Annotated in this window: 52 protein-coding genes and 1 tRNA gene (1 of these 53 only partly in view); 21 read left to right on the top strand and 32 right to left on the bottom strand. The window is 62.2% G+C overall.

Features of this window, described 5'->3' with window-relative positions; translation table 11 throughout:
• Together NCT03_RS04080 and hemN are read right to left on the bottom strand one after the other, a co-directional pair.
• A partial coding sequence (locus NCT03_RS04080; protein ID WP_502800347.1) for a transposase occupies positions 1-313 on the bottom strand: 313 nt, incomplete at its 3' end.
• A gap of 201 nt (positions 314-514) precedes the next feature.
• On the bottom strand, positions 515-1,897 hold the full coding sequence (hemN, locus tag NCT03_RS04085; protein WP_250492022.1) for an oxygen-independent coproporphyrinogen III oxidase: 1,383 nt from the start codon (positions 1,895-1,897) through the stop codon (positions 515-517).
• Between the two features lie 143 nt (positions 1,898-2,040).
• On the opposite strand from hemN, the gene NCT03_RS04090 reads away from it, so the two are divergent.
• The 3 genes from NCT03_RS04090 (at position 2,041) to NCT03_RS04100 (ending at position 3,881) form a co-directional block, all read left to right on the top strand.
• Complete coding sequence (locus NCT03_RS04090; protein WP_250492023.1) at positions 2,041-2,322, top strand: YkgJ family cysteine cluster protein; 282 nt, start codon at positions 2,041-2,043, stop codon at positions 2,320-2,322.
• A 69-nt stretch (positions 2,323-2,391) separates the two neighbouring features.
• Positions 2,392-2,985, top strand: a complete 594-nt coding sequence (locus tag NCT03_RS04095; protein ID WP_250492024.1) for a DUF1439 domain-containing protein — start codon at positions 2,392-2,394, stop codon at positions 2,983-2,985.
• A 62-nt stretch (positions 2,986-3,047) separates the two neighbouring features.
• The gene (locus NCT03_RS04100; protein ID WP_244827409.1) at positions 3,048-3,881 is read left to right on the top strand and encodes an undecaprenyl-diphosphate phosphatase; all 834 of its coding nucleotides are present in this window, start codon (positions 3,048-3,050) and stop codon (positions 3,879-3,881) included.
• Positions 3,882-3,997: 116 nt separating this feature from the next.
• Here NCT03_RS04100 and trmB read toward each other — a convergent pair whose 3' ends face one another.
• The 3 genes from trmB to NCT03_RS04115 form a co-directional block, all read right to left on the bottom strand.
• Positions 3,998-4,729, bottom strand: coding sequence for a tRNA (guanosine(46)-N7)-methyltransferase TrmB (gene trmB, locus NCT03_RS04105; protein WP_244827410.1), 732 nt, complete (start codon positions 4,727-4,729; stop codon positions 3,998-4,000).
• 112 nt (positions 4,730-4,841) lie between these two features.
• A tRNA-Gly gene (locus NCT03_RS04110) sits at positions 4,842-4,916 on the bottom strand.
• Between the two features lie 76 nt (positions 4,917-4,992).
• Positions 4,993-5,553, bottom strand: coding sequence for a YggT family protein (locus NCT03_RS04115; RefSeq protein ID WP_244827411.1), 561 nt, complete (start codon positions 5,551-5,553; stop codon positions 4,993-4,995).
• 1,289 nt (positions 5,554-6,842) lie between these two features.
• Here NCT03_RS04115 and NCT03_RS04120 point away from each other — a divergent pair.
• Positions 6,843-7,163, top strand: a complete 321-nt coding sequence (locus NCT03_RS04120) for a hypothetical protein (RefSeq protein ID WP_284503052.1) — start codon at positions 6,843-6,845, stop codon at positions 7,161-7,163.
• 140 nt (positions 7,164-7,303) lie between these two features.
• Positions 7,304-8,269 carry a threo-3-hydroxy-L-aspartate ammonia-lyase gene (locus tag NCT03_RS04125; RefSeq protein ID WP_250492026.1) on the top strand — a complete coding sequence of 322 codons (966 nt, stop codon included), beginning with the start codon at positions 7,304-7,306 and terminating at the stop codon, positions 8,267-8,269.
• Positions 8,270-8,305: 36 nt separating this feature from the next.
• Here NCT03_RS04125 and NCT03_RS04130 read toward each other — a convergent pair whose 3' ends face one another.
• From NCT03_RS04130 to NCT03_RS04140, 3 genes are read right to left on the bottom strand one after another with little or no spacing between them, the layout of a single operon-like run.
• Positions 8,306-8,974 carry a LysE family translocator gene (locus tag NCT03_RS04130; protein WP_250492027.1) on the bottom strand — a complete coding sequence of 223 codons (669 nt, stop codon included), beginning with the start codon at positions 8,972-8,974 and terminating at the stop codon, positions 8,306-8,308.
• A gap of 11 nt (positions 8,975-8,985) precedes the next feature.
• Positions 8,986-9,978, bottom strand: a complete 993-nt coding sequence (locus tag NCT03_RS04135; protein WP_250492028.1) for an asparaginase — start codon at positions 9,976-9,978, stop codon at positions 8,986-8,988.
• Positions 9,975-11,591, bottom strand: a complete 1,617-nt coding sequence (locus NCT03_RS04140; protein ID WP_250463947.1) for a UbiD family decarboxylase — start codon at positions 11,589-11,591, stop codon at positions 9,975-9,977. The genes NCT03_RS04135 and NCT03_RS04140 overlap by 4 nt, the downstream gene beginning before the upstream one ends.
• A gap of 577 nt (positions 11,592-12,168) precedes the next feature.
• On the opposite strand from NCT03_RS04140, the gene NCT03_RS04145 reads away from it, so the two are divergent.
• Entirely contained in the window at positions 12,169-13,335 is a 1,167-nt protein-coding gene (locus NCT03_RS04145; RefSeq protein WP_250492029.1) for a lytic transglycosylase domain-containing protein, read from the top strand.
• 66 nt (positions 13,336-13,401) lie between these two features.
• Here NCT03_RS04145 and NCT03_RS04150 read toward each other — a convergent pair whose 3' ends face one another.
• The 4 genes from NCT03_RS04150 to ribBA are packed head-to-tail and all read right to left on the bottom strand — an operon-like array spanning position 13,402 to position 16,720.
• Entirely contained in the window at positions 13,402-14,595 is a 1,194-nt protein-coding gene (locus tag NCT03_RS04150; protein WP_250492030.1) for a pyridoxal phosphate-dependent aminotransferase, read from the bottom strand.
• A complete protein-coding gene (nusB, locus tag NCT03_RS04155; protein ID WP_244827419.1) occupies positions 14,592-15,020 on the bottom strand; it encodes a transcription antitermination factor NusB in 429 nt (142 codons plus the stop codon). Before nusB ends, NCT03_RS04150 begins: the two co-directional genes overlap by 4 nt.
• On the bottom strand, positions 15,017-15,520 hold the full coding sequence (ribH, locus tag NCT03_RS04160; RefSeq protein WP_244827420.1) for a 6,7-dimethyl-8-ribityllumazine synthase: 504 nt from the start codon (positions 15,518-15,520) through the stop codon (positions 15,017-15,019). The genes nusB and ribH overlap by 4 nt, the downstream gene beginning before the upstream one ends.
• A gap of 36 nt (positions 15,521-15,556) precedes the next feature.
• A complete protein-coding gene (ribBA, locus tag NCT03_RS04165) occupies positions 15,557-16,720 on the bottom strand; it encodes a bifunctional 3,4-dihydroxy-2-butanone-4-phosphate synthase/GTP cyclohydrolase II (RefSeq protein ID WP_244827421.1) in 1,164 nt (387 codons plus the stop codon).
• Positions 16,721-16,940: 220 nt separating this feature from the next.
• On the opposite strand from ribBA, the gene NCT03_RS04170 reads away from it, so the two are divergent.
• Complete coding sequence (locus tag NCT03_RS04170) at positions 16,941-17,288, top strand: type II toxin-antitoxin system Phd/YefM family antitoxin (protein ID WP_250492031.1); 348 nt, start codon at positions 16,941-16,943, stop codon at positions 17,286-17,288.
• Positions 17,278-17,682 carry a hypothetical protein gene (locus tag NCT03_RS04175; RefSeq protein ID WP_250492032.1) on the top strand — a complete coding sequence of 135 codons (405 nt, stop codon included), beginning with the start codon at positions 17,278-17,280 and terminating at the stop codon, positions 17,680-17,682. The genes NCT03_RS04170 and NCT03_RS04175 overlap by 11 nt, the downstream gene beginning before the upstream one ends.
• Before the next feature lie 35 nt (positions 17,683-17,717).
• On the opposite strand, the gene NCT03_RS04180 is transcribed toward NCT03_RS04175, so the two are convergent.
• The 4 genes from NCT03_RS04180 to NCT03_RS04195 all read right to left on the bottom strand — a co-directional run bounded on the left by NCT03_RS04180 (position 17,718) and on the right by NCT03_RS04195 (position 21,410).
• Positions 17,718-18,332, bottom strand: a complete 615-nt coding sequence (locus NCT03_RS04180) for a riboflavin synthase (RefSeq protein ID WP_250463953.1) — start codon at positions 18,330-18,332, stop codon at positions 17,718-17,720.
• Positions 18,333-18,381: 49 nt separating this feature from the next.
• Complete coding sequence (ribD, locus tag NCT03_RS04185) at positions 18,382-19,503, bottom strand: bifunctional diaminohydroxyphosphoribosylaminopyrimidine deaminase/5-amino-6-(5-phosphoribosylamino)uracil reductase RibD (protein WP_244827425.1); 1,122 nt, start codon at positions 19,501-19,503, stop codon at positions 18,382-18,384.
• 21 nt (positions 19,504-19,524) lie between these two features.
• The gene (gene hemL / locus NCT03_RS04190; RefSeq protein WP_250492033.1) at positions 19,525-20,808 is read right to left on the bottom strand and encodes a glutamate-1-semialdehyde 2,1-aminomutase; all 1,284 of its coding nucleotides are present in this window, start codon (positions 20,806-20,808) and stop codon (positions 19,525-19,527) included.
• A gap of 119 nt (positions 20,809-20,927) precedes the next feature.
• Entirely contained in the window at positions 20,928-21,410 is a 483-nt protein-coding gene (locus NCT03_RS04195) for a hypothetical protein (protein WP_244827427.1), read from the bottom strand.
• A 129-nt stretch (positions 21,411-21,539) separates the two neighbouring features.
• Here NCT03_RS04195 and NCT03_RS04200 point away from each other — a divergent pair, with 129 nt between their 5' ends.
• Positions 21,540-22,751 (top strand): Bcr/CflA family multidrug efflux MFS transporter, encoded by a 1,212-nt coding sequence (locus NCT03_RS04200; RefSeq protein WP_250463959.1) that lies wholly within the window; start codon positions 21,540-21,542, stop codon positions 22,749-22,751.
• 77 nt (positions 22,752-22,828) lie between these two features.
• On the opposite strand, the gene NCT03_RS04205 is transcribed toward NCT03_RS04200, so the two are convergent.
• From NCT03_RS04205 to NCT03_RS04225, 5 genes are all read right to left on the bottom strand, one after another.
• Positions 22,829-24,940: a prolyl oligopeptidase family serine peptidase gene (locus NCT03_RS04205; protein WP_250492034.1), complete on the bottom strand. Its 2,112-nt coding sequence runs from the start codon at positions 24,938-24,940 to the stop codon at positions 22,829-22,831.
• Positions 24,941-25,079: 139 nt separating this feature from the next.
• Complete coding sequence (locus NCT03_RS04210; RefSeq protein ID WP_244827430.1) at positions 25,080-26,198, bottom strand: ABC transporter ATP-binding protein; 1,119 nt, start codon at positions 26,196-26,198, stop codon at positions 25,080-25,082.
• Between the two features lie 50 nt (positions 26,199-26,248).
• The gene (locus NCT03_RS04215; protein ID WP_244827431.1) at positions 26,249-27,106 is read right to left on the bottom strand and encodes a carbohydrate ABC transporter permease; all 858 of its coding nucleotides are present in this window, start codon (positions 27,104-27,106) and stop codon (positions 26,249-26,251) included.
• Positions 27,096-28,037 carry a carbohydrate ABC transporter permease gene (locus NCT03_RS04220; protein ID WP_370652092.1) on the bottom strand — a complete coding sequence of 314 codons (942 nt, stop codon included), beginning with the start codon at positions 28,035-28,037 and terminating at the stop codon, positions 27,096-27,098. Before NCT03_RS04220 ends, NCT03_RS04215 begins: the two co-directional genes overlap by 11 nt.
• 147 nt (positions 28,038-28,184) lie before the next feature.
• A complete protein-coding gene (locus NCT03_RS04225; RefSeq protein WP_244827432.1) occupies positions 28,185-29,438 on the bottom strand; it encodes an ABC transporter substrate-binding protein in 1,254 nt (417 codons plus the stop codon).
• A 479-nt stretch (positions 29,439-29,917) separates the two neighbouring features.
• Between NCT03_RS04225 and zwf the strand changes: the two genes are divergently transcribed.
• The 3 genes from zwf (at position 29,918) to NCT03_RS04240 (ending at position 34,086) form a co-directional block, all read left to right on the top strand.
• Positions 29,918-31,378, top strand: coding sequence for a glucose-6-phosphate dehydrogenase (gene zwf / locus NCT03_RS04230; RefSeq protein ID WP_244827433.1), 1,461 nt, complete (start codon positions 29,918-29,920; stop codon positions 31,376-31,378).
• A 112-nt stretch (positions 31,379-31,490) separates the two neighbouring features.
• Entirely contained in the window at positions 31,491-32,183 is a 693-nt protein-coding gene (gene pgl, locus NCT03_RS04235; RefSeq protein ID WP_250463966.1) for a 6-phosphogluconolactonase, read from the top strand.
• On the top strand, positions 32,164-34,086 hold the full coding sequence (locus NCT03_RS04240; RefSeq protein WP_250492035.1) for a bifunctional transcriptional regulator/glucokinase: 1,923 nt from the start codon (positions 32,164-32,166) through the stop codon (positions 34,084-34,086). Before pgl ends, NCT03_RS04240 begins: the two co-directional genes overlap by 20 nt.
• Positions 34,087-34,355: 269 nt before the next feature.
• Here the strand turns inward: NCT03_RS04240 and NCT03_RS04245 are convergent, their stop codons facing one another.
• The 5 genes from NCT03_RS04245 to NCT03_RS04265 form a co-directional block, all read right to left on the bottom strand.
• Positions 34,356-35,471 carry a porin gene (locus NCT03_RS04245; RefSeq protein ID WP_244827991.1) on the bottom strand — a complete coding sequence of 372 codons (1,116 nt, stop codon included), beginning with the start codon at positions 35,469-35,471 and terminating at the stop codon, positions 34,356-34,358.
• A gap of 291 nt (positions 35,472-35,762) precedes the next feature.
• The gene (locus NCT03_RS04250; RefSeq protein WP_244827992.1) at positions 35,763-36,932 is read right to left on the bottom strand and encodes a porin; all 1,170 of its coding nucleotides are present in this window, start codon (positions 36,930-36,932) and stop codon (positions 35,763-35,765) included.
• A gap of 536 nt (positions 36,933-37,468) precedes the next feature.
• Positions 37,469-38,248 (bottom strand): ABC transporter ATP-binding protein, encoded by a 780-nt coding sequence (locus tag NCT03_RS04255; protein ID WP_284503036.1) that lies wholly within the window; start codon positions 38,246-38,248, stop codon positions 37,469-37,471.
• 29 nt (positions 38,249-38,277) lie between these two features.
• Positions 38,278-38,991: an ABC transporter permease gene (locus NCT03_RS04260; protein WP_244827436.1), complete on the bottom strand. Its 714-nt coding sequence runs from the start codon at positions 38,989-38,991 to the stop codon at positions 38,278-38,280.
• A gap of 35 nt (positions 38,992-39,026) precedes the next feature.
• Positions 39,027-39,713 (bottom strand): ABC transporter permease, encoded by a 687-nt coding sequence (locus NCT03_RS04265; RefSeq protein ID WP_244827437.1) that lies wholly within the window; start codon positions 39,711-39,713, stop codon positions 39,027-39,029.
• A gap of 354 nt (positions 39,714-40,067) precedes the next feature.
• On the opposite strand from NCT03_RS04265, the gene NCT03_RS04270 reads away from it, so the two are divergent.
• Positions 40,068-40,766 (top strand): pirin family protein, encoded by a 699-nt coding sequence (locus NCT03_RS04270; RefSeq protein ID WP_250463968.1) that lies wholly within the window; start codon positions 40,068-40,070, stop codon positions 40,764-40,766.
• A 246-nt stretch (positions 40,767-41,012) separates the two neighbouring features.
• Here the strand turns inward: NCT03_RS04270 and NCT03_RS04275 are convergent, their stop codons facing one another.
• Positions 41,013-41,624 (bottom strand): Spy/CpxP family protein refolding chaperone, encoded by a 612-nt coding sequence (locus NCT03_RS04275; RefSeq protein ID WP_250492036.1) that lies wholly within the window; start codon positions 41,622-41,624, stop codon positions 41,013-41,015.
• Positions 41,625-41,873: 249 nt separating this feature from the next.
• Between NCT03_RS04275 and NCT03_RS04280 the strand changes: the two genes are divergently transcribed.
• Both NCT03_RS04280 and NCT03_RS04285 read left to right on the top strand, forming a co-directional pair.
• Positions 41,874-42,596, top strand: coding sequence for a response regulator (locus NCT03_RS04280; protein ID WP_244827440.1), 723 nt, complete (start codon positions 41,874-41,876; stop codon positions 42,594-42,596).
• Complete coding sequence (locus tag NCT03_RS04285; RefSeq protein WP_250492037.1) at positions 42,580-43,923, top strand: ATP-binding protein; 1,344 nt, start codon at positions 42,580-42,582, stop codon at positions 43,921-43,923. Before NCT03_RS04280 ends, NCT03_RS04285 begins: the two co-directional genes overlap by 17 nt.
• A 278-nt stretch (positions 43,924-44,201) precedes the next feature.
• Here the strand turns inward: NCT03_RS04285 and NCT03_RS04290 are convergent, their stop codons facing one another.
• Together NCT03_RS04290 and NCT03_RS04295 are read right to left on the bottom strand one after the other, a co-directional pair.
• Entirely contained in the window at positions 44,202-44,465 is a 264-nt protein-coding gene (locus NCT03_RS04290; protein WP_244827442.1) for a double-stranded DNA-specific endonuclease, read from the bottom strand.
• Positions 44,466-44,563: 98 nt separating this feature from the next.
• The gene (locus NCT03_RS04295) at positions 44,564-46,249 is read right to left on the bottom strand and encodes a sensor domain-containing diguanylate cyclase (protein ID WP_244827443.1); all 1,686 of its coding nucleotides are present in this window, start codon (positions 46,247-46,249) and stop codon (positions 44,564-44,566) included.
• 721 nt (positions 46,250-46,970) lie between these two features.
• Here NCT03_RS04295 and NCT03_RS04300 point away from each other — a divergent pair.
• Together NCT03_RS04300 and NCT03_RS04305 are read left to right on the top strand one after the other, a co-directional pair.
• Positions 46,971-48,722 carry an ABC transporter permease gene (locus tag NCT03_RS04300; RefSeq protein ID WP_244827444.1) on the top strand — a complete coding sequence of 584 codons (1,752 nt, stop codon included), beginning with the start codon at positions 46,971-46,973 and terminating at the stop codon, positions 48,720-48,722.
• A 12-nt stretch (positions 48,723-48,734) separates the two neighbouring features.
• A complete protein-coding gene (locus NCT03_RS04305; protein ID WP_244827445.1) occupies positions 48,735-50,114 on the top strand; it encodes an ABC transporter ATP-binding protein in 1,380 nt (459 codons plus the stop codon).
• 319 nt (positions 50,115-50,433) lie between these two features.
• Here NCT03_RS04305 and NCT03_RS04310 read toward each other — a convergent pair whose 3' ends face one another.
• The 3 genes from NCT03_RS04310 to NCT03_RS04320 all read right to left on the bottom strand — a co-directional run bounded on the left by NCT03_RS04310 (position 50,434) and on the right by NCT03_RS04320 (position 52,843).
• Positions 50,434-50,958: a hypothetical protein gene (locus tag NCT03_RS04310; protein ID WP_244827446.1), complete on the bottom strand. Its 525-nt coding sequence runs from the start codon at positions 50,956-50,958 to the stop codon at positions 50,434-50,436.
• Positions 50,955-51,509, bottom strand: coding sequence for a hypothetical protein (locus NCT03_RS04315; protein WP_250492038.1), 555 nt, complete (start codon positions 51,507-51,509; stop codon positions 50,955-50,957). Before NCT03_RS04315 ends, NCT03_RS04310 begins: the two co-directional genes overlap by 4 nt.
• A gap of 263 nt (positions 51,510-51,772) precedes the next feature.
• A complete protein-coding gene (locus tag NCT03_RS04320) occupies positions 51,773-52,843 on the bottom strand; it encodes a sigma-54 interaction domain-containing protein (protein ID WP_244827448.1) in 1,071 nt (356 codons plus the stop codon).
• Between the two features lie 600 nt (positions 52,844-53,443).
• Between NCT03_RS04320 and NCT03_RS04325 the strand changes: the two genes are divergently transcribed.
• The 4 genes from NCT03_RS04325 to NCT03_RS04340 all read left to right on the top strand — a co-directional run.
• Positions 53,444-53,797 (top strand): hypothetical protein, encoded by a 354-nt coding sequence (locus NCT03_RS04325; RefSeq protein ID WP_250492039.1) that lies wholly within the window; start codon positions 53,444-53,446, stop codon positions 53,795-53,797.
• Positions 53,798-53,852: 55 nt separating this feature from the next.
• Entirely contained in the window at positions 53,853-54,170 is a 318-nt protein-coding gene (locus tag NCT03_RS04330; RefSeq protein ID WP_244827450.1) for an ElaB/YgaM/YqjD family protein, read from the top strand.
• Between the two features lie 84 nt (positions 54,171-54,254).
• On the top strand, positions 54,255-54,491 hold the full coding sequence (locus tag NCT03_RS04335; protein ID WP_244827451.1) for a hypothetical protein: 237 nt from the start codon (positions 54,255-54,257) through the stop codon (positions 54,489-54,491).
• 381 nt (positions 54,492-54,872) lie between these two features.
• A protein-coding gene (locus tag NCT03_RS04340) for a sigma-54-dependent transcriptional regulator (RefSeq protein ID WP_250492040.1) crosses the window boundary here: on the top strand, positions 54,873-55,653 show its 5' portion. 626 nt of this gene lie beyond the right edge of the window; 781 of the gene's 1,407 nt are visible here — the first part of the coding sequence; its start codon is at positions 54,873-54,875; its stop codon lies beyond the right edge, outside the window.

A 55,653-nucleotide genomic window follows, 5' to 3' on the forward strand; every position in this document is an offset into this window, starting at 1 on the left:
GATCACGCGGCAGATCGACCCTGAGCGGGCCATAATCGGTGATGAGCGTCTTGCCGCTGGCGCCGTTACGTTCGTTGTCCTGGCCGTCGGGTTTCGGCTGCCCCGCCAGGTAGCCGAGATGCATCTTCATCTCGGCGCCCATCGCGCGCTCGATGAGTGCCTTGTTGAACGCCAGCATCAGGTCTTGGACCTCGATGGGCGTCATCGGGCCTTTGACCAGGTCATCCAGCAGACCTTCCGGAAGGGCAGGCAGCGGCCCTCGGGCCGCTGCCTGAGAAGCGACGGTGCGTTTCTTCTTCATCGGCATATCCATGACTTTTACCTCTCATAATATGCCTCGCCCACAGAATTGCGGATAGGTCCGTTGTGGCCGATCGCAGCCGTTCCCGCTAAATCATCCAGTCGATCCCGCCTAGTCAAACCGGGATGCAAATATGCGAGGTTCGCGAGAACACGGCCGTTTTCCTGAATTGCTCGTTCTGGATTCTCGTTTTCGATTGCCGATAATGCCCACTCAAACCATCCGCGAAAACCGCTTCACACTCGCCTGCCCGAGATAAGCATCAAACACAGAAGCCACGTTCCGCACCAGCATGCGTCCCGCAGGCAACACCCGAATCCCGTCGCGTCCAATCTCAACAAGCTCATCATCGACCATAGCCTCAAGCCGCGCGAGTTCATCGGCGAAAGTGCTCTCAAACGCAATGCCATGCACCCGCTCGATCTCATCGAACCGCAGCCCACCACCGCACATCAACCGCATGATGACATCACGCCGCAGAAGATCATCAGACGACAATCGCACCCCACGCGCAATGGCAAGCCGTCCATCGTCGATAGCAGCCGCGTACTCACCCACATCACGCGCATTCTGTGCGTAGACATCGCCGATCTTTCCAATCGCCGAAGCCCCGATCCCAATCAAATCACAATCCCCACGCGTGCTATATCCCTGAAAATTCCGCTGAAGCGTCCCGTCCGCGAGCGCGAGAGAAAGTTCATCACCGGGTAAGGCAAAATGATCCATGCCGATATAAACATACCCCGCGTCGCTCATGCGCTCGATCACGCATTCGAGAATCGCAAGCCGCACGGCAGGCGAGGGCAGCGCGGATTCATCCATCTGCCGCTGCATCTTGAACAGCGCCGGCATATGCGCATAACCAAACACCGAGACACGATCCGGCGCGAGCGCGATCATTGCATCGAGCGTGCACGTAAAACTCTCGACGCTCTGATGAGGCAAGCCATAAATCAAATCGACGCTAATCGACTTGAAGCCATTTCGCCGCGCCGCCTGCATGACGCCTTCGGTCATCGCATAAGGCTGCACGCGGTTGATCGCTTGCTGCACGCGTTCATCGAAATCCTGCACGCCCAGACTCAACCGATTAAAGCCAAGCTTACGCAACACGCCGATCGTTTCCGCCGATGCCTCGCGCGGATCGACTTCGATCGAATACTCGGCGCGATCGTCGGATACGAGGTTGAAGTGCTCGGCGGTCGCGGCCATCAACTCCGTCATCTCGGCGTGCGAGAGAAACGTGGGCGTGCCGCCGCCCCAATGCAGTTGCGTCACGGGACGGCGGGTATCGACGAGCGCGGCGTGCATCGCAAGTTCGCGCTTCATGCGGTCGAGATACGGCCGCGCGTGCGCGCGATTCTTCGTCGCGACCTTGTTGCAGCCGCAATAGAAGCAGACGGTGTCGCAAAACGGAATGTGGAAGTAGAGCGATAAATCGGCGGCCGGATCGGCTTTCATTGCCGCCTGGCAGTAATGCTTCGGGTCGAAGGAACCGATGAACTGGACGGCGGTCGGATAGGACGTGTAGCGCGGACCGTGCGCGTCGTAACGTTCGAGGAGATCGGGGCGGAAGAAGGTATTCGAGGATGTCATAACGGACCTTGGGCTTGCGCACGAGTGTAAAAGCGCGAGGCGCGTGGCAATTGCGAGATAAGGTCGCAGTACGGCTTCCGGGTTTGACGGAACGCAAACTTCAGGCGTGGGACAATGCGGTTTTACGCTTTTGAGCCAATGTCATGTCGACTGCTTCGAGCGCGCCGCATGCGTGCCGCGAAGGGTGCGGTGCGTGCTGCATCGCGCCTTCCATCACGAGTCCGATTCCGGGGATGCCAAACGGCAAGCCGGCCGGCGAACGTTGCGTGCAACTCGGCGATGATCTGCGTTGCGCGATTTTCGGCGATCCGCGCAGACCGGCTTGTTGCGGCGGGTTGCAGGCTTCGGCGGAGATGTGTGGGGAGACGCGGGAGTTTGCGCTCGCGTGGATCGCCAAACTTGAAGTCGCCACGCAACCGCATTGAAGTTCAGTGGTCCAATGACCGGTTTTTAGCCTCACCGCATTTCACAGTTCAGCCCCCGGAGACTCCCGCATGTCCAACCCCGTCGCGCTAACCCGGCGCCGGTTCCTGCTTGCCACGCTCATTGCCTTGCCGGCGCTTGGCGCGTCATCGGTGACGCAAGCAGCTTCGAATTCCATCTTCCCGTTCATTCCGGATCACTACACGTTCTCTCAGCAGCAAGTCCAGGAAGCCGTCGCGCGCAAGTTTCCCTTGCAACGCACGATCTCGCAGATTGTCGATCTCGTGTTGAGCAATCCCGTCATCGGCATGGCGCCGGATCGTAATCGCGTAACCGTGCATGTCGATGCGCGCTTCACCACGCCCTTCATGCCCAACCCCGTCAACGGCGCATTCACGCTCTCGACGCAACTCGGCTATGACGCGCAAAGCCGCTCGGTGATTCTCGTCTCGCCAAGCGTCGATGATTCGCAGTTCTCAGGGGACGCCGCACAATACAACCAGCAGATCGCTGCCGCCGGCGCCATGCTCGCGGCGCAATTGCTCGAACGGTATCCTATCCACACCTTCAAGCCCGAAGAATTGCAGTTCGCCGGCGTTTCTTACGAACCCGGTACAATCACAGTCCTTACAAACGGCATACGTGTTCAGATCGTCGAAAAATAAGTCGAAATCTTGGCGCGGGGTGCTCCACACGAACGGCGATAACAGCGAAAAAGGGCTGACGGATGGACTGGATATTGATGGTGAAGGCGCTCGTTCTGGGCGTCGTGGAAGGGTTGACCGAATTTCTGCCGGTCTCGAGCACCGGACATCTGATCGTCGCAGGCAGTCTCCTGAATTTCACCGACGCGCAGGCTAAAACCTTCGATGTCGTCATTCAGTTCGGCGCGATTCTCGCCATCTGCTGGGAATATCGCAAAAAAATCGGCTCGGTAGTCACCGGTTTGCCGTCACGGCCGGACGCGCGGCGCTTCACGCTCAACGTGATCATCGCGACCATTCCGGCGATCGCCCTCGGTCTTTTGTTCGAGAAAAGCATCAAGGCGGTGTTGTTCTCGCCGGTGCCGGTTTCGGTGGCGCTGATCGTGGGCGGCATCGTCATATTGTGGGCGGAAGCGCGTCAGCGTGACCGCGCCGCCGCGCCGCGCGTGACTTCCATCGACGACCTCTCTTACTCCGACGCCCTCAAGGTCGGATTAGCGCAATGTTTCGCGCTGATTCCGGGCACGTCGCGCTCGGGAGCGACGATCATCGGCGGCATGCTGTTCGGGCTCGAACGCCGCGTGGCCACGGAGTTCTCATTCTTTCTGGCGATTCCGATCATCTTCGGCGCAACGCTCTACGAAATGGCGAAGTACTGGCGCACGCTGACCGTGAACGATCTCGGGCTTTTTGCAATCGGGCTCGTGGCGGCGTTCGTAAGCGCGTTTATCTGTATTCGATGGCTGCTGCGTTACGTCGCCTCGCACGATTTTTCGGCGTTCGCGTGGTATCGCATCGGCTTTGGCTTGTTGATTCTGATTGTCGGTTATAGCGGCGGTTTGAGTTGGGCTGACTGAAAGTCACGCACGCTTTCTGGCGGGAGTTGAACCCCACGTCTTTCTAGAGCGTGGGGTTTTGTTTTTTGGACGTGACTAAATGTCCGCGTCTCGATTCAAAGGCAGATTGATCGTCTTCAAACGCGGCGGAACAGCAAGTCCCAAACGCCATGACCGAGATTTAATCCGCGTTTCTCGAACTTGGTCACCGGACGATAATCCGGGCGCGGCGCATAACCATCGGCGGTATTTTGAAGCGCGGGTTCGGCGGACAGCACTTCGAGCATTTGTTCGGCATAGTTTTGCCAGTCGGTCGCGAGATGCACATAACCGCCCGGTTTCACGCGCGACACGAGCAAAGCCACGAACTTCGGTTGAATCAGCCGCCGCTTGTGATGCCGAGCCTTGTGCCACGGATCGGGGAAATAAATGTGTACGCCATCCAGACTAGCCGGCGCGATCATGTGTTCGAGCACTTCCACGGCGTCGTGCTGAAGAATTCGCAGGTTGCCGAGCCCTTGTTCGCCAATCAGCTTCAGCAAGGCGCCCACGCCCGGCTCGTGCACTTCCACGCCGATGAAGTCGTCGCCCGGACGCTTGGCCGCGATTTCCGCTGTTGTCCCGCCCATGCCGAAGCCGATTTCCAGCACGCGCGGCGCTTCGCGTCCGAACACGGCTGACCAGTCGGCGACTTGCGCGTCATACGGCACGATGTAACGTGGTCCGAGTTGATCGATGGCGCGCTGCTGGCCCGGCGACACGCGGCCCGCGCGCGTCACGAAGCTGCGGATGCGGCGATGGCGCAGCGTGGAGGTTTCGTCGGCGGGAGCGCTGGACGACGTGGCGTCGTCCTGGGAATCGTGATTCATGGCGAGAGCAGAGTGCGTGACTAACGCGGCGCGGCTGGCGAATCCGCACGCGTGCAGAGCGTGGAAACTAAAAAGCCGCCCGGACAACGACAGGCGGCTTTCTCGGCGATGCTGGAGCGGGCGATGGGAATCGAACCCACGTCTGTAGCTTGGGAAGCTACGGTAATGGCCATTATACGACGCCCGCGTGAGCCCGCTATTTTAAGCGGCGGCGCGGCACAGCGCAATTGCTGCCCCGGCGCCGGCCACCATGCGGAACTCGTTCAGATGCCAAACAAGGTCATCGAAACGGCGAGACGCGTGACCACCATCAACAATACCTGCACGATCACGAACAGCAGGATCGGTGACAAATCGATGCCGCCCAAGCGCGGCAAAATGCGTCGCAGTGGATCGAGAAACGGCGCGGTGATCTGAAACAAAAGCGGCATGGCCGGCGATTGCGGATTGAGCCACGAAAGCAGCGCCATCAGAATCGTCATCCAGATGATGAGGTTCAGCGCCCACTTCACGACGGTGAGAAGGGCGACGAGCAGGATCATCGGCATCATGAGCGTCGGATCGACGTTGGCCAGCACGACCATCAACGTCACGTAGACGAGCGAGGCGATGAACGCGGCGAGAATGCTCGCCCAGTCGATCTTGCCGCCGGGCAGGATCTTGCGCAGCGGCAGCACGATCCAGTTGGTTGCCTGCATCACGCCATTCGAGACCGGGTTATAGGGCGGCATGCGCACGACCTGCATCCATGCGCGCAGCAAAAGCGCCGCGCCGAACAGAGTGAAGACGGTATTAAGCAGAAAACGGGCGATCTCGCCGAACATCTCGGTTCCTCGATGAAGCCGCACAGGGTTCGCACCTGCGCTGGATAGGGTGAGCGAAGCTAAGGGAAGGCGACGGCCGGGCCACTCGCCGCGAAAAGATGCGCAGGTGCGTAATCGATAAGTCTTGCGCCGCGCGATAACCCGCCAACAAGCGAGGCGTCGATGCCGACCTTGATCGTCGTTCGTTCTCGACTGACTCGTCCTGCGGACACGGCGGCTTTTCTGCGCCTTGCTTCCCCGCCCACCGGATAAGCTCGGTGGGGCGCCGGACGTCACCTTAACATGGCTTGACGGCGGCTTGGGCGCGTTGTCGCACAAGGCGCGGCCGTTTGAGGTTCCGCGGCTTGAAAGGCGCATGCAAGGAGCGTTCGCGAACCTTCGCGAACCTATAGGAAAGAGATTCTCGCGACGGAAAACCCTAGTGTTGTCAATTCGAGACGATCGCAAAAGGCGCGTTTTACGTAAAACTGGCAGGATAGGGAAATGAAAAGCGAAACGGGTTACATAGAAAAGTTGGGGATTTATCTGGCAACGAGGCGTAAAAAGGTGGCCGAAAAAGCATAAGTAGCCGAAATCTTCGGAACCATTTCCCGCTTTTGTCTGAAAGCCCGCGAGTCTTAACGCCGAATGTGGTTCAACACACACCGATCGAAAGGCTTGGGTTCTATCCCGCACATTGATGCACGGACAGGGCGCGAATACTAAAGAAAAGACGGATCAACAGGGAAAACGGTGGCGCGAGAAAGCGCACGGTTTTCCGTGAGGCTTAATCGCTACGTTCGGAGGTCGCTGTGAGCATTTTCTCTTATCGAAAACATTTGCGATTCTTGAGCCAGGCCCAGCGGCGTCGCTGGTGGGATCAGAAAAAGCGTCTAACGCCTCGGGTGGTCATCAGCGGGGCATACGTGCCGCCGAATGTCTCGCGCGAATTCGCTTATGTGAAGGTGGGTTGAAGCGTCGTCGCTATTCGAACTTTGTGTTTGCAAAGCCCCGCCTGATCGACTGCCCGGCGGGGTTTTTCTTTGCATTTGTAAATGTCGTTACTTGCTGGGCGGCGAAAGTCCGATCGCAGAACTCTCGCTGATCGAAAGGCACGCCGGACGGCCGACTCGCGTGGGCGAGCACGTTCAAGCCTTTCCAGAAGCGTAAGAAAACTTGCAATTTGCAACATATGGTTCCAGCGGCGTTTGGCCTTTTTCGATAGATTGAAGCCATACCGTCGTTTGTCGTGCCGTACGGATCGGCAGCAGGCGGCGAGGAGAACGAAGGTGAAAAGGCTCGCTTATTGGATGGTTGCAGGGGCGCTGGGTGTCGGCATTGCCGGCGCTGCACAGGCGCATGTTTCGGTGGGCATCGGGATCGGGGTTCCCGCGTATCCGGTTTATCAGGCGCCGCCGCCAGTTTATGTCGCGCCGCCCGCGCCGGTGTACGTAGCGCCGCAGCAGCCGGTGTATGTTGCGCCGCCGCCGCCCGTGGTCTATGCGCCGCCGCCTCCGGTCGTCGTCGGAAGTTATGGTTACGGCTACTACGGTCGCCCTTACTATCATCACGGCTACTACCGGGGCGGTCCCGGCTACTATCGGGGCGGTCCGGGCTACTGGCACCGCTAATCGACAATTCGGCTGTCGAATCTCCTGGCGATGCATGTCCACAAGCGGACATGCATCGCTTTTTTCATTGCGGCATCGCTTTTCAGAAGCGCGTCATAACTGGGACAATGACGGCTCTCCTCACCCCTCGTCCTCGTCCCATGTCCTCACTTCCCGCACCTACCTTCGAAGACGTCGCCGATGCCGCTCGCCGCATCCAAGGCGTCGCGCATCGCACGCCGGTTCTCACGTCCACCACGGCCGACGCCATGTCGGGCGCGTCGCTCTTCTTCAAATGCGAAAACTTCCAGCGCATGGGCGCGTTCAAGTTTCGCGGCGCCTATAACGCGTTGTCCCATTTCGACGATGCCCAGCGCAAAGCCGGCGTTATCACGTACTCGTCGGGCAATCATGCGCAGGCCATCGCGTTGTCGGCGAAGCTCGCGGGCATCCGCGCGACCATCGTCATGCCCGAAGACGCGCCTGCCGCGAAGATGGCCGCGACGCGCGGCTATGGCGGCGAAGTGATCACCTACGATCGCTATACGCAGAACCGCGAGGAAATCGGCCGCGCGCTCGCAGAGGAACGCGGCATGACCCTGATCCCGCCATACGATCATCCACATGTGATCGCGGGGCAGGGCACGGCGGCAAAGGAATTGATCGAAGAAACCGGACCGCTGGATTACCTGTTCGTCTGCCTCGGCGGCGGCGGGCTGATCGGCGGATGCGCTCTCGCCGCTGCCGCGCTCAGCCCGTCGTGCAAGGTGATCGGCGTTGAGCCGGAAGCGGGCAACGACGCGCAGCAGTCACTCGCGCGCGGCGAGATCGTGCATATCGAAGTGCCGCGCACGATCGCCGATGGCGCCGCTTCCACGCATGTCGGCGAATACAACTTCCCGATCATCCAGCGTCATGTGGACAGCATCGTCACCGTGAGCGACGCCCAGTTGATCGACACGCTGCGCTTTTTCGCGCAACGCATGAAGATGGTCGTCGAGCCGACCGGCTGTCTGGCCGCCGCGGCGGTGTTGCAAAAAGTGGTGCCGGTGGAAGGCAAGCGCGTGGGTGTGATCGTGAGCGGCGGCAACGTCGATCTGGCGCGTCTGGCGGAGTTCGTCGCCTGACGTGGGCTCGCTCATCGCGCGAAAGTCACGCGTCGCTCAAACCGGCGCGTGCACGATCAGATCGCGGTAACCATTGACGATCACGCTGTACGCGAAATAAGCGAATAGCACGGCCGAAAGCACGTGACACGCGCGCAGCAGGCTCGTGCCCGCGCGCTTGCGGCCGTGGCTCGCCAGCGTGCAGACGAAGAGCGTCCAGCCGAGTCCGCCGCAAAAGAAGCCGATCAGGAACACGGACGCGCTCATCGCGCTGGTCGCGCCGGCCTTGGCGATCAACGCGCCGCCCACGGCCGCGAACCAGAGAATCGCACTTGGCGACGACACCGCGAGCAAACAGCCACGCACGAAACTCTTCGCATGACTTTGGCGTGGCAGACGGTCGTCGGCTTCGCCTTCGACAGGCGGCGCGGATGCGGGATTCAGCGCCTCGCGTGCCATCTTCCACGTGAGGAACAGAAGCACGATCGCCCCGCCGATCCACACGACCCATCGCACGGCCGCGAATTGCAAGAGCGCCGACATGCCGGCCAGCGCGAGCGCCGCATAAAAGAGATCGCCGAAACAGGTTCCGAGGCCGAGCACGAATCCTGGTTTGAAGCCGTGCGACAGCACGAGTGAAATGATCGCGACATTGGCAATGCCAATATCCAGACACAGCGACAACGACAAAAAGAAGCCGTCGGACAGCAGGGACCACGAGTGCATCGTCTTTTTTTTTAGTGATCGCGTAGCGCGAAGTGGATGTCGAGGCGGCCGGTCGATACGCCGACCGTGTTGCGCATTGGCGGGTGGCGAAAGCGTGCGAGCGCGCCAAGCTGCTGGTCCGTGCCTATGCCGAGCCGTTCGAGTACATGCACGACGACCGCGTTGAGCACGCCGGTGTTGCCGTCTTCCACCTTCACCGCAATGCCGAGTGTGCCTTCGGGGCGCCGCACGCCAATGGCGTAGCACGCGTCCGCGCCGGTCTTGCCGACGAGCGTGCCGCCGAAGGTTTGCATCAGCAGCGTACAGAAGCGGCCTTCGCCGGCGACGAGTTCGGGATGCGCCGTCATCGCCTTATAGATACGCGCGAGCGGCGTGCCGTCCGGCGCATCGGCGATCTTTGCGAAGAGCCGCGCGAGGCGATCGAGCGGGAAGGCGGGCGTTGGCAGATTGCAGCCGTCGATGGCCCATTGCACTTCGTCGTCGGCGAGATCAACGACGCGCGCCATCGTCCGCTTGACCCATGCCTGCAGCGGATGCGCGGGCAGATGATAACCGTCGAGCGGCGCATTCATGGCGCGCGCGCCGGCCAGCATGCCGGCGTGCTTGCCGGAACAATTGCTGCACACGGGCGTCGGCGTGAAATCGCGTTTGATCCAGTCGCGGAAGACGGCATCCGAAATGGGCGGATGGCCGCCGCAGCGAAGATCGGCTTCGCTTGCTTCGGCTTTCGCGAGCATCGCCCGCGCGCGCTCGATATGACGCGGCTCGCTGTTATGCGACGCGCACATCAGCGCCAGATCTTCTTCGCTGAAGCCGAAGCGTTCGAGCGCGCCGGTTTCGAGCACGGCCAACGCCTGCGCGGGTTTCGCCGCCGAGCGCGGCAAGGTCACGCGATATGGATCGCCGAACGAATGCAGCACGCGCCCGGATGCATCGACCACCGCGACATGCGCCGCATGCGTGTTCTCGACGACATCGCCACGAAAAACCGTCGCCCCGATCATGCTTTTCTCGCCGATGGCGACGTGTCGAGGCCGAGTTCGCTCCACAACGTATCGACGCGGCGCTTGACGGCTTCGTCCATGACAATCGGGCGGCCCCATTCGCGCGTGGTCTCGCCGGGCCATTTGTTGGTCGCGTCGAGTCCCATCTTCGAGCCGAGCCCCGCCACGGGCGACGCGAAGTCGAGATAGTCGATCGGCGTGTTGTCCACGAGCACGGTATCGCGCACGGGGTCCACTCGCGTCGTGATCGCCCAGATGACTTCCTTCCAGTCGCGCACGTTCACGTCTTCATCGACCACGACGATGAACTTCGTGTACATGAACTGCCGCAGGAAACTCCATACGCCGAACATCACGCGCTTGGCGTGGCCGGGATAGCTCTTCTTCATCTGCACGATGGCCATGCGATAACTGCAGCCTTCTGGCGGCAGATAGAAGTCCGTGATCTCGGTGAACTGCTTCTGGAGGAGCGGCACGAAGACTTCGTTGAGCGCGACGCCGAGCACGGCCGGTTCGTCGGGCGGCTTGCCGGTATAGGTCGAATGGAAGAGGGCGTCGCGCCGCATGGTGATCTTTTCGACGGTGAAGACCGGGAACCACTCCTGTTCGTTGTAGTAGCCGGTGTGATCGCCGTATGGACCTTCGAGCGCGTGTTCGTATTTCGCGGATGCCCCCGCGGACGGACGCGGCGGCGCGCCCGCAGGGGCAGGCGGCGGCACGCCGTCTTGCGGATGGATGAAGCCTTCGAGCACGATCTCCGCGCGCGCCGGTACTTGCAGCGTGTCGACGCCAGGCGTCAGGCACTTCGCCAGTTCAGTGCGCGAGCCGCGCAGCAGCCCCGCGAACTGATACTCGGACAACGAATCGGGCACCGGCGTGACGGCGCCGAGGATCGTCGCGGGATCGGCGCCGAGCACGACCGCCACGGGATACGGCTTGCCGGGATTGGCGAGCGCGAATTCGCGAAAGTCGAGCGCGCCGCCGCGATGAGCGAGCCATCGCATGATGAGTTTGTTGCGTCCGATCAGCTGTTGCCGATAAATGCCGAGATTCTGCCGCGACTTGTTGGGGCCGCGCGTGACGGTGAGGCCCCAGGTGAGCAGCGGGCCGGCGTCGCCGGGCCAGCAGGTTTGGATCGGCAAGCGCGCGAGATCGACATCGTTGCCTTCCCAAACTATTTCCTGGCAAGGCGGCGAATTCACCGACTTCGGCGCCATGTCCCAAACGGCCTTGGCAAGCGACAACAGCTTGCCCGCGTCCTTCAAACCCTTGGGCGGCTCGGGCTCCTTGAGCGCCGAGAGTAGCCGGCCAACATCGCGCAGCGAGCCGAGCGCGGCGGTGTCGCTGCCGAGGGCCGTATCGTTGCCGCTCTGCGCTTGCGTTTCGATACCCATGCCGAGCGCCACCCGGCGCGTCGTGCCGAAGAGGTTCGCAAGCACGGGCATGGAATGTCCCGTTGGCGTTTCGAACAACAGGGCGGGGCCGCCCGCGCGCAATACGCGATCGGAAATTTCGGTGATTTCGAGAACGGGGGAAACGGGCTGCCGAACACGGCGCAGTTCACCTAGCGCTTCGAGGCGGGCGGTGAAGTCGCGCAGATCTTTGTATTTCATCGATGATCAGAAAGGGACTCGAGGACGGCCCAGAAGGGCGGGACGGCTGCGCGCCAGACGATTGTCGATTTTACATGCGCTCGCGTCGGTGCGTTCGGAGACATTCAGCAAATTCCGCTTCCAATGCCCCAACTGGCGCGGTTTTCGGCAACTGAACACTGTTCGTTATTACTGTAAGTAATTGAAACGGAAGTCTATAGCATTGACGGATGATTAAAGCCTGCTAGAATCCTTTGCCATCCTTTGCGGGTTTTGAAACTTTTTACCGCTGCCTCAGGTCTTTCAGACGCACATGCGTCGCCTGCGCCGAACCTGCCCGGCGATTCATGGCTGTTGGTTGTCACGGCCGGCGTTACCAGCGCCGGTTTTTCGCGTGGAAAGCCTCTGCGCATTCATGGCATGCAGTTCGTGCCGCGCACTCCGGTCAACTTTTTAACCGGCGGCTTTCCAGACGGCTCCATGCCGTTTCCCCGATGCCGTTTGTGCTTGCCGAGAGCGAGCGGTGTCTGATTTACGCATTGAATTCGCGTTTTATTCGTATTCATCTGCGTTAAATCAAGCAACATTGGGAGCATAGATGAACGCTTCGGTTTTCTGGGGTTCCGACACCCGCGCAGCGCAGATCGTGCGCATTGCGCTGCGTCGCGGACGCCGTTTGAGTCAGCATCTCTTCAGCCTCGTCGGCGGCGCCGCCGTCATCACGGCTTTCGCACTTTGGCTCCTGCCTTCCTGGCGTACGACCTTCGCCGCACGAATCATGCCGTTCGTTTCGGCGGCCGTGCAGGCCGGTCCGGCTCGCTTGCTCGCGGGGCAGCCGCTGCCGCCGTTCGCGGCGGTGCATCGGCCGCCGGCCGAGTCGAATCTGGCTGTCAATCTCGTGTCGAAGGCACGGGCTGCGGATGCGCGCGAAGTGCCCGCAACCGCCGCTCCGTCGCTCGGCGCCGCGACCTACGACGACGCCAGCGCCCGCCAGCTTACGGGCGGCATCAGCCTCGCCGTATCGCCTAACGGGCTCGATCCGCGCACCATGCCCTCCGTCGGCATGCTCGCGAGTCTAATTCCCGCCCAACGCGTCGTCGCCGATGCCCGCGACGACCGCGTCCTCATCTCGACGCGTGAGCAGCAACTCGTCGCCAGCTTCATCGCGCGGCGATATCGCGTGGCGCAGGACCCGGTCAGCGAGCTCGTGCGCGCGGCCTTCGATACCGGCCGCGAAGTGGGCCTCGATCCGTTGCTGTTGCTTTCGGTAATGGCGATCGAGTCCGGCTTCAATCCGTATGCGGAAAGCGGCGTGGGCGCGCAGGGTCTGATGCAGGTGATGTCGAAGGTTCATTCCGACAAATTCCAGTACTTCGGCGGTTCGCACGCGGCGCTCGATCCGCTCGCGAACATCAAGGTCGGGGCGCTGGTGCTGAAGGACTGTATCGCGCGTGGTGGTTCGGTCGCGGGCGGTCTGCGTTATTACGTCGGTTCGTCGACGCAGGACGACGGCGGGTACGGCGCGAAGGTGCTGGCCGAGCGTTCGCGTCTGCGCGATGTCGCGCGTGGCCGCAATGTGCCGATCAACTCGCCGCAAGCGCCCGTGCAGGCGGCGCCGAAGCAGGTTCTCGCTTCTACGTCGGCCGCCACGGCGGATGGCAGCAAGCGCGTGCATGCGACCATCGACAATCAGAAGAAAGCGGAATCGCAGGACGAAACCGATAGTGAAGCGAAGCATGTTGCTTCGGCCGAGTTCGGCGCCTGAGTTTTTTTCGTCGAGTCGTAAAAAAGGGCACCCTCGGGTGCCCTTTTGCTTTTCTTCGCTGCAAATTTATCGGCTGAAAAGCGAGCCCAGGCGATGAACCGCTTCCTCCAGCTTTGCGTGCGCCGTCGCGTATGAAACCCGGATATAGCGCTCGGGCGCATGAAAGCCGAAATCGGCGCCTGGTACGAGTACGACGCCTGCATCGTGAAGCATCGATTGCGTGAGCGCGCCGCTCCGGCCGGCTGCGGGGTGCGCGACGCTCATCGTGTCCGCATAGACGTAGAAGGCGCCGTCGGGCGTGACCGGCACGCCAAAGCCCAGCGAACGCAACGCCGGCACGATGTAATCGCGCCGGCGCTTGAATTCGAGGCGGCGCGCTTCGTAGATCGCGATTGTCTCCGGCTCGAAGCAGGCGAGCGCCGCGTGCTGCGCCAGCGCCGATGCGCAGATGAAAAGGTTCTGCGAGAGCTTCTCGACTGCCGGAACCATTGCGTGCGGCACGACCAGCCAGCCGAGCCGCCAGCCGGTCATGCTGAAATATTTCGAAAAGCTGTTTACGGTGACGACATCGTCGCCGAAAGAGAGCGCCGAGATGGGCTTCGCGTCGTAGCTCAAGCCCTGATAGATCTCGTCGACGATCGTGAAGCCGCCGCGCGCACGCACCGCATTCACGATGCGCTTCAGTTCATCCGGCGCGATGGACGTGCCCGTCGGGTTCGACGGCGACGCCAGTAATACGCCGCGCGTTTGCGGCCGCCAGTATTCCTCGACGTGAGCCGCCGTCAACTGAAAGCGCTCGGCCGGGCCGCTTGGGATCAGCACGGGTTTGCCGTCCGCCGCCGACACGAAATGCCGGTTGCACGGATAGCACGGGTCGGGCATCAGCACTTCGTCGCCGTGATCGACGAGCGTCATGCACGCGAGCAACAGCGCCGCCGATGCACCCGCCGTCACCACGATGCGCTGCGGGTCGACCGTGAGGCCGAACGCATCGCGATAGTGCTGCGAGATCGCCTCGCGCAACGCGGTCACGCCGAGCGCATTGGTGTATTGCGTGACGCCGCGCTGCAAGGCATCCGCGGCGGCGCGCGTGACCGGTTCGGGCGCCGTGAAATCCGGCTCGCCGATACCCATATGGATGATGTCGCGCCCCGCGCGTTCCAGCGCCTGCGCGTCCTTCATCAACTCCATCACGTAGAACGGCTCGATCGCGTCGACCCGTGACGCAAGCCGCACCAGCGGCTCGGTGGCGGTGTTCATCTGCGCGCCTGCGCCTCGGTCGGACGCAAGGCGACCGCGAGCTTGTCGAGCACGCCGTTCACGTACTTGTAGCCATCCGAACCGCCGAACGTCTTGGTCAGCTCGACCGCCTCGTTAATCACCACGCGATACGGAATGTCCAGGTGATGCTTGAATTCGAACGCGGCGACCAGCAGAACCGCGCGCTCCACCGGCGACAGTTGCTCGATAGGCCGGTCGAGACATGGCTGCAACTGCTCGGAGAGCACGTCGGCTTCCTTGATCACGCCGTGCAGAATGGCATCCAGATGCTCATGGTCGGCCTTGTCGAAGCCCTGCGCATTGCGCAACTGCGCGTCGATCTCGCCGCCGGGCGCACCCGACAGCAGCCATTGATAAAGCCCTTGCGTCGCGAGTTCACGCGAGCGGCGTCGAGCGCTCTTCATGCGCGGTCCTCGTCTTCGTCTTCTTCGTCGTCGCCGCCGAGTTGTTCCAGCGCGACGGAAAGATTCGCCATTTCAACTGCCACGCGTGCCGCATCGCGGCCTTTTTCCGTCATGCGCGCGACGGCTTGTTCGTCGTTTTCGGTCGTCAGCACGGCGTTCGCCACCGGCACGCCGAAGTCGAGCGCAATGCGCGAAATGCCCGAGCCGCTTTCGTTCGAAACCAGTTCGAAGTGATACGTCTCGCCGCGCACCACGGCGCCGAGCGCGATCAGCGCGTCGAACTGGCCGGATTCCGCGAGTTTTTGCAGCGCCAGCGGAATTTCGAGCGCGCCCGGCACGGTGACGAGCAGCACGTCTTCGCCGATCACGCCGAGGCGTTCCAGCTCTTCGATGCATGCATCGGCAAGGCCATTGCACACGGGTTCGTTGAAGCGCGACTGCACGATGCCGATGCGCAGACCGTCACCGTCGAGATTCGGCTGGTATTGTCCGATTTCCATGAATGAGTTCCGTTGGTTTGGAATGAGTTGATGCGTTCAAGCAGAGCGCAGATGCGAGACCGGCGTGTCCGCGGGCGCGGCGGTCGCGGGGCAACCGGGCATGGCGATGAAGCCGGTCACTTCGAGCCCGTAGCCCGACATGCTGCCGAGCTTGCGCGGATTCGCGAGCACCTGCATCTTGCCGACGCCCAGGTCGCGCAAGATCTGCGCGCCGATGCCATAAGTCTTGAAGTCGATGGGACGGCGCTTCAGTTCGAGCGCCTTGTCCTTCTCGTCGAACGCGCGAAACACGTCCACGAGTTGTTCCTTGGTGTCGCCGCAATTGAGCATGACGATGGCGCCGAGATCGCGCGCGGCGATTTCCTTCATGGCCGCGTCGATGGTCCATGAATGCGTGGAGGAATCGATCTCGAGCAAGTCGAGCACCGAAAGCGGCTCGTGCACGCGCACCGGCGTTTCGCGGTCGGGCGAGGGCGTGCCGCGCACGAGCGCGATATGCGGCGAACGCGTCGGCTCGTCGCGATAGAGCACCGCGCGAAACGAACCGTGAGCGGTCTGCATGATGCGCTCGCCGACCTTTTCGATGATGGATTCCGTCCGGCTGCGGTAGTGGATCAGGTCGGCGATGGTGCCGATCTTGAGCCCGTGCTGATCCGCGAATTCCATGAGGTCGGGCAGGCGCGCCATCTCGCCGTCGTCCTTGATGATTTCGCAGATGACGGATGCGGGCGTGAGGCCCGCGAGCGCGGTCAGATCGCAGCCGGCTTCCGTGTGGCCGGCACGCACGAGCACGCCGCCTGGCTGCGCCATGATCGGGAACACGTGGCCCGGCTGCACGATGTGCTCGGCGCGCGCGTCGTGCGCGACCGCCGCCGCGACCGTGCGCGCGCGGTCGGAAGCCGAAATGCCGGTGGTCACGCCTTCGGCCGCCTCGATGCTGACCGTGAACGCGGTGCCGTACTGCGTGCCGTTGCGGTGGGTCATGAGCGGCAGATTCAGTTGCTTGCAGCGCTCTTGCGTGAGCGTCAGGCAGATCAGGCCGCGACCGTGCTTCGCCATGAAATTGATCGCTTCCGGCGTGACGAAATCGGCTGCGACGAGGAGGTCGCCTTCGTTTTCGCGGTCTTCCTCGTCGACGAGGATCACCATCCGCCCGGCTTTCAGTTCAGCGATGATCTCTGGAGTGGTGGCGATCGGCATGATGGCGTCCCGAAGGGGTCCGGATTGGGAAAGGGCGTATTTTACGCCACCGATGATGGACAGTCGGTGAAATCGCGGCGTCGCCTGCACAGGCGATTTTTCCTATTCCTTCCGGACGACTGGCGCGGCTTCATGCGGCCTGAGATGATACGAATTCCTTATCCTTTGCGAGTGTGAATTCTGTACCATGTTGAGTACGTTAAATAGCACGGAGCCTAAAATGGCTTTTACCCCCAAAGACGTCATCTCCCTTTCGCAGGCGCGTGCGAATTTGTCGGAGCTCATCGACGAAGTGCAGAAGGGCACCGACAAGATCATCACGAAGAACGGCGAAGCAAGCGTCGCGTTGATCAGCACGGAGAAGCTGGAGCACTACTATCGCGCGGAGCGGGCGCGGATTCATTTGCTGTTGCTGGAAGACGCCAAGGAAGCGATCGCGGCGTGGAAGGCAGGGGAGCCGACGGAGGATGCGGGCGAGTATTTCGCACGCACTCGGGCGCGCTTGCGCGCGGAGCGCGAGGAACGCGAAAGAAAAGCGCAGCAAGGGAGCAATGCCGATGCCGAATGATGGACGCAGGCGTGCGACGGTCCGCATCTCGAGCAAATTCAAGACTCGAATCGCGGATATCGAACGCTATTGGATTCGTTTGGACCTGCCCGAGAGCTTCGAGCGCATGTTCGAAGCGCTGGAGACAAAGGCAAAACCTCTACTCGAGCGCTTTCCGGCAATTGGCCGAGTCTTCCTCAACACCGATCCCGATACCTATCAGGCAATACTGGCCTGCGAAGAACTTATCGAAGAAACCGAGGAAGCCAAGAAGCGCGCCGAACTACGCGAACACGTGTTCGAAGACTACGTGCTTCTGTACCTTCTGATTGGCGACACGGTGCTGCTCACGTCCATTCGCCACACCAAGGAAGTCTCCTTCGACTTCGATCACATCTGGGGCCCCGAGCGCTGAGCCGCGCCGCGCCAAAGCGCCAAGACCGGAAAGCATCACGACGCGTTCATCATCCGCTCGACATAGCGCGCGATCAGGTCGATCTCCAAATTGACCTTCGCGCCCGGCTTGAGCGCCTTGAGCGTCGTGACTTCGACGGTATGCGGAATGAGGTTGATGGAGAATTCGCAGCCATCGGCGCGGTCGCTGACCGAGTTGACCGTGAGGCTCACGCCATTTACCGTAACCGAACCCTTGTAGGCCAGGTACTTGCCGATCTCCTTCGGCGCGACGACGCGCAATTCGTGCGATTCGCCCACGCGTTCGAAGCGCGACACTTCGCCAAGGCCATCCACATGGCCCGAAACCAAGTGACCGCCCAGCCGGTCATGCGCGCGCAACGCCTTTTCCAGATTCACTTCGTCGCCCGCGTGGCCGAGTCCGACCGTCTTGTTGAGGCTCTCGCGCGAGACATCGACATCGAAGGCATTCGCGGTCTTTTCGATGACCGTCATGCACGCGCCCTGAATGGCGATGCTGTCGCCCAGTTCGACATCCGCGAGATCGAGACCGCCTGCCGTGACCGTCAGGCGCACGCCCGCTTCCGGCTCCGCGCCAAGCGGCGTGACTTGGTCGATACGGCCTACCGCGCTGACAATTCCTGTGAACATCGACTGCTTCCTTTAACTTGACGAGCTGACTTGGCCGGACCCACGCGGATCAGCACGCGTCGGTGGTGACATTTGCCTCGGCGAAACGCGCAAGAATGCGCAAGTCGTCGCCGAGCCGGTCTATACGATGAAACTTGAGATGCGCGCGCGCATCCAGCGTGGCGGGCGGCGCGAAGTCGAACATGCCGGGCGCGCTGCCGAGAAGGCTTGGCGCGAGATACACCAGCAGTTCATCGACACAGCCTTCGCGCAATAGCGAGCCATTGAGCTTGTGCCCGGCTTCGACGTGCAATTCGTTGATGCCGCGATCCGCAAGCGCGATGAGCACGGCAGGCAGATCGACCTTGCCCTGTTCGTTGGGCAGTTCGATCAGCTCCGCGCCCTTCGCACGCAACGCTGCGACACGCGCGGGATCGGCGTTGGCCGAATGGAAGATCCACGCTGGCGGGCCTTCCAGCATGCGGGCATCGAGCGGAACGTCCAGACGGCTGTCGATCAGAACGCGCTGCGGCTGGCGCGGCGTTTCGACCGCGCGCACGGTCAGTTGCGGGTTGTCCTCGCGCACCGTGCCTATGCCCGTGAGGATGGCGCAGGCGCGTGCGCGCCATGCGTGGCCGTCGGCACGCGCGTCCTCACCCGTGATCCACTGGCTTTCGCCCGAGGGCAAACCCGTGCGGCCATCGAGCGTCGCGGCCACTTTCATGCGCACCCACGGCCGCCGCCGCGTCATGCGCGACACGAAGCCAATGTTCATCTCGTGCGCCTCGTGCGCGAGCAGACCGCAGCGCACGTCGATGCCCGCATCGCGCAACATCACGAGACCGCGCCCGGAGACGGTCGGGTTCGGATCTTCCATCGCGGCGATCACTTTTTCCACGCGCGCGTCGATGAGCGCCTGCGCGCACGGCGGCGTGCGCCCGAAATGGCTGCACGGTTCGAGCGTGACGTAAGCGGTTGCGCCACGCGGGTCCTTGCCGCGCGATCGCGCGTCCTTGAGCGCGCGGACTTCGGCGTGATCCAGACCGGCCGGCTGCGTAAAGCCCGTGCCGATTACTTCGCCGTTCTTGACCAGCACGCAGCCGACGCGCGGATTGGGCGTCGTCGTGTACATGCCGCGCGAGGCGAGCGCGAGCGCGCGCTCCATGTGCGTGAAGTCGGTTTGCGAAAACATCGCGGTCGCCGCGCCCGAGGTTTAAGCGGCGAGCGACGCGAATGCGCCGCGCGCCGCTTCGAGGGTTGCGTCGATCACGGCGTCGTCGTGCGCGCTGGAGACGAAACCGGCTTCGAATGCCGATGGCGCGAAATACACGCCGGCATCGAGCATGGCGTGAAAGAACGCGTTGAAGCGCCGCGTGTCGCCCTGCGTGACTTCGGCAAAGCTCACCGGCACCTGCTCGGCGAAGTAAAGGCCGAACATGCCGCCGATGGAGTCGGCCGAGAAGGGCACCTTGGCATCGCGCGCGGCGGCGCTCAGGCCATCGACTAGCTTGCGCGTCTGCTTCGCGAGGTCGTCGTAGAAGCCGGGGCGCTGGATCAGCTGCAAGGTCTTGAGCCCGGCCGCGACCGCGATGGGATTGCCGGACAGCGTGCCTGCCTGATACACACCGCCGAGCGGCGCGAGATGCGCCATGATGTCCCGGCGCCCGCCGAAGGCCGCAGCCGGCATGCCGCCGCCGATCACCTTGCCGAGGCAGGTCAGGTCGGGCTTGATGCCGTAGACCTGCTGCGCGCCGCCAAGCGCGACGCGAAAGCCGCACATCACTTCGTCGAAAATCAGGACCGAGCCGTACTCGTCGCAACGCGCGCGCAGTGCGTTCAGGAACTCGGGCGTTGCGCGCACGAGATTCATGTTGCCCGCGACCGGCTCCACGATCACCGAGGCGATCTCCGCGCCGAACGCCGCGAAGGCTTCGTTCAGTTGCTCGACATTGTTGTACTCGAGCACGGTGGTGTGCTTCGCGATATCCGCGGGCACGCCCGCCGAAGTCGGATTGCCGAACGTGAGCAGGCCCGAACCCGCCTTCACGAGCAAACTGTCCGCGTGACCGTGATAGCAACCCTCGAACTTGACGATGCGGCTGCGGTCCGTGAAGCCGCGCGCGAGACGCAGCGCGCTCATGGTCGCTTCGGTGCCGCTCGACACCATGCGCACCTGTTCGATCGACGGCACGAGCTTGCAGATTTCCTCGGCGATCTCGATTTCCGCCTCCGTCGGCGCGCCGAAGGAGAAACCGTGAGCGAGCACGCGCTGCACGGCGTCGAGCACTTCGGGATGCACGTGGCCGAGAATCATCGGGCCCCACGAGCCGATGTAGTCGATATAGCGCTTGCCCTCGGCGTCCCAAAAGTACGGGCCTTCCGCGCGCTCGATGAAGCGCGGCGTGCCGCCGACCGAGCGGAACGCGCGCACCGGCGAATTCACGCCGCCGGGAATGGTTTGCTGAGCGCGTTCGAAGAGGGCTTGATTCTTGGACATGGATGAGGCCTGCACGGTTGTGGATGCGAAATACGCAACGGACTCGACGCTCCGCTCAAAGCGGCAAAAGCGCGGCGCACGGTTGATGCCGACGCGCGGTCCGGTGCGAAAAACATGCTTCAAATTGTACCGGAGTCGTCATATTCGAGCGGGTTCGGCCGCCCGCGTCGCCCGGTGCGCGCAGTCCACAGCTTTTCGAGCGCGCCTTCCGCCATCGGCTTGATGATCGTGCCGGAACTCTGCGCGTCCCACGTCTGCACGGAAAGCGGATGCGCGCGCAGTTCGTCGCGCGTGACGACGACTTGCTCGTTCGCGTCGACGAGCCAGTCGTACACGAAATCGATGCACAGCCGGTATCCGCGCTTTGAGTGCGCATCCGGCACTTCGTAGGGCGCGCGCGTCACATAGCCCGATGCGAACACGCCCTTCGGCTGCTGCGTCACGCGATGCACGAACACGCGGTCACCCGGCAAGAGGCCGCGCGCGGTGCCGCAGCCCCAGACGTCGGCGACGGCTTCGCCTGCGGCCACGCGTCGCGCACAGTCGGGCAGTTCGGGCCACGGCCATTTCTTCGGGCTCCAGATCAGGAGAAACGCGGTCATGGGTTTGACGAGAATAAGTGGATGGCTTAAAGCCGGAGCTTAGCGGATCGACGCGTACAATGGCCTCGCCCGGCGCCGATGCAGCACGCGCGCGGCATCCGCTCTGCACCTTCGTCTTTTCCGAGTCCAATGCCTGACACCACTGCCCGCCGGCCCGATGGCCGGCTGATTCTGTTGCTCGGCGCGCTCGCCGCCTGCGGTCCCTTGTCGATCGACATGTATCTGCCGAGTCTGCCGTCGCTCGCCGCCGCGTTCGGCACGACGCCTGCCGCCGCGCAAAGCACGCTCACGAGTTTCATGTTCGGCTTCTCGTTCGGCATGTTGCTCTATGGCCCGCTTTCCGACGCCTATGGCCGCCGGCCGGTGCTGCTCGGCGGCATTGCGCTGTACGCGCTTGCGAGCGTCGCGTGCGCGGTGGCGTGGTCCATCGACGCCCTCGTTTTCGTGCGCTTCCTGCAGGCGCTCGGTGCGGGCGCGGCTTCCGTGCTCGCGCGCGCCATCGCCCGCGATGCCCACGCGCCCGCCGATGCCGCCCGCGTCCTGTCGATGCTGTCCATCGTTACGTCCATTGGTCCGCTGCTCGCGCCGTTGATCGGCGGGCAATTGCTGCTGTTGGGCGGTTGGCGCGTGGTCTTTGCCGCGCTCACGCTCTTCGGCGTGGCGTGCTCCATCACCGCTTTTCTGCGCGTACCCGAAACCTGGCCGAAGGAAAAGCGCGCGGGCTCCGCGCTCGGCGCTTCGTTCGCGGCTTACGGGCACTTGTTGCGCGACCCCGTCACCTGGGGCCACATGATGTGCGGCGGCATGGCGTTCGCGTCGATGTTCGCGTACATCACGGCGACGCCCTTCGTCTACATCGACTATTTCCATGTGAAGCCGCAGTATTACGGGCTGCTGTTCGGGCTGAATATCGTCGGCATCATTGGCGGGAACGTGTTGAATACGAAGCTCGTCGGCCGCCTCGGCGCGATGAAGATGATCTCCGGCGCGGCCTTCGTCAGCGTGATCGCGGCGCTTGCCGTCGCGCTCGTTTCGCTGACGGGTTGGGGCGGGCTGTGGTCGATCGTCGTGTGTCTGTTCTTCGTGGTCGGCGTGGTTGGCCTGCTCGCGGCGAACTGCACGACGGAACTGATGCACCGCTATCCGCGCAATGCGGGCGCGGCCGCCGCTGTCTTCGGTGCGATGCAGCTTGCGCTCGGCGCGCTATCGAGTCTTGCGGTCGGGTTGTTCCACGATGTATCGCCGCATGGCATGGGCATCGTGATCGGGGTCTGCGGCGTGCTGACTTTTCTCGGGCGTACGTTGGTGCTTCGTTCGCATGCTGCGCCGGTCAAGGTTTGAGGCGCGTTGCGCGATTAAAAAACCTCGCCGCCTGGCGAGGTTTTCGGACTTCGTTCGCGCGACGACGGTTCGACTTGTCACCCGAGCGGCCCAAGCTTCATCGCCAGGAACGTAAATGCCGCCGCTTCCGCCTGCGCCACGGCTTCCGGCTCCACGCCCGCGCCGTGTCCGCCTTCGCCGGTTTCCTGATACCAGACGTTTTCGTGCCCTTGCGCCTGCATCTTCGCGGCCATCTTGCGCGCGTGACCGGGATGCACGCGGTCGTCCGCCGTCGATGACGTGAACAACGACGCCGGATAATCGACATCCGCCTTCACGTTCTGATACGGCGAATACGCCAGCAGATGACGCAGGTCGTCGGCATCGTCGGGGTCGCCGTATTCGTCGATCCACGATGCGCCTTGCAGCAGCAAATGAAAACGCGCCATGTCGAGCAGCGGCACTTCCGACAGCACCGCGCCGAAAAGCTCGGGCCGCTGCACCATGCACGCGCCGGTGAGCAAACCGCCGTTACTGCCGCCGCGAATGCCGAGCTGCCTGGCCGTGGTCACGCCGCTCGCGACCAGCGCTTTAGCCACCGCGATGAAGTCGTCGAACGAGACTTGCCGTTTTTCGCGCAGCGCCGCCTGATGCCATTGCGGCCCGAACTCGCCGCCGCCGCGAATGTTCGCGATGGCCAACAGCCCGCCGCGCGCGAGCCACGCAATGCCAGTGGTCGAATCGTAATGCGGATCGAGCGCGACTTCGAAGCCGCCATAGCCGTAGAGCAGGCAAGGCCGCGCATCGGTCGACACATCCGCGCCACGGCCGATCAGCCAGTACGGAATGCGCTCGCCATCTTTCGCGATCGCGTGATGACGCACCGCCGACATGCCGCTCGCGTCGAACTGCGCGGGCAAACGTGCGAGCAGTTGCCAGGGCAAGTCGCTCGCAAGATCCGCGAAGTAGAGCGACGGCGGCATCAGAAAATGCTCGACGTGAATGAGCACCGTGTCGTCCCGTTCGCTGTCGATGGAATCGACGTAAGACTGGCTCGCTTCGGGCAGCGCGAAATCGCGCGCGTTCCACGCCGTCTTGTAATCGGCGGGCGGCGCGAGGAGCGTGACGCGCGGCGTGCCGTCGTCCATTTGGCTTGCGATCAGCCAATGCTTCGTGAAGTCGATGCCCGCGAGCACGCGCCTGTCCGATGGCTTGAACAGCACCGTGAAATCGCGCGCGCCTTCGAGAAACGCGTCACGGCGGATGACGAGCAAGGTCCCGCCTTCGTGACGCACGCCGCCCGTCTTCCACGCTTCGCGCGGCGTGACGAACAGCCAGCCGTTCCAGTGCTCGACTTCGACGTGCGTCGGCAGATCGTATTGACGCCACGCGTTGGCGGTTTCATCGAGCCAGAAGTGCAGCGTGTCGTAGAACGTGACCGCGCGCGAGGCGAGATGCAGCTTTTCGAGCGGATCGTAATCCGCGCCCGCCGAGACATCGCGACGCTGACCCTCGAACACCACGGGTGCTTCCGCGAGCGGCGTGCCGCGCTTCCAGCGACGCGCCTGGCGCGGAAAACCCGATGTCGTCAACGCGGGTTTCTTGTTGTGCTTGCTGTCGTCCCAGCCGACGTAGCACGTATCGCGATCGATCCACGAAATGTCGTGCTTGCCGACATCCGGCAGCACGAAGCCATTTTCGATAAAGCTGCGTGCTTCGATATCGAACTCGCGGACCATGCACGCGTCCGAGCCGCCGGGCGACAAGCTGACGAGCGCGCGGTCGTAAGTCGGGTAGAGCATGTCGAAGTCGGCGAGCGCCCAGCGCGTGTCGTCGGTTTCGTCGGTATTGAGATCGAGCGCATCGACGTCGAGGATGATCTGCCACTCGGGCGTGCCCGCGAGCCACGCGCTCCACGGCGTGCGCCGCACGATGCCAAGCGGATGCGCTTCGTCCTGCCACGTGTTGTAGCCCCACTCGCCATAGCGCGAGCATGTGACGATGCGGTCCTTCGAGGTGTACGACTTTTCGAGCTGCGAGGCGAGGGCGCGCGCCTCGGGCGTGTTGCCGAATGCGGCTTCGGTGCGGCGGTTCTGGGCATCGACCCAGATTTGCACCTTGGGATCGTCGAGCGATTCGAGACCGATGAACGGATCGGATTGCTGACCCGAAGGCCAGGCGAGAGCGGGTTGCGACGAAAGCAGACTCATGTACGGTGCAGAGAGGTTTTCATATGCCGATTGTGCCTGCTTCTGGCATCGCCCATGGAAATCGGGCTGAAAAATCAGCAAAAACAAAAAAGCCGCGCATGTCGCGCGGCTCTCCACGAACGAAGACGAAGCCTGAAACTTAGGCCAGCCGGTCTTCCGTCTGCGGGTCGAACAACACAGCCTTCGACACATCGAACAGCAAAGTCATGTTCGAAGCCGGTTGCGGGTTCGACGCCGGGTGCACGCGCGCCACGATACGCTTGCCGTTCACTTGCGCGAAGAGCAGCGTGTCCGGACCGGTCGGCTCGATCACATCCACCAGCACGTCGATGGGCTGCATGCGCGCGTCGTCCGCGTTGTGGGCGTTACGCGCGTCGGTGATACGCTCCGGGCGCAGCCCAAGAATCACGTCCTGGCCAACCTTGCCGCGCAGACGGCTCGCTTCGAACGGCAGGTTCAGCACCTTCTTCGTCACGCCCGTGTCGATCTGCAGGCCGACGCCCGAACCCGCTTCCACCAATTTCCCGGTGATGAAGTTCATCGGAGGAGCGCCGATGAAGCCCGCGACGAACAGGTTCGAGGGCGAGTCGTAGATTTCCTGCGGCGCGCCGAACTGCTGCACGATGCCGTCCTTCATCACCGCGATACGGTCGCCGAGCGTCATCGCTTCGATCTGATCGTGCGTGACGTAGACGATGGTCGTGCCCAGACGCTGATGCAGCAGCTTGATTTCCGAGCGCATCTCGATACGCAGCTTCGCGTCGAGGTTGGACAGCGGCTCGTCGAACAGGAACATGACGGGATCGCGTGCGAGCGCACGGCCCATTGCCACGCGCTGACGCTGACCGCCCGACAACTGACCGGGCTTGCGGTCGAGCAGATGACCGATCTGCAGCGTCTCCGACACGCGGTCGACGATCTTCTTCTGCTCGTCCTTCGGCACCTTGCGGATATTGAGGCCGAACGAGATGTTCTCGCGCACGCTCATGGAAGGGTAGAGCGCGTAGGACTGGAACACCATCGCGATGTCGCGGTCCTTCGGCGAGAGATTGTTGACCGTCTTGCCGTCGATCATGATGTCGCCGCGCGTCACGGTTTCGAGACCCGCGATCATGTTGAGCAAGGTCGATTTGCCGCAACCCGAGCCGCCGACGAGAATCAGGAACTGTCCGTCCTCGATGTCGATGTTGACGCCCTTGAGAACCGGCACCCCGTTCGGGTAGGTCTTGTACACGTCACGGATGGAAAGGCTTGCCATGTGAATCCTCTATGTTTGTCTTGGCCGGAAAGGGATCGCGAAAATGGCGATCAACCCTTCACCGCGCCGGCTGTCAGGCCGCGCACGAAATAGCGTCCCGCGATCATGTAGACGAGAATCGTCGGCAATGCCGCGATGATCGCGCCCGCCATGTCGACGTTGTATTCCTTCACGCCCGTGGATGTGTTCACGAGGTTGTTGAGCGCCACCGTGATCGGCATCGAATCGACGCCCGAAAACACGATGCCGAACAGGAAGTCGTTCCAGATCTGCGTGAATTGCCAGATCAGGCACACCATGAAAATGGGCAACGACACCGGCAGCAGGATCTTCGTGAAGATGGTGAAGAAACCCGCGCCGTCGATGCGCGCCGCCTTCACCAGTTCAGCCGGAATGCTGACGTAGAAGTTGCGGAAGAACATGGTCGTGAACGCAATGCCGTAGATCACGTGCACGAGCACGAGGCCCGAGGTCGTGTTCGAGAGGCCGAGCATGCCTTGCAGCCGCGCCATCGGCAGAAGAATGGCCTGGAACGGGATGAAGCAGCCCACGAGCAGCATGGTGAAGAACGCATCCGCGCCACGGAAACGCCAGTGCGTGAGCACGTAGCCGTTGAACGCGCCGATGATCGACGAGAGCAGCACGGCCGGAATCACCATGCGCACCGAGTTCATGAAGAACGGCTGCATGCCGTCGCAACGCACGCCGGTACAAGCTTCCTGCCACGCCTTGACCCACGGCGCGAAGGTGAAGTGCGTGGGCGGCGTGAGCAGGTTGCCGGTACGAAGCTGATCGAGGTCCTTGAAGGACGTCGAGAGCATGACGTAGATCGGAAACAGGAAGTAAAGCGCAAACAGAATCAGCACCGCATAAATGACGGTGCGGCTGATCGTCATCTTAGGCTGCATTGCGGGTGCTCCTCGATTCCAGATACATGAGCGGCACGAGCACGGCGACGACGGTGGCGAGCATCATCATCGACGAAGCGGCGCCTACGCCGAGTTGGCCGCGATTGAACGAGAACGTGTACATGAAGATGGCGGGCAGCGACGACGACGTGCCAGGACCACCCGCCGTCAACGCGACGACCAGGTCGAACGTCTTGATGGTGATGTGGCAGAGAATCAGCAGCACGGAGAAGAACACCGGGCGCATGCTTGGAATCACGATCTTGCGGTAGATGGTCGGCAAGCCCGCGCCGTCCATCTGCGCGGCCTTGAAGATTTCGCTGTCCACGCCGCGCAGGCCGGCGAGGAAAAGCGCCATCACGAAGCCGCTCGACTGCCACACCGCCGCGATCACGACGCAAAAGATCGCCTTGTCCGGATTGCCGAGCCAGTCGAACGAAAAGCTCGTCCAGCCCCAGTCGTGCAGCACTTTCTCGATGCCGAGGCTCGGGTTCAGAATCCACTGCCACGCCGTGCCCGTCACGATGAACGAGAGCGCCATCGGATAGAGAAAGATCGCGCGCAGCGCGCCTTCGTTGCGGATTCTCTGGTCGAGCAGGATGGCCAGAAAGAGACCGAGTCCGACGCAGATTGCGATGAACGGAATGCCGAACCAGCCGAGATTGGCGGCGGACGTCCACCAGACGTCGTTGTCGAAGAGTTGCCGGTATCGGTCGAGGCCGGAGAACTCGTAGCGCGGCATGAGCCGCGAATTCGTGAGCGACAGATAGCCCGTGATGAGGATGAACCCGTACACGAAAATCAGCGCGATCAAGATGCTGGGAGCAAGCACCAGCTTCGGAATCCATCGATCGGCAAGCGCCGCCGTCGCGGACGCGCGGCGAGGCTGATGCGGACGTTTTTCCGCGGTACCGCTTAGGGAGGCAGTCACAACTCGACTCCTGGTAATGCGCCGGCGTTTGGATACGCTTGTTTGTGCGCGTGAGCCAATGGCTTTGCTTCGTATGGCGTTTGAGCGCGTTCGAATGCTTGAAGCGGCCCGCGCGCAGGTGCGCCACGGGCCGCCGTTACGGCTTGCTTACTTCGTCTTCGCTGCGTTCGAAAGCGCTTGCACCGCGCTCTTCGAGTCTTGCGACGAGTTCATGAACTTCGTGACGACGTCGGTGATGGCGCCGGCGGTGGCATCGCCCTGAGCCATGCCGTGAGCCAGCGACGGCACGTAGCCGCCACCCTTGATCGCCGCTTGTTCATCCGAGTACGACTTCTTCGCGCAGTCGTCGAATTTGTCCATGTTCACGCCGAGACGAACCGGAATGGAACCCTTGTTCAGGCTGAACTGTTCCTGGAACTCCGGCGTCATGATGGTCTTCGCGAGCGCGAGCTGGCCCGGCGTCGCGGCCTTCTGGCCCTTCTGCTGGAAGAACACGAACGAGTCGACGTTGAAGGTGTAGGCCTTCTCCGTGCCCGGCACCGCGGCGCAGATGTAGTCCGTACCCGACTTCTTGTTGGCGCCGGCAAATTCGCCCTTCGCCCAGTCGCCCATGAACTGCATGCCCGCCTTGCCGTTGATGACCATGGCCGTGGCGAGGTTCCAGTCGCGGCCGGTGCGGCCGTTATCGAAGTAACCCTGAATCTTGCGCACGGTGTCGAACACCTGAACCATCTTGTCCGAGGTCAGCGTCTTCTGATCCAGATCGACGATGGCCTTCTTGTAGAAGTCCGAGCCTTGCGACAGCACGACGTCTTCCCACAAGGTCAGGTCTTGCCACGGCTGACCGCCCATGGCGATCGGCATGATGCCCGCGGCCTTCATCTTGTCGGCGACCTGGAAGAACTCGGCCCAGGTGGTCGGCACCTTGCCGCCCGCCTTGTCCAGCGCAGCCTTGTTGATGTAGAGCCAGTTCACGCGATGCACCGAGAAGGGCGCGGCGACATAGTGGCCGTCTGCGTGGATGATCTTGTCGATTTCAGGCGGCAGGTTCTTCTTCCAGTCGCCGGCGATGGAATCGATCGGCACGAGCACGCCTTGCTCCGACCATTCCTGGATCAACGGACCCTTGATCTGTGCTGCCGACGGCGCGTTGCCCGAGATCACCTGGGTCTTGAGCGCGGTCATCGCGGCAGCGCCCGCGCCGCCTGCGACGGCGAAGTCCTTCCAGGTGTAACCCTGCTTCGTCATGTCGTCCTTGAGCACGCCGACTGCCTTGGATTCGCCGCCCGACGTCCACCAGTGCAGCACGGAAACCGCTTCGGCAGCTTGAACCGCCGACGCCGTCGCGCCGCACAGAAGACCTGCGGCGCACAGCGCGCCCATGAGCTTACGGACTTTCATTGTTTATCTCCTCCAGACACCTAACAAGAAACGATTGGCTCCTGATGTCGCCAGGAAGCGCGGTTGGAAAAACGGGCAAAACGTGGATGACCGGGGAATCGGCGGTGTCGCAGAAGAACGCGCGTGCAGCGGTGAGCGAGGACGCGCGAAAGCCGGCGGTACCGATTGACGGCCGCACGGCTCTCAAGAGACGAGTGGGTTGAATCGCAACGACAGTCTCCTCTTTTGATTTTTGCTGACAGACAAAACGCGCTTGGGCCATTGAAAGCAGCGATGCGCGGAGTCCGTTAACATGCGCTCAGAGACGCCCTAGGGAAAACACTCATCTTCTGATTGACAAGCCATTTTTTTCCCGGATGACATTTCCTCTTGATTTGAATTGTAGTTAAACTACAATTCAGTGTCAAAAAAAATTTTATCGGACTACGGGCGCCTTCGTGCGCTTCCTCACCGACATCAGTGAACCGGCCTGGAGACTCATGCAAAGCGACTCGAATTTCACTTTCGTTCTCTTCGGCGGGACCGGCGACTTGTCGATGCGCAAGATTCTCCCCGCGCTCTTCGAGGCGCATCGCGCGAACATGCTTGCGCCCGCCGGCAGAATCGTCGCGGTGGCGCGCGGCGCGCAGGAACCGGGCGAATATCTCGCCTGGGTCGAAGAGCACGTGAAGCCGCATGTATCGAAGAACGGTTTGGACGAGGCCGCGTGGCGCAGTTTTCTCGAGCGCATTCAATACGTGCAGCTCGACCTCGGGCGCGCGGAAGACTTCGTCGTATTGCGCGATGTCATGGCCCAGTACGAAGGCACGCGCGTGTTTTATCTGGCCACCGGACCGTCGCTGTTCGTGCCGATCTGCCGCGCGCTCGCGGACGTCGGCCTGAACCAGAACGCGCGCATCGTGCTCGAAAAGCCGCTTGGCTACGACCTCGAGTCGTCGAACGCAATCAACGACGCCGTCGGCGAAATCTTCCAGGAAGAGCAGATCTACCGGATCGACCATTACCTCGGCAAGGAACCGGTGCAGAATCTGCTCGCGCTGCGCTTCGGCAATGCGCTCTTCGAGCCGCTGTGGCGGCGCGAATGGGTCGAAAGCATTCAGATCACCATTGCGGAAGAACTGGGCGTGGAGGCGCGCGGCGACTTCTACGACAACACCGGCGCGCTGCGCGACATGGTGCAGAACCACTTGCTGCAACTGCTTTCCATCGTGACGATGGAACCGCCGCACTCGATGGATTCCGACTCCGTGCGCGACGAAAAGCTGCGTGTGCTGCGCGCACTCAAGCCCGTGGATGAACGCGACATCAGCCGCGTCGCGGTGCGCGGTCAGTATCACGCGGGCGTGATACGCGGTGCTGCCGTGCCGGCGTATGCAACGGAAAAGGGTGTGCGCCCGGACAGCACGACGGAGACCTTCGTCGCGCTGAAAGTTGAAATTGAGAACTGGCGCTGGGCAGGCGTGCCGTTCTTCCTGCGCACGGGCAAGCGGCTCGCGGACCGCGTCGCGGAGATCGTCGTCAACTTTCGCGCGGTGCCGCATTCGGCGCTCGGCACGAACGCCTTACGCGCGGGCGCGAACCGTCTCGTCATCCGCTTGCAACCGAACGAAACCATCAGACTATATTGCCTTGCCAAGCAGCCCGGCGAAGGCATGAATCTCGCGAGCGTTCACCTCGACCTCGCCTTCGATCAGTTCTTCAAGGAAGGGCAGATGGAGGCGTATCAGCGTCTTTTGCTCGATGTGATCCATGGTCGCCTCGCGCTCTTCGTGCGGCGCGACGAGCAGGAAGCGGCCTGGCGCTGGGTCGAACCGATCCTGAACGCGTGGGCCCAGCCGATGAGCAAGCCAAAGCCTTACGCGGCTGGCACGTGGGGACCGGCGGCATCGAGCGCGATGCTGGCGCAACATGGCACGTGCTGGCTCGAAGAAGAGAATTGATGGCGTCGCGCGGTCGCCTGGCGGCAGCGCGAAACAACATAAGCAAGCTATAAGCAACCGCTCGGGGCATCGAAAAAGAGCGGGTCGACAAACCAGACAAGCAGGAGGAGCAGTGATCGAGCTTCGCACTTTCGACGATCCGCGCGCCCATTCGGACGCGCTGGCGAACGCCGTCAGCGACGCGCTGAAGGCAACGCTCGCGGCAACCGCGGCCACGCAAACCCCTCACGCAACGCTCGCCGTATCCGGCGGTTCGAGCCCGCGCCCGTTTCTCGCGGCGCTTTCGCACGAGCCGCTCGACTGGGCGCATATCGACGTGACGCTCGTCGACGACCGCTGGGTGCCCGACACCGATCCCGACAGCAATTCGCGCTTCGCGCACGAAACGGTGCTGCAGAACGCGGCGGCGGCGGCGTATTTTCTGCCGCTCGTGGATGTCTCGAAGCCGCTCGAAGCGCATGTCGCCGAACTCAACGCCGACCCGCGCCGCCATCTGCCCGATGTCGTCGTGCTCGGCATGGGTGAGGACGGCCACACGGCATCCATCTTCGCCGACGCGCCCGAATGGGACTTCGCCATTTCGACGCAGGACCGCTTCGTCGCGGTGCATCCGGGCAAGGCGCCGCACGCGCGCGTGAGCCTGTCGATGTCCGCGCTCAAGCAGGTGAAGCAGTTGTATCTCTTCATCTCCGGCCAGAAAAAACTCGACGTCTTGAACGCGGCGCTTGCCGCGCCGCAAAAGAACGCCATCTCGACCCTGGCCAACGCAGAAGGAGTGAAGCTCGATGTCTACTGGTGTGCATAGCAAGGCCGCGCCCGCCGCGAACCAGCACGCCGACGGACCGAGATTGCTCGCCGACATCGGTGGCACCAACGCGCGCTTCGCGCTGGAGACGGGCCCCGGCGAGATCGGGCAGATTCGCGTGTATCCGGGCGCGGATTACCCGGGCATCGCGGAAGTGATGCAGCAGTATCTGAAGGACACGAAGGTCGCACGCGTGAATCACGCGGCGATTGCGATCGCCAATCCGGTCGACGGCGATCACGTGAAGATGACCAATCACGACTGGAGCTTTTCGATCGAAGCGACGCGCCGCGCGCTCGGTTTCGATACCTTGCTCCTCGTGAACGACTTCACCGCGCTGGCCATGGCGCTGCCCGGTCTCACCGATGCGCAGCGCGAACAGGTCGGCGGCGGTTCGCGCCGGCAAAACAGCGTGATCGGTCTGCTCGGGCCGGGCACCGGCTTGGGCGTGTCGGGCCTCATTCCCGCCGATGACCGCTGGATCGCGCTCGGCAGCGAAGGCGGTCACGCCACGTTTTCTCCGTTCGACGAGAACGAAGACCTCGTCATGCGCTATGCGCGCCGCAAGTTTGCGCATGTCTCGTTCGAGCGCGTGTCGGCGGGGCCGGGGCTGGAGCTGATTTACCGCGCGTTCGCGGAGCGCGATGAGATAGATGTCGCCGAGGATTTCACGAGCGCCGAAGTCACCAATCGCGCGCATGCCGGCGAAGCGCTTGCGCTCGAAGCGGTCAACTGCTTCTGCAGCATTCTCGGCACGTTCTCGGGCAATATCGCGGTGACGTTGGGCGCGCTCGGCGGCATCTATATTGGCGGCGGCGTGGTGCTCAAACTCGGCGAACTCTTTCACAAGTCGCCGTTTCGCGCGCGCTTCGAGTCGAAAGGACGTTTCTCGCAGTATCTGTCGAGCATTCCGACTTACATCATCACGGCGGAATATCCGGCGTTTCTCGGCGTCTCGGCTATTTTGTCCGAGCAGTTGTCGAACCGTGCGAATAGCGGTTCGTCGGCAGTGTTCGAGCGCATTCGCCAGATGCGCGACGCGCTCACGCCGGCCGAGCGGCGCGTGGCGGATCTCGCGCTGAACCATCCGCGTTCGATCATCAGCGATCCGATCATCGATATCGCGCGCAAGGCGGACGTGAGCCAGCCCACGGTGATTCGTTTTTGCCGCTCGCTCGGCTGCCAGGGGCTGTCGGATTTCAAGCTCAAGCTTGCGACCGGGCTGACTGGCACCATTCCGATGAGCCACAGCCAGGTGCATCTCGGCGACACCGCCACCGATTTCGGCGCGAAGGTGCTCGACAACACCGTGTCGGCCATTTTGCAGCTGCGCGAGCATCTGAACTTCGAGAACGTGGAGCGCGCAATCGAGATTCTGAACGGCGCGCGGCGTATCGAGTTCTACGGGCTCGGCAATTCGAATATCGTCGCGCAGGACGCGCACTACAAGTTTTTCCGTTTCGGCATCCCGACTATCGCTTATGGCGATCTGTACATGCAGGCGGCGTCGGCTGCATTGCTCGGCAAGGGCGATGTGATCGTGGCGGTGTCGAAATCGGGCCGCGCGCCCGAACTGCTGCGCGTGCTGGAAGTGGCGATGCAGCAAGGCGCGACGGTCATTGCGATCACGTCGAGCAACACGCCGCTCGCCAAGCGCGCGACGGTGGCGCTGGAGACGGATCACATCGAGATACGCGAGTCGCAGCTCTCGATGATCTCACGCATTCTGCACCTCGTGATCATCGATATTCTTGCTGTCGGCGTGGCTATTCGCCGTGCCGCGCCGCAACCGGGCGCGACGCTGAGCGAGACGGTGGCGAAGGCGCGTGAATCGAGTGATGACGATGCGGCGGCCGTGCTGGATTGGTTGAGCCACGGGGCATCGGGCGCGGCGCGGGAGTAGGGTGCGTCTTGTTCGATTGAAAAAAGGCGCCGAAGAATGAACTGCACCCCAAAAGTTGGACATCGATCCAGCCTTTGGGGTGTTTTTCATGGAGGCGCTTTTTCGTATGCGGCTTTGTCGGCTTGACGCTGCGAACTCGGTTTTCAAAAGCATCGCGAGGCTAGCCGAAGCGCTGGCAACGCGGTCTCATATACAAGACGAAGCAAGGCTAGCTCGCCTCTTCAGGACGATGCGATGCTTTTTTACGGCACCGCATCTCAGCTTTTCACTCAGAACGAGTGCTGAATCCCCGCATACACGCCAGTTTGACTGCGCCCGGGCAGCGGGTTGTCCGTTCCAGGCGACGACCCGAAGTCGTTGGCATTCAAGCCGTAGTTCGCTGTCTTACTGTTGCGCACGGTGGCCACTTGCAGATCGAGCAACGTGCGTTTGGACAAGCTATACGAGCCGCCCAGCGAATACATGGTCGCATTGCCCGCACCGTTGTTGCCGTTCACGTGATACACCGCCGCGATCAACGCCGCGGCTGGCGTGGCTTGCCACGTCACACCGCCCCATTCGTGATCGAGCGTGGTCGGCTGACCGGGCAACTGGCCCGTCATGCCCGACGAACGGATTGCCTGATACGCGCCCTGAATCTTGAACTGGCCGAGGAACACGTTGACCATCGCCGTGTACTCGCGCGAGTAGGAGTAGACGCCGTTGCTGTCCGCGTAACTTCCGCCAAGCGTGCCGTTAGCCGGATTGCGGATTTCATCGTACAGACCGCGAATCTGGAAGAGCGGGGCCGTATAGGTGATCGCGGCACCGGCCTCACGTCCCTGCTTCGTCGAACCGTTGCCGTTCCAGCTAGTGGCGTTCGACAGCGCGTACTGGCCGTAAAAGTCGAACCCCGCGATCTTCGGCGACTGATACGAAACGTTGTTGCTCGATTGCGGCCAGTTGCGACTGCGCACCAACGATGCCGACGACCAGTTCGACTGGCCGAACGGATCGAAGTCCCACACGCTGTTCGAGATGAACAGTTCGCGGCCGAGCAGGAAGGTGCCGTATCGATCGTTCTCGACACCGATCGTCGCCCAGCGATTGAAGATGCCGGCGGTCGAACCCGACCCGTTCATGGTGTTGAAGCTGCCTTCCAGATGGAACACGGCGCGATTGCCGCCGCCGAGATCCTCTGCGCCCTTCATGCCCCACAGGCTCGTGCCCCAGTCGCCGCTTTCGGCCCTGAAGCGATTGGCCGATCCCGTGCCGGCGGCGTTTTGCACGCCGTTCATATATTCGAGGCCCGCGTCCAGACGGCCAAACAGCGTGACACTGCTCTGCGCGAAACTCACGGCGCTAAACGACAACAAGGCGGCAGCCGCGATCAAAGACTTCTTCATCATCCCCCAACACTCCTTTTTGAATTCAAACTACAGAACCGAGCAACCGATCCTCACCTGTTGCATGAAGATCAATCGTCAGATGTTTGAATTTTGAAGGAGAACTACTTTTTTCGAATCCAGCTTTTTGTCGTTTTGTTTGTCAATCTGATACTTAATGTCGCGAAGGCGAGCGCATTCATCGCCCCAATAAAAAACGGTGCGATACCCTTTCGGGCACCGCACCGATACGCGCCTCTCGCAGCAGCGTGAAAACTCGATAAAGCTTTTTTCTTTGTTCAGCCTCGTTGCTTAGAACGAGTGCTGGATGCCTGCATACACGCCAGTCTGGCTGTGTCCCGGCAGCGGATTGTCCGTTGCGGTTCCCGTGCCGTAGTTGTTGGCGTTCAGACCGTAGTTCGCGGCCTTGCTGTTTTGCGCCGTTGCCACCTGGATGTCCAGCAAGGTGCGCTTGGACAGGTTATACGAGCCGCCGATCGTGTAGATGTTCGCGTTGCCGGCGCCGTTGTTGCCGTTCACGTGATACACCGCCGCGATAAGGGCTGCAGCCGGCGTGGCTTGCCACGTCACGCCACCCCATTCGTGGTCGAGCGTGGTCGGCTGGCCGGGCAACTGACCCGTCATGCCGGACGAGCGGATAGCCTGGTAAGCGCCCTGGATCTTGAACTGACCGAGGAACACGTTGAACATCGCCGTGTACTCGCGCGAGTAAGCGTAGACGCCGTTGCCGTTGCTCTGATCCGCGTTTGCCGCGCCGCCGTTGACCGCGTTGTACGCGCCGCCGAGCAGACCGTTGCCCGGGTTGCGGATTTCATCGTACATACCGCGAATCTGGAACAGAGGCGTCGTGTAGGTGATGTAAGCACCACCTTCGCGGCCTTGCGGCGTCGTGCCGTTACCGTTGAAGTTCGTCGCGTTCGACAGCGCGTACTGACCGTAGAAGTCAAAGCCCGCGAACTTCGGCGATTGGTACGAAATGTTGTTGCTCGATTGCGGCCAGTTACGACCACGCACCAGCGATGCCGACGACCAGTTCGACTGGCCGAACGGATCGAAGTCCCACACGCCGTTCGCGATGAACAGTTCGCGGCCCAGCAACAGCGTACCGAACTGGTTGTTGGCGACGCCGACGGTTGCCCAGCGATTGAAGATGCCGTTGTTGCCCGGGCCCTGACCCGTCATGGTGTTGAAGCTGCCTTCCAACTGGAACACGGCGCGATAGCCGCCACCCAGATCTTCGACGCCCTTCATACCCCACAAGCTCGTGCCCCAGTCGCCGCTTTCCGCGCGGAAACGGTGGGTGGAACCGGTGGCCTGGCCTCCGGGACCTGTGCCTGTCGGCACGCCGTTCATATATTCAAGCCCTGCGTCCAGGCGACCATACAGCGTCACGCTGCTTTGAGCCTGAGCCACCGCGCTGAACGTCAGCAGTGCTGCTGCCGCGAGCAAAGCTTTCTTCATCATCTCCTCCAACCCTGTCAATAAATGGAACCCAAGTGCTGCCGTGTGGTTCGATGCGAGCGCATCCAACCGGAAATCGTTTTTGGAGGAAGGACACGCAAGGGCGATGATCCTCGTGGGCGAGTCGCGCCTCGTGTGCGCGATGCCGACGCCGATCCGTCGATGGGCGTCTGCCTCCGTTTTCTTATCTTTTGAAGTAAAACTACTTTTTTTGCGGTTCGTTTTGTTACTTTGAGTAGCAATCTATCAAAATACGTCATGAGCGCCAAAGAAATTTGGCGTTCTGCAAAGGATTGTGTCAAAAACGCAATGCCTATGTGGTAGGTGTACTACCCATAGCTTGGGAAATCGCCCGCAAAGCCTTGTGGCATAAGGCTTCAGTTGCGGAGCGCGTCTGGAGTCGGGTTTCACGCCTATTGACGGACGTGCACGGCAGCGCTAGTGCGAGAAAAGCTTACCGATAAGGCATGACCCGCTTGGCGAGGGCGAAAAAAAAGCGCCTCGCGGGCGCTTTTAGAAAGGGAAGGGGAAAGGACTTACTTGAGACTGCCAGATAGAAACTGTTTGAGCCGCTCGCTCTTCGGGCTGCCGAACACGATATCCGGCTGGCCTTCCTCCTCGATGCGCCCTTGATGCAGAAACACCACGTGATTCGACACATTTCGCGCGAAAGCCATTTCGTGCGTTACGACGACCATCGTGCGGCCTTCCTCGGCAAGCGTCTGCATCACCTTCAACACTTCGCCTACGAGTTCCGGATCGAGCGCCGAAGTGGGTTCGTCGAAGAGCATGACATCGGGATGCATGGCAAGCGCCCGCGCGATTGCCACACGCTGCTGCTGGCCGCCCGACAAATGCGACGGATACTGCTTCTCCACGCGCGGCGCGAGGCCGACCTTCTCCAGATAGGTCCGCGCGCGATCCTCCGCTTCCTTCTTCGTGAGCCCGAGCACGTGCACCGGCGCTTCCATGACGTTCTCGAGCACGTTCATGTGCGACCACAGGTTGAAGTGCTGAAACACCATCGACAGCTTGGAGCGCATTTCGCGCAATTGATTCTGGTCGGCTACCTTCAGCGCGCCGTGCTTGTCCTTCAGCGTGCGCAGCTCGGCGCCATCGACGAAAATGCGCCCTTGGTTAGGCTGTTCAAGGAAGTTGATACAGCGCAGCATCGTGCTTTTGCCGGAACCCGACGAGCCGATGATGCTGATGACATCGCCCGCATTCGCCTTGAGGGAAACGCCTTTGAGCACTTCATTGCTGCCGTACTGCTTGTGGATGTCGTCGACGAAAAGCTTGTGCATCTTGGAATTCATGAACGGGTCCTTGCGGCTCAACAGCCCACTTATTTGCCTTGAGGCCGCAGGTACGCGAGCCAGCGATACTCGGCGCGGCGAAAGAGCCACACGAGCGCGAACGAAATGACGAGATAGAGCAGGGCCGCAATGCCGAACGCCTCGAACGACTGATACGTCGCCGAGTTCACATCGCGGGCAATCTTGAGAATGTCCGGCACGGTCGCCGTGAACGCGACGGTGGTCGCGTGCAGCATGAGGATCACCTCGTTGCTGTAGTACGGCAGCGCGCGGCGCAGCGCCGAAGGCAGAATCACTCGCCGATACAGCGTGAACGACGACATGCCATACGCACGCGCGGCCTCGATCTCACCGTAGGGCGTCGCCTTGATGGCGCCGGCGAAGATTTCCGTGGTGTACGCGCAGGTATTGAGCGTGAAGGCGAGTAGCGTGCAGTTCATGCCGCTCTTGAAGAAGTCGGCGAGCAGCATGTGATCGCGCACGACCTGCAGGCTGTATAAGCCCGTGTAGCAAAGCAGCAACTGCACATAGAGCGGCGTGCCGCGAAACACGTACGTATACAGCCACACCGAACGCGAGAGCAATTTGTTCTTCGAGACGCGCGCAACCGACAGCGGTATCGAAAGACAAAAGCCGAGGCCGATGGAGATGACCAGCAGCCACATCGTGATCGCGAGACCGGTGATGCGGTAGCCGTCTGTGAAGAGGTAGTTCTTCCAGTATTCCTGGATGATTTGGATCATGGATTCCGCCGTTCTTTTTTAACCGACAGGCTCTATCAGAGGTCAGCCTTGCGCACGCCGATGGAATAGCGCCGTTCGAGCCAGATCAGCACGAAATTGGAGATCGTGGTGATGGCCAAGTAGATCGCGCCGGCGAGCAGCGTGAAGAAGAAGAAACGCATCGTGCCCTTGCCGGCGTCCTGCGAGGCCTTGACGACATCCGCGAGACCGATGATCGACACGAGCGCCGTCGCCTTGACCATCACCTGCCAGTTATTGCCGATGCCGGGCAGGGCGAAGCGCATCATCTGCGGAAACATGATGCGCGTGAACGTCTGCCAGGGCGTCATGCCGTAAGCCGCACCCGCTTCGAGCTGGCCGCGCGGCACCGAGAGAAACGCGCCGCGAAACGTCTCCGTGAAATACGCGCCGTAGATGAACCCGAGCACGAGAATGCCGGCCAGGAATGGATCGATATCGATTTGATCCCAGCCGAGGGCATCCGTCAGCAGATTGAGCCAGATCTGGATGCTGTAGAAGAGCAGCAGCATGAGCACGAGATCGGGCACGCCGCGAATCAAGGTCGTGTAGACGGTGCCGACGCCCGAGGCGATTCGATTCTTCGACAGCTTCGCCGCCGCGCCGATCAGCCCGATCACGAAGGCGAACGCGAGCGACAACACCGCCAGCTTGACGGTCTGCCAGGTGCCCGCGAGGATCAGCGGACCGTAGCCTTGCAACATGGTGGTTCCTTGTAAAGGTGCCCGACGTGCCGGAAACTGCGAACGTGACGCGCGCCGCGCGCGGGGTTCGGGCTCCGGGAGATGACGCCTTTGGTGCGCGTATTCTAGGTGGCCAAAATTGGCGGACGCCGAAAGACGCGCCTTCACGGGCTTTCCCGACCGGCTCTGGCCACAGGGCCGCCTGAAAAGCGCGGTATTTTACCCGAAGCCAGAAGATGCGCGGGTGAGAAGCGGAGGCATCCGATTACCCTCATGCGCGAGACGGTGTAGTGCCCGCGTGCCCGTTGTTTGACGGGGTGGACACCCTTACATTCTGTCCATCGCATTTCAACGTATTCAACGGGAGCACACATCATGTTCGAGATTCGCCGCAGCAGCGAACGCGGTCACGCCAACCACGGCTGGCTCGACTCGTACCACAGCTTCTCCTTCGCCGACTACCACGATCCGGAACACGTCCACTTCGGCGCGTTGCGCGTGATCAACGAAGATCGCGTCGCGGGCGGACAGGGTTTCGGGACGCACGGACATCGGGATATGGAGATCGTGAGCTACGTGCTGGAAGGCGCGCTGGCGCACCGCGACAGCATGGGCAACGGTTCGACCATCCGCCCGGGCGACGTGCAACGCATGAGTGCGGGAACGGGTGTGCGGCATAGCGAGTACAACGGTTCGCCCAGCGAGACGGCCCACTTTCTGCAAATCTGGATCATTCCGGATGCACAAGGCAACGCACCGGGCTACGAAGAAAAGCGTTTCGGCGATGAGGAAAAGCGCGGCCGTCTGCGTGTGATCGCCTCGCCGCAAGGCGATGAAGGCTCCGTAAAAATCGGCGCTGATGCGCGCATCTTCGCGGGCCTTTTCGACGGCGCCGAGCGCGCGGACTTCGATGTTCCCGCTGGCCGGCGCGTGTACGTGCACGTGGCGCGCGGCGCGGTTTTGGTGAACGGCGAAGCGCTGAAAGCCGGCGATGCCGCGAAGATCGAGGATGTGTCGAAAGTCACGGTCGAAGGCGGTGAAGGCGCGGAAGTGCTGTTGTTCGATCTGGCTTGAGGTCGAAGAAGGGTGATCGGGCGCTGCAGATGCTTCGCGCGGACGTTAAGTGCCGGAGAGCCGTTGAACAGAATATTTATGCAGCGCAAAACCGCGAAGCGCCTAAAGCGCCTCGCGGTTTTTTTTGACGCGCAACACCGCGTCTCAAGCTAAGAGCAGCATGATGCTGCCAGCTCGCGCGAACGCAGAGCTTGAACATAAGCGCCCGCCGTCCGTATCACGACGGCGGGCATCGCTCCACGAAACTCAGGGCTTCGTCGTACCCGAAGCGCCAGCCGGCGCGCTGGCGCCCGGGCCGCCGTGCTGACCATCGCGCTTGCCCCAGCGTTCGTGCATCTTGTGCTCGTGCTCGCGCATCTTCGCAAAGTGCTTCTTGAGCGCCGTGCTCACAGTGGTCTTCTGCTGATCGTTCAGCGAGTTATAGAAGTTGAGCCATGCGGTCGTGGTGCCTTCGCGCAACTGCTGGTTCTGCTGCTCGATCTTCTGATGCGCCGCGTTCATGGCGTTCAGGTCGAGAATCGGCTGCTGCTCCAGCGACTTCATCTGCTCGTGCATCTGACGGTGGCTCTCGCGCATCGCCTGACGGTTCTGCTTCATGGTGTCCTGCGCGGTCTGCCAGAGCTTTTCCTGATCTGCGTTGAGCTTGAGCTGGCTATGAAGCTGCTCCATCTGCTTCTTCATGCGCTCTTCCATGCGATGACCGCCAGGGCCGCCAGGACCGCCGGGGCCACCCATCATGGCGGGACCGCCGGGCGGCGGCGCGGGAGGCGCGTCGCTGGTGGCGGCATAAGCCGTGGCGCCGAATGTCAGTGCAACTGCAGTGGCGGCGGCAGTAAGAATGCGATATTGCTTGCCCATGTGAGACTCCCTGATTGATTGTCGATGCCGAAACGTCGAAGCCGCTTGCGACGGTATTTCCGAGAAGGTCGTCCAGGCTTTTGCGCTTTTCGGTGAGACACAGCGTAGAGGCTTGCGCCGCGTGGCGTGTTACGGCACGGTCGCTGCTTATTACGCAGGTTTACGCGATGCTTTCGCGGTAACACCCCGTAACCCTTTACGGCATCCTTGCGGGCAAACGGTTACGTCTCACGCGCTAAACTTCAGCCCATGACTACGCAAATACTTGTCGTCGACGACGACGCCGAACTGCGCGACCTTCTGCGCGACTATCTGGTCCGGCAGGGCATCGAGGTTTCGGTGCTGCACGACGCCGGTTCGCTGGAACGCCGGCTGGAGCGCGAGCGCCCCGATCTGATCGTGCTCGACCTGATGATGCCGGGCGTCGACGGCCTGACCGCGCTCAGAAAGCTGCGCGCATCGGGCGACGACATCCCCGTCATCATGCTGACCGCGCGCGCGGACGACGTGGACCGCATCGTCGGTCTCGAACTCGGCGCGGACGATTACCTCGGCAAGCCGTTCAATCCGCGCGAATTGCTTGCCCGCGTGCAAGCCGTGCTGCGCCGCCGCCGCACCATTCCATCGGCTGCGCCGGAACAGCGCGAGCCGTATTCGTTCGGGCGCTTCAGGCTCGACTTCCAGTCGCGCACGCTGCAACAGGACGACAGGCCGATCACCTTGTCCGGCAGCGAATTTGCGCTTCTGAAGATTTTCGTCAACAACCCTATGCGCACGCTGACGCGCGAGCGTCTGCTCGAACTGCTGCACGGGCCGGAATACGACGGCACCGACCGTGGTATCGACGTGCAGGTGTGGCGTCTGCGGCGCATTCTGGAAAGCGATCCATCCGCGCCGCGTTTCATTCAGACGGTGCGCGGGCGCGGCTACGTGTTCGTGCCGGACGGCGAGCAAAATGCGCCGGGCAATTGACACGCTGTTCGGGCGGCTGGTCGTCATCGTCATCGGCATGCTGGTGCTGTCGCATGTCGCTTGGTTCGCCATCATCCGCTTCGAGCGCGACAACGTGCAGACGCGTTTTGCCGTCGAGGAAACCGCATTTCTCGTCGATGCCGTGCGTCAGCACATGGCCAACACACCCGATCAACCCTTGCCGCCGCGCGTGCGCATCTTTCCGCTCAACAGCCCGGAAGTGCCCCGAACGCCCGACGAAGACACGCCGCCGCCGCTCGCTCATTTCATCGAAGACCTGAAAGACCGTCTGCCGGATGGCACCGATGTTCGCCTGAACGAACCCGGCGCGCCGCCCAGCGTGTGGGTGCATGGCGCGAAGGACGCCGGCTGGATCGTCGTGCCGGTGCAGCCGTTGCGGCCGCCGCGCTCCCGCGACCGCATGCTGCTGTGGCTCGCGCTCATTTTCTCGACTGCCGTGCTCGCCGCGCTCTTCGGCGCATGGCAGTTGCAATATCCGTTGCGCTCGCTGGCGCAAGCGGTCGGGCGTTTCGGTCGCGGTCAGCCGACGCCGCCCGTTCCCGAACGCGGCCCGCGTGAGTTGCGGCAACTGACGCACGGCTTCAATCAGATGGTGCGTGAAGTCTCGCAAACCGAGAACGATCGCGCGGTGATGCTCGCAGGCGTCGCACACGATCTGAAGACACCGCTCGCGCGTTTGCGTCTACGCGCCGAGATGATGGACGACGCCAAGGTGCGTGATGGCGTAGTGCGCGATGTCGATTCCATGGCGCATATCGTCGATCAATTTCTGGTATTCGCGCACGACCGGCCAGATGGCAGCGAGCCCGTTTCGGTCGATCAGCAGTGCGAGAAAATCGCGCGGACGTATCGCGCGGTGTCGCCGACCGCGGAACCGGTTCGGCTCGACCTGGAAGCCGGGCCGAATTTCGTGCTGCCCGCGGCAACGCTCGACCGGCTCTTGTCGAATCTCCTCGATAACGCGCATGCCTACGGCGCGGCGCCCATCGCCATTGCGACGCGGCGCGCGGCAAAGGGTTGGGTGTTGACCGTCTCGGACCACGGCAAGGGTATCGCGCCGGACGATCTCATCAAGGCGAGCCGGCCGTTCGTGCGGCTCGATCCGGCGCGCGGCGGCAGCGGACATAGCGGCCTTGGACTGGCTATCGTCGAACGGCTCGCACGGCGCGCGGGCGGGGAATGCGAGGTCGGCAATCAGCCTGCGGGCGGGTTGCAGGTGGTCATGACCTTCCCGTTCGATGTCGCCACGCAGCCGATGAGCGAAAGGCGCGTGGGAGCGCAGCATGAGGAGCGTGCTTCTCTTTGAACCGCGCGCGTCGGCTTTCGTCGCGCTGAAAGCAAAACGCCTCCGCATCGGAACGGAGGCGTTTTGTTTTGCGCCAAAGTGAATGGAACGATGTTTCAGCGTTGGGCCGTGTTCGTGTGTGGCTCGAAGGCGGTCAGACGATGCTCAACGTCCGAAGCGTTGAACCTGCATCGAGAAAGCGAAATCGCCTTCGAGTCGAAGTCCGGAGGCGTCTTTATTTAAACCCGCGTCAATGGAACAACGTTTCAAGGCGAGGCAGCATTAATCCATGCCCCACGTCAATCAAACAACGTTTCCAGCGCCGAGGCCGCTTCACTATCCACCGTGTTGTAAGTCACCGTCGAAGCCTCGAAGATGTAATGCGTGGTGTATTTGCCAAGCCGCGCGAGAATTTCCTCCTGAATGACTTCCGGCGCAAGCGCGATCTTCAGAAACCATGTGGTCGAAGAAAGGCGCGTCTGGAACGAGCCGTACTCGGCCAGCAATTGGTCGAACGTTTCAGCGTCCTGATCGCGGCACACGATGACCAGATTTCCCTTCATGCATTTCTCCCGTGACGGCGGCGTCATTCGATATCGAACGTCGATGATACCTGCCCGCCGTCGAGCGCGACGAGATGCCTTCCCAAGCCATGCCGCGCTTACTTGCCCATCAGCGAGTTCTCGGGATAGCGCGCGGGCGGCGGGGGATCGGCCGGGCGCACTTCGCTGCGGTCGCGACCACGCGATTTCGCCTCGTAGAGCGCGAGGTCGGCGCGAGAGAGAATCCATTCGAGCGCATCGTCGGCAGCGAGTTCGGTAATCCCGATGCTTACCGACAACACCGCCTCGTCGGGAAGATGCGCGCAATGCTCGTGATGAAAGCGCTTGCGCAGCCGCTCCAGCACGGCCTGCGCGTCCGCCAGCGCGGTCTGCGGCAGCAGGATGCCGAATTCCTCGCCGCCGAGCCGGCCGACTGCATCGCTCGGACGCAACTGCGCGCGGCACACTTCGGCGAAGTGTTCGAGCGCGCGGTCGCCGGACGCGTGTCCGTAACGGTCGTTGATCTGCTTGAAGTGGTCGAGGTCCGCGATGGCGAGCGACAACGGCGTGCCGACCGAGCGCGCGAGTTCCACTTCGTGGCGCAGCGTGTCGAGAAAGTAGCGGCGCGAGAGGGCGCCGGTGAGCGCGTCGTGGCGCGCTTCGGCCGACAAGAGCGTATTGGCCGATTGCAACTGCTCGGCGAGATCGCGCGTCGCGCGATGCAGACGGCGCTCGCGTGAATACGAGATGGCGATCACGATAGCGAGTGTCACGACGCCGAGCATCGTCAGGAACACCAGCACGCGGTCGCGGCTGTGGTTGCGGCTGATCTCCGGCCAGCTCGTGAGCGGATGGACGATGTGCGCCGACAGCCCCGAATTCAGCCCGGTGCGCTCGTCGTAAAGCGCGGGCACGCTGCTGCCGTTGGTCGCATAGAAGGTTTCCGCGAGCGTCGGCGCGAGCCAGTGCTCGGCCGCGCGCATCTGATCGCCGACATGCGCGACGCGCAACGGCGGAAAGTCCTCGCGCCGGTAATGTTCGAGCCGCTCGCGCGGTGTCATTTGGGCGACGGGCGCATCGGGCATGGCCTGATACTCGAGCGCGCCGTCGTGCGCCATCACCACGACGCCGTTTTCATCGGTGACGAAGGTGCCGGCCCGCGACACCCAATGCCGCAACCGGTCGATGCTCACCTTGGCGATCACCGCGCCCACGAGGATGCCGTCGTCGTAGATCGGCGCGGCGATGTAGATGCCCGGATCGCCCGAAAGCCGCCCGACGCCGTACATCTCGACGAAGCCGCCGAGCAGCGCCCGCGCGACATAGCCGCGCGCGCTCATCTTGTAGCCGATGAAACTGTTGTCGTCCGCCGAATTGCTCGATGCAATGCAGTAGCCCTGGTCGTTGATGAGCCAGATGGAATCGAGGCCGGAGAAGCCCTGCGCGTCATGGAGGAAGCGGTTGACCTTCGCGAGATTGGGACGCGCGGTCCATTCGGCGCGCCGTTCGCTTTCCGAGCCCGCGGGGTTCGAGGCATAATCCCGCGATTGCGCGAGCGCATGCTGCATGAGCTCGACCTGTGCGAGCGTGGCGGGAATGGCGCGCGACATCGCGAGATCGCTTGCGATGACCTGCGCCATGTTGTCGACGATGGATGCCGCCATTTGTCGTTCGGTGCGCACCGTGCCCGTCATTTCCTGCTGTACCATTCGGTCCGACAGCAAGCCGGCCGCGATCCAGCACGCAAGGCCGAGCAGCGCGAATCCGAGGAGCGCGATCAGTCGGTGCAGGAGGGTCTTGTTCATCGCGTTCTCGGCTACGCTGGCTCACGCCGCGCGCGGATTCAAGCGAGAACAGCCGGGCAGACGGGCGTTCGGCTTCGGGGCGGCGTAGTGCATTGCATCGGCGCTCATTATTGTTAGTGATAGCCACGATTGGACGATGTTTTTCGCCGCCCAGCAAGCGCCTTGTCTCCACAGACGGCGTCTACCCAACACAGGGTAAGCACGGGCGGTTCGGTTCTTGCGTTATGTGTTGCCTTCGTCGCTGCTCGTACGCACTCCCGGCGTGGTTTTGGTCGGCCTGCTCGTCGGCTTGGGGCAGAGGTTAAGTCAAAAGAAAGCCAGACCATTCAGAATGCGGATGCGACGGCGACCAAGCCTTTATTTTGCCTCCGTGGCGCCGAAGAGCAAATAGAAACATCACACGAATGCCGTGCCTGAGCGCCGAAAGATTGTGACTGTCACGAAACTTGGTGTAGTGTCGCTCGGTTCCGCACAGCCGGTACGCACTGGTTAAAGAGTGACCGCTGCCTGACGTTATCCAATTGCTGGTTTTCTGTGTCGTCTGTCAGCTTTTGGACGGGCAGATACGTTGAGCATGCGGGTAGCGCGACGGATTCCACGAGAGTCGACGATCAGGCAGTCATCGATCACGAAGGCGTCTTGCCCGCGCGACGGCTTGCCGTCATGAGCACTATCCCGCGCCTTGCGCGGTTGGAACAAAGCCTTACGGGGAGGGCGTTGCATGGAATTTGGTTTCAATCTGAACCGCACGGCGAACGCGTCGGTATGGCGGATCTTGCCCAATCGCTGGGACTTCGTCGCGTTCCCGATGATCATCTGCATCATCGCGCTTGCCGCTGTCGGTTTCCACGAGACGCTCGCGCCTATTTCCACCCTGCAGACGCAGGCGATCTCGCTCGACCCCGGCAATCTCCCCGAATACGCGCTGCGCACGACCTTGCGCATGCTGCTCGCCATGGTCGCCTCGCTCATCTTCACGCTCGTCTATGGCACGCTCGCGGCGAAGAGCCGGCGCGCGTCAGTCGTGCTGGTGCCGGTGCTCGACATCCTGCAATCGGTGCCGGTGCTCGGCTACATCTCGTTTACCGTCACGTTCTTTCTCGCGCTTTTTCCCGGACGCGTGATCGGCGCGGAGTGTGCCGCGATTTTCGCCATCTTCACGAGCCAGGCGTGGAACATGACCTTCAGCTTCTACCAGTCGCTGCGCACGGTGCCGCGCGATCTGGATGAAGTCTCGCGCGGCTTTCACCTCACCAACTGGCAGCGCTTCTGGAAGCTCGAAGTGCCGTTCTCCATGCCCGGCCTCATCTGGAACATGATGATGTCGATGTCGGGCGGCTGGTTCTTCGTCGTCGCCTCCGAGGCCATCACGGTGGGCAACCGGAGCATCGTGCTGCCGGGCATCGGCGCGTATCTGGCCGCGGCGATCGGCGAGCGCAATCTCTCCGCGATCGGTTGGGTGATTCTGGCGATGACCGTCGTTATTCTTGCCTACGATCAACTGATGTTCCGTCCGCTTGTCGCGTGGGCAGACAAATTCCGCATGGAGAACACGAGTTCGGGCAACGCGCCGGAATCGTGGCTGCTCGATCTGATTCGCCGCACGCGGCTGATCCACCGGTTGCTGGTGCCGGCCGGATGGCTGTTCGCGAAGGCCGCGCGCTTCCCGATTCGTCTGCCGTCGCTGCAAGGCGTGAAGCTGCCGTTGCGCGCCACCGTGCCGTCCACGCGCACCGGCGATATCGCCTGGGGCGCGGCGGTGCTGCTCGTCACGGCGTTCGTCACGTGGAAGGTGGTCTCGTTCGTGTCGACAGGCGTCGGCTGGAGCGATGTCGGTCACGTGTTCGTGCTCGGCTTCATCACGCTGATTCGCGTGGTCGTGCTGATCGGCATTGCGTCGGTGGTGTGGGTGCCGGTCGGCGTCCTGATCGGGTTGCGCCCCGCGCTCGCCGAGAAGATGCAGCCCGTCGCGCAGTTTCTCGCGGCGTTTCCGGCGAACCTGCTGTTTCCGGTGTTCGTCGTCGCCATCGTGCGCTGGCATCTGAACCCGGATATCTGGCTTTCGCCGTTGATCGTGCTCGGAACGCAGTGGTATATCCTCTTCAACGTGATTGCCGGGGCATCGGCGTATCCGAACGATTACCGCGAGGCCGCGGCCAACTTTCAGATTCGCGGTTGGCAATGGTGGAAAAAGGCCATGCTGCCAGGCATCTTCCCGTACTACATCACCGGCGCGATCACGGCATCGGGCGGCGCGTGGAACGCGAGCATCGTCGCGGAGGCGGTGTCGTGGGGCAAGACGAGCGTCGTCGCGCACGGGCTCGGCGCGTATATCGCGCAGACCACTGCGGATGGCGACTATCCGAAGATCATCCTGGGCATTGCCGTGATGTCGCTTTTCGTCACGCTGTTCAACCGATTGTTGTGGCGCCCGCTGTACGCCTACGCCGAAGCAAGACTTCGACTGGATTGAGGACGAGTTCCGATGCAGAACACCAAGAACACGCAAAACCCCAACACGCCGGGCGCATCGCGCACGACGGGCACGCCAGCGCCCAGCGTGCCCGGCACGCCGCCGCGCCTGGGCGCGGAAATCCTGCGCGTGCAGAACGTGAGCCGCGGATTCAACAAGACCCAGGGCGAACTGCTCGTGCTCGACGACGCCAACCTCTCGCTGCGCGAAGGCGAGATAGTCGGTCTGCTCGGACGTTCGGGCTCGGGTAAATCGACGCTGTTGCGCATCATCGCCGGACTGATCGAGCCGACTGCCGGCGACGTCACTTATCTGAACGAGCCCTTGCGCGGACCGGCGAAGGGCGTCGCGATGGTGTTCCAGACGTTCGCGCTGTTCCCGTGGCTGACCGTCATGCAAAACGTGGAAGCGGGTCTGGAAGCGCAGGGCGTGGCGGCGCGCGAGCGGCGCGAACGGGCGTTGGCGGCCATCGACCTGATCGGGCTGGACGGTTTCGAGAATGCCTATCCGCGCGAATTGTCGGGCGGCATGCGGCAGCGCGTGGGTTTTGCGCGCGCGCTCGTCGTCGATCCGACCTTGCTGCTCATGGACGAGCCATTTTCCGCGCTCGACGTGCTGACCGCCGAGAACTTGCGTACCGACTTGCTCGACTTGTGGACGCAAGGGCGCATGCCGATCAAGTCGGTGCTGATCGTCACGCACAACATCGAGGAAGCGGTGTTCATGTGCGACCGCATTCTGGTGCTGTCGTCGAATCCGGGCCGCGTGATGGCCGAGATCAAGGTGCCGTTCAAGCATCCGCGCAATCGTCTGGACCCGGCGTTCCGGCGTCTCGTCGACGACATTTACGCGAAGATGACCGCGCGGCAACTGGATGAATCGAAGAAGAAGGGACTCGAGCTCGGAAGCTGGCTGCCGTCGGTGTCGACCAATCTGATGGCGGGTCTCATCGAAACGCTCGCGGCGGAGCCGTATCACGGTCGCGCGGACATGCCGGAAATCGCGCGCACGCTGCATCTGGAGGTCGATGAACTCTTTCCTGTAGCCGAAGTGCTGCAGCATCTCGGTTTCGCCGACGTGCGCGAAGGCGATATTTTCCTGACGCCGCAGGCGCGCGTATTCGCCGAATTCGGCACGCAGGAACGCAAGATGATGTTCGCCGAGCATCTGCTGCGGCACGTGCCGCTGGCGGCGCGGATCAAGAAGGTGCTGAACGAGCGGCCGGGGCATCGCGCGCCGCGCGTGCGCTTCGAGCAGGAACTGGAAGACTTCCTCTCCGACAAGGCCGCGCAGGAAACGCTGGATGCGGTCATCGACTGGGGTCGTTATGGCGAGATCTTCTCGTACAACGATCAAACGGAGATGCTGAGTCTGGAGGACGTGGAGGCTTGAGGCTATTGATGGTTTTTGCGGGAAAGGCGCGGCGGCCGGTCACGACGCCGCGTTTTTCTTTGGGGCTTTGATCATGACGTCGTACTGGAGGCAAGTGCCGACGCTGATGGTCGAGGCAAGGATAAGCGAGTACTCGTCACGCCTTTTTCGAAAGTAGCAGGCGCACGGCAACGGTCAACGAACGGCGCGGCAGGCTCGCACTGCACTGGCCCGCCAACATCAAGCCATCGCCAGAATCGAAGCCAACAAAAAAGCGCGGACTCGCCGCGCTTCTTGTTCGAAGCCTCGAAGCAAAAAAGCGGTTCCGCTGCCTCTCCGCCTACTGCAGATTCCCCCACCGCTCGACCGCCGGTTCCGCCGAAGCCCACTTCCATCCCTCGGTTTGCTGACACGCCGTCGCGATGAACCAGTCTTCATGCGAACTCGGATCGTCGCCATCCGCCACGGAGAACGCGAATTCCTTGCAGCTCGCAAGCGCGCTCTTGACCTCGCGCAGCACTCGCACCTGGCCGTGGCCATTTTCCACCGGCAAGGTGTGCTTGACCTTCCAGGGTCGCGTCTCGCCGATGTCCGACATGCCCGCCGTCACCGCGATGGCAACCTGCTGATCCTGATGCAGAGACTTCGTCACGCGTTTCACGACTTCGTCGGTCGCGGCCTGCACCGCAATGCCGACGCCCAGGCCGATAGCCGGATTGGTCGTCACCGCGCCCGTCGCCACGCCCGCGAGCGCACCGCTTGCCGCGCCAATCGACGCGCAGCCGCTCATCGCGACGCACGCCGCCGCGAAAGCCGCGATGCAGCCGAGGCGCAGCGTCATGGATACCGCCACGCGCTCCGTCATTGCAGCGAGCCCCAACGCGGCGTCGCCGGCTCGGCCGATGCCCACTTCCACTTGTCGCCGTCGCGGCACACGGATGCCACGTAGAACGCGCTGTCGGCGGGACGGTCCTTGGTCGCGTCGCGATCGACGGAAAAGACGATTTCCTTGCAGTCGAGCGTACCGCTGCTGATCTGGCGGCTCACTGTCACGCGGCCTTTCTCGTCGTCTTCGATAGGCACCGAATGCACCGAGATCCACGGCGCCACCGAGCCGACGTCGAGCGGGCCGGCGACCGACGCGATCTTGTCCTGCGTGTCCGTATGCACGATGCGCTGCGAGTACTGCACGCCCGCCCGCGCCGCCGCCACCGCGCCAAGACCGATACCCGTGGCGACCGCCGCGTTGCTCGTCACCTTGCCCGCGATAGCCGCACCGGCGATACCGGCGCCAGCCGTCGCGCCTTCGCTATAGAGGGAATTGCAGCCGCTGAGACTCACGCAGGCGATAGCGCCCGACACGATCGCGGCAAGCGCGGCGGCGCGCTGCCCCCGCCATTCAACCCTGATCTGCATGTTGCTGGTTTCCTTCGTCTGCCCAGGCGCCGTGAGCCAGGCTGCGAATCTCCTTGAGGAATCGCCGCCAAAGCCCCGCCACGTAAGAATGCGCGACACGTGCATATCGCGAGCTTCGCGCATTTTGAAGCATGCTTCTAATTACCGGTTCGAGAAAATTGCAAGAAATTGCAAGCAGCGGGAACGCGTTGCTCAACGCTCCATAAAAAAGGCGAGAACGCTTTCACGCACTCGCCTTTCGTTCGTCCGTGACCAACGGACGCTCAACTTTCGTTGCTGCCGCCGGAAGGGGCTTCGCCTGATTCGGTATCCTCGTTTTCATAGGCGCCAAGGCGGTTGTAGAGCGTCTTGAGACTCACGCCCAGCGCTTTCGCCGCACGACGCTTGTCGCCGCCGCAATGCTTGAGCGTGCCGAGGATGATCTGCTTCTGCGCATCCGCGAGCGGCGTGCCGACCCAGACGTTCATCGCATCGCCCTGAGTGACGGGCTTCTTCACGCGCGATGCCAGATGCGGATGCGCGATCTCCACGGTCTTCTCCGCAAGAATGAACGCGCGATACACCGTGTTCTTGAGTTCGCGCACGTTGCCCGGCCACGAGTAGGTGCGCAGCACGTCGAGCGCGCGTTTGCTGAAGGCCTTGCTCGTGCCCTCCTGCGCGTTCATTTCGGACAGAAAATGCTGGGCGAGCAGTTCGCGGTCCGAATCGCGTTCGCGCAAAGGCGGCGCGCGCAGCGGAAACACGGCGAGCCGGTACATCAAGTCCTCGCGCAAGCCGTTTTCCTTCACGGCGGCAATCGGATCGCGGTTGGTCGCGGCGATCACTCGAACGTCGGAGCTAATGAGATCGTTGCCGCCGACCCGAAAGAACGTCCCGGTTTCGAGCGCGCGCAAGAGCTTCACCTGCCGCACGGGCGACATCTCGGTCACTTCGTCGAGAAAAAGCGTGCCGCCATTCGCGTGTTCGAAGTAGCCGATACGTCCCGATACCGCGCCCGTGAAACTGCCTTTTTCGTGACCGAAGAGTTCGGCTTCGATGAGGTTGTCGGGAATCGCGCCGCAATTCACGGCAATGAACGGTGCGTCCTTGCGCGCGCTTTTATCGTGGATGGTCCGCGCGACGAGCTCCTTGCCGGTGCCCGACTCGCCGATGATGAGCGCGGTCGCATCGGTGCCGGCGACGCGTTCGATCTGCGTGTACAACTCCTGCATCACGGGTGATGAGCCGTACAGCAGTCCGTACGATCTCAAGCCCGGCACTTCCCCCGCATTGCGCTTTTTCTGCGCGGCTGTATCGCCGACGGCGATGGGCGGGTCCAGATCGGTTGTCGCCATGTGTGCTGATATGTCCTGAGTTCTGCCAATATGGTTGAGCGGATGGCGGCCAGGCATCGGTCAAGCGTGGTGGCGCATGTCGATGCGCGAGAGCGGCGCCAAGCATGCGAACCGGCCGCGTTAGCTGAGTTTCGGCTCGATGCCGCCAGTTTCGGGCGTTTCCTGGCAGCAACACGTCGCTTGGTTTGACGGCAAGCAAGCTCGCGATCCATTCGTACGATCGCTCGTCAGGCGGGTCGATGTTTTCCGTAGACGGACAAGTCCATCTCATAAACGCTATTTAACCATTCGCAACGACTTTGCGGCAACGTGCGGCGTTCGGCATCGCCCAATTTGTCTGATTGGCACATGTGCGTCGCGTGACTTCCGGCAAGGTTCTCGCTCCGCTCGGGGAATTTACACGTCCACAGCGTAATACTTACCCGGTTTCGTGATGGCTTGCGCGGACCACTTCGGGCAGAACATTTCCTGGACGCCGTCACCGACGGCTGGCATGAAAGCTGCAACTATGACGCCATCCTTATTCGAAAAGGCTCGCAGCAAGCGGTCGGTGAACGTCGCAACTGCGAGCGGACGGCAGCGAGAGAGGTAACACGCATCATGGACGATACGCTCGACTTCGACACCGCCACGCGCGACGGCACTATGGTCGGCAACTTCGGTGGCAACGCCAGCAAGCCCGTGCGGCCGACGCGCGGCGGACAGGAACTCGCGGTGCGCGAGCCGATCGACATTTACCATTGGGCTCTGGTCGCGCTGGTGACCGCGCTCATGTGTGCCGTGCTCGGTTACGCGGCGGGCACACCTGCGCTCTCGCGTGCGGCGAACGTCACGAGCGCCGTGTTCGGCGTGCTTGGCGTCGCGTTGATGGCCGGCGGCGTCCTGCGCAATCTGCGCATGCGTTTCACGATGCACGGTGTGGCCAAGGCGCTCGCGGGCGCTGAAACGCATTGAGATACGCAAAGCTTCAGACTTCACCCCCACATTTCTAAGGCAAGGACCTGATTTCATGACTGAGACGACTGTCCAGCTTGCGTTGGGCAAGCAGAAAATTATCGAAGACATCAAGGTGCTGCTCAACGACTCGGAAGAGTTGTTGCGGCTCTCGGCGTCGCTGCCGGGCGAGGGCGTCGATGCCTTGCGCACGCGCCTTCGCGATCACGTCGATTCGGCGCGCTCCGCGCTCGAAGACGCGCAAACAAGCGCGCAGACGCGTTACAAGACCAGCGTCGAGTGCACCGAAAAATATGTGCGCGAAAATCCGTGGCAATCGCTGGGTATCGCGGCGGGCGCGGGCTTTCTCATCGGGCTTCTGGTTGTCCGCTGATCGAAGCGCGCTAAGTAGTCAAGAGCGCGCATCGGCGAGATCAAGGCACAAACAGCGATTTAGATAACCAAGGGAGAAAACGAGATGGCACGTCCTTCAATCGGGATTTTCGGGGCGCTGTTCGCGGTGGGCAGCGTGCTTGCATGGAAATGGGCGCAATCGCGCGATGCCGCCACACGGCGCACGGCCCGCGATCTGCACCGCTGGGAAGACGAGGGCGGCAAGGTGCTGACGCCGTCGAGTCGCCTGCCCGCGCCGCACGAGGTGAATGGTCACGGCGTAGGCGGCACGGCAGACGCCTGGAATTTCCCGCGAAGCTGACGCGCAGTAGTCCACAACCGTCGTTCCGTTGCGAACGACGAAGTGCTGCCGGAAGGCGCTTTCATCACCGCCGCGCTCGAACGAACTCCACGCACGCCTGACCGGCGTGCGTTTTTATGTCGATAAACCTTTATAATCAACGAATATCCGCCATAAGTTGCCTAAATGGAAAAACTTACGGCTGAGAGACCCAAGCGTACAGCGCATCGGAAATTATTCTATTTCTCGCGCTTTTTGCGTCATGCACTTCAAGCTCGAGCCACAACGGGCGCATGACCGAAAGCCGCACCGGCCCGGGCAGTCCACCGTGTCATCGCCCGGAGAAGACCACGCCGCACCTGGCGTGTGACCCTGAAAACGCTTTGGAAATATCGAGACGCAATGCCACATGTATTGATTGTCGATGACGATCCCAGTACCCGCGAGGCGCTAGCCGCGATCATCGGCGAAGACGGACTGACGACAGCCACGGCAGGCGACTTGCGCGAGGCGCGCATCCAGCTCGTGCGGCAGACGCCGGACGTCGTGTTTACCGACCTCAAGCTGCCCGACGGCACCGGCGTCGATCTGTTCGAGGATCTGGACCCGCGCTCGGGCGTCGAGTTCATCGTCATTACCGGCCATGCGACCGTCGAGTCCGCGGTCAGCGCACTCAAGATGGGTGCGGCGGATTATCTGGTCAAACCCATCAACATGCAGCGCGTGAAGGCGATCCTTTCGCGCCTGCCGCGCGCCGGCGACCTGAAAGCGGAAATCGGCACCTTGCGTGGCGAGTTGCGCCGCATGGGCCGCTTCGGGCTGATGCTCGGCAATTCGCCGGCCATGCAAACGGTCTACGATCAGATCGGCCGCGTGGCACCGACGGCAGCGTCCGTGCTGCTGATCGGCGAGTCCGGCACCGGCAAGGAAGTCGCCGCGCAGACGCTGCACGAGCTGAGCCTGCGACGCAAGCACGCGTTCATCGCGGTGAATTGCGGCGCCATTTCGCCGAACCTGATCGAATCCGAAATGTTCGGCCATGAACGCGGCTCGTTCACAGGCGCGGACCGGCAGCACAAGGGTTATTTCGAGCGCGCGAACGGCGGCACGCTGTTCCTCGACGAAATCACCGAGATGCCTATCGAGCTTCAAGTGAAGCTGTTGCGCGTGCTCGAAACCGGCA

This window comes from Caballeronia sp. GAWG1-1, from assembly GCF_023631465.1.
In the GTDB taxonomy this organism is placed as follows: Bacteria; Pseudomonadota; Gammaproteobacteria; order Burkholderiales; family Burkholderiaceae; genus Caballeronia.

Excerpts from the sequence above, each read along its gene's own strand:
- NCT03_RS04260 (WP_244827436.1), bottom strand. The coding sequence starts at position 38,991 with ATGATCCAAATCATCCAGGAATACTGGAAGAACTACCTCTTCACAGAC.
- NCT03_RS04265 (WP_244827437.1), bottom strand. The coding sequence starts at position 39,713 with ATGTTGCAAGGCTACGGTCCGCTGATCCTCGCGGGCACCTGGCAGACC.
- NCT03_RS04200 (WP_250463959.1), top strand. The coding sequence starts at position 21,540 with ATGCCTGACACCACTGCCCGCCGGCCCGATGGCCGGCTGATTCTGTTG.
- NCT03_RS04135 (WP_250492028.1), bottom strand. The coding sequence starts at position 9,978 with ATGATCGGGGCGACGGTTTTTCGTGGCGATGTCGTCGAGAACACGCAT.
- NCT03_RS04295 (WP_244827443.1), bottom strand. The coding sequence starts at position 46,249 with ATGAACAAGACCCTCCTGCACCGACTGATCGCGCTCCTCGGATTCGCG.
- NCT03_RS04240 (WP_250492035.1), top strand. The coding sequence starts at position 32,164 with ATGTCTACTGGTGTGCATAGCAAGGCCGCGCCCGCCGCGAACCAGCAC.
- ribD (WP_244827425.1), bottom strand. The coding sequence starts at position 19,503 with ATGTTTTCGCAAACCGACTTCACGCACATGGAGCGCGCGCTCGCGCTC.
- NCT03_RS04225 (WP_244827432.1), bottom strand. The coding sequence starts at position 29,438 with ATGAAAGTCCGTAAGCTCATGGGCGCGCTGTGCGCCGCAGGTCTTCTG.
- NCT03_RS04175 (WP_250492032.1), top strand. The coding sequence starts at position 17,278 with ATGCCGAATGATGGACGCAGGCGTGCGACGGTCCGCATCTCGAGCAAA.
- hemN (WP_250492022.1), bottom strand. The coding sequence starts at position 1,897 with ATGACATCCTCGAATACCTTCTTCCGCCCCGATCTCCTCGAACGTTAC.
- NCT03_RS04330 (WP_244827450.1), top strand. The coding sequence starts at position 53,853 with ATGACTGAGACGACTGTCCAGCTTGCGTTGGGCAAGCAGAAAATTATC.
- NCT03_RS04205 (WP_250492034.1), bottom strand. The coding sequence starts at position 24,940 with ATGAGTCTGCTTTCGTCGCAACCCGCTCTCGCCTGGCCTTCGGGTCAG.
- NCT03_RS04195 (WP_244827427.1), bottom strand. The coding sequence starts at position 21,410 with ATGACCGCGTTTCTCCTGATCTGGAGCCCGAAGAAATGGCCGTGGCCC.
- NCT03_RS04280 (WP_244827440.1), top strand. The coding sequence starts at position 41,874 with ATGACTACGCAAATACTTGTCGTCGACGACGACGCCGAACTGCGCGAC.
- NCT03_RS04100 (WP_244827409.1), top strand. The coding sequence starts at position 3,048 with ATGGACTGGATATTGATGGTGAAGGCGCTCGTTCTGGGCGTCGTGGAA.
- NCT03_RS04275 (WP_250492036.1), bottom strand. The coding sequence starts at position 41,624 with ATGGGCAAGCAATATCGCATTCTTACTGCCGCCGCCACTGCAGTTGCA.
- NCT03_RS04215 (WP_244827431.1), bottom strand. The coding sequence starts at position 27,106 with ATGCAGCCTAAGATGACGATCAGCCGCACCGTCATTTATGCGGTGCTG.
- NCT03_RS04250 (WP_244827992.1), bottom strand. The coding sequence starts at position 36,932 with ATGAAGAAAGCTTTGCTCGCGGCAGCAGCACTGCTGACGTTCAGCGCG.
- NCT03_RS04115 (WP_244827411.1), bottom strand. The coding sequence starts at position 5,553 with ATGTTCGGCGAGATCGCCCGTTTTCTGCTTAATACCGTCTTCACTCTG.
- zwf (WP_244827433.1), top strand. The coding sequence starts at position 29,918 with ATGCAAAGCGACTCGAATTTCACTTTCGTTCTCTTCGGCGGGACCGGC.
- ribBA (WP_244827421.1), bottom strand. The coding sequence starts at position 16,720 with ATGCCGATCGCCACCACTCCAGAGATCATCGCTGAACTGAAAGCCGGG.
- NCT03_RS04290 (WP_244827442.1), bottom strand. The coding sequence starts at position 44,465 with ATGAAGGGAAATCTGGTCATCGTGTGCCGCGATCAGGACGCTGAAACG.
- NCT03_RS04180 (WP_250463953.1), bottom strand. The coding sequence starts at position 18,332 with ATGTTCACAGGAATTGTCAGCGCGGTAGGCCGTATCGACCAAGTCACG.
- NCT03_RS04170 (WP_250492031.1), top strand. The coding sequence starts at position 16,941 with ATGGCTTTTACCCCCAAAGACGTCATCTCCCTTTCGCAGGCGCGTGCG.
- NCT03_RS04320 (WP_244827448.1), bottom strand. The coding sequence starts at position 52,843 with ATGGCGACAACCGATCTGGACCCGCCCATCGCCGTCGGCGATACAGCC.
- NCT03_RS04210 (WP_244827430.1), bottom strand. The coding sequence starts at position 26,198 with ATGGCAAGCCTTTCCATCCGTGACGTGTACAAGACCTACCCGAACGGG.
- NCT03_RS04255 (WP_284503036.1), bottom strand. The coding sequence starts at position 38,248 with ATGAATTCCAAGATGCACAAGCTTTTCGTCGACGACATCCACAAGCAG.
- NCT03_RS04315 (WP_250492038.1), bottom strand. The coding sequence starts at position 51,509 with ATGCAGATCAGGGTTGAATGGCGGGGGCAGCGCGCCGCCGCGCTTGCC.
- trmB (WP_244827410.1), bottom strand. The coding sequence starts at position 4,729 with ATGAATCACGATTCCCAGGACGACGCCACGTCGTCCAGCGCTCCCGCC.
- NCT03_RS04335 (WP_244827451.1), top strand. The coding sequence starts at position 54,255 with ATGGCACGTCCTTCAATCGGGATTTTCGGGGCGCTGTTCGCGGTGGGC.
- NCT03_RS04145 (WP_250492029.1), top strand. The coding sequence starts at position 12,169 with ATGAACGCTTCGGTTTTCTGGGGTTCCGACACCCGCGCAGCGCAGATC.
- NCT03_RS04150 (WP_250492030.1), bottom strand. The coding sequence starts at position 14,595 with ATGAACACCGCCACCGAGCCGCTGGTGCGGCTTGCGTCACGGGTCGAC.
- NCT03_RS04125 (WP_250492026.1), top strand. The coding sequence starts at position 7,304 with ATGTCCTCACTTCCCGCACCTACCTTCGAAGACGTCGCCGATGCCGCT.
- hemL (WP_250492033.1), bottom strand. The coding sequence starts at position 20,808 with ATGTCCAAGAATCAAGCCCTCTTCGAACGCGCTCAGCAAACCATTCCC.
- NCT03_RS04120 (WP_284503052.1), top strand. The coding sequence starts at position 6,843 with ATGGTTGCAGGGGCGCTGGGTGTCGGCATTGCCGGCGCTGCACAGGCG.
- NCT03_RS04090 (WP_250492023.1), top strand. The coding sequence starts at position 2,041 with ATGTCGACTGCTTCGAGCGCGCCGCATGCGTGCCGCGAAGGGTGCGGT.
- NCT03_RS04300 (WP_244827444.1), top strand. The coding sequence starts at position 46,971 with ATGGAATTTGGTTTCAATCTGAACCGCACGGCGAACGCGTCGGTATGG.
- NCT03_RS04285 (WP_250492037.1), top strand. The coding sequence starts at position 42,580 with ATGCGCCGGGCAATTGACACGCTGTTCGGGCGGCTGGTCGTCATCGTC.
- NCT03_RS04310 (WP_244827446.1), bottom strand. The coding sequence starts at position 50,958 with ATGACGGAGCGCGTGGCGGTATCCATGACGCTGCGCCTCGGCTGCATC.
- nusB (WP_244827419.1), bottom strand. The coding sequence starts at position 15,020 with ATGAAGAGCGCTCGACGCCGCTCGCGTGAACTCGCGACGCAAGGGCTT.
- NCT03_RS04245 (WP_244827991.1), bottom strand. The coding sequence starts at position 35,471 with ATGAAGAAGTCTTTGATCGCGGCTGCCGCCTTGTTGTCGTTTAGCGCC.
- NCT03_RS04305 (WP_244827445.1), top strand. The coding sequence starts at position 48,735 with ATGCAGAACACCAAGAACACGCAAAACCCCAACACGCCGGGCGCATCG.
- ribH (WP_244827420.1), bottom strand. The coding sequence starts at position 15,520 with ATGGAAATCGGACAATACCAGCCGAATCTCGACGGTGACGGTCTGCGC.
- NCT03_RS04270 (WP_250463968.1), top strand. The coding sequence starts at position 40,068 with ATGTTCGAGATTCGCCGCAGCAGCGAACGCGGTCACGCCAACCACGGC.
- NCT03_RS04325 (WP_250492039.1), top strand. The coding sequence starts at position 53,444 with ATGGACGATACGCTCGACTTCGACACCGCCACGCGCGACGGCACTATG.
- NCT03_RS04130 (WP_250492027.1), bottom strand. The coding sequence starts at position 8,974 with ATGCACTCGTGGTCCCTGCTGTCCGACGGCTTCTTTTTGTCGTTGTCG.
- NCT03_RS04140 (WP_250463947.1), bottom strand. The coding sequence starts at position 11,591 with ATGAAATACAAAGATCTGCGCGACTTCACCGCCCGCCTCGAAGCGCTA.
- NCT03_RS04095 (WP_250492024.1), top strand. The coding sequence starts at position 2,392 with ATGTCCAACCCCGTCGCGCTAACCCGGCGCCGGTTCCTGCTTGCCACG.